The 57,671-nt window shown below is 59.9% G+C and carries 37 protein-coding genes, 2 tRNA genes, 3 rRNA genes and 4 pseudogenes (1 of these 46 running past the window's edge); 15 read left to right on the top strand and 31 right to left on the bottom strand.

Annotated features, from left to right (window positions below):
• Together ACXX83_RS00230 and ACXX83_RS00225 are read left to right on the top strand one after the other, a co-directional pair.
• On the top strand, positions 1 to 1,271 hold the 3' portion of the coding sequence (locus ACXX83_RS00230) for a YfjI family protein (RefSeq protein ID WP_458547308.1). 415 nt of this gene lie to the left of the window's left edge; the window shows 1,271 of its 1,686 coding nt (coding positions 416–1,686); its start codon lies beyond the left edge, outside the window; it ends in the stop codon at positions 1,269 to 1,271.
• 913 nt (positions 1,272 to 2,184) lie between these two features.
• A pseudogene (locus tag ACXX83_RS00225) lies at positions 2,185 to 2,589 on the top strand (integrase arm-type DNA-binding domain-containing protein); the annotation flags it as partial.
• 265 nt (positions 2,590 to 2,854) lie between these two features.
• On the opposite strand, the gene ACXX83_RS00220 reads toward ACXX83_RS00225, so the two are convergent.
• From ACXX83_RS00220 to ACXX83_RS00210, 3 genes are all read right to left on the bottom strand, one after another.
• Positions 2,855 to 4,702, bottom strand: a complete 1,848-nt coding sequence (locus ACXX83_RS00220; RefSeq protein WP_458550149.1) for a CocE/NonD family hydrolase — start codon at positions 4,700 to 4,702, stop codon at positions 2,855 to 2,857.
• Between the two features lie 88 nt (positions 4,703 to 4,790).
• Positions 4,791 to 6,233 (bottom strand): YfcC family protein, encoded by a 1,443-nt coding sequence (locus tag ACXX83_RS00215; RefSeq protein ID WP_458547307.1) that lies wholly within the window; start codon positions 6,231 to 6,233, stop codon positions 4,791 to 4,793.
• Between the two features lie 106 nt (positions 6,234 to 6,339).
• Complete coding sequence (locus ACXX83_RS00210; RefSeq protein ID WP_407800815.1) at positions 6,340 to 7,260, bottom strand: LysR family transcriptional regulator; 921 nt, start codon at positions 7,258 to 7,260, stop codon at positions 6,340 to 6,342.
• A gap of 229 nt (positions 7,261 to 7,489) precedes the next feature.
• Between ACXX83_RS00210 and ACXX83_RS00205 the strand changes: the two genes are divergently transcribed.
• The 4 genes and pseudogenes from ACXX83_RS00205 to ACXX83_RS00190 all read left to right on the top strand — a co-directional run bounded on the left by ACXX83_RS00205 (position 7,490) and on the right by ACXX83_RS00190 (position 11,388).
• Complete coding sequence (locus ACXX83_RS00205; protein ID WP_458547306.1) at positions 7,490 to 8,713, top strand: OprD family porin; 1,224 nt, start codon at positions 7,490 to 7,492, stop codon at positions 8,711 to 8,713.
• A gap of 156 nt (positions 8,714 to 8,869) precedes the next feature.
• Positions 8,870 to 9,331 (top strand): isochorismatase family protein, encoded by a 462-nt coding sequence (locus ACXX83_RS00200; RefSeq protein ID WP_126049175.1) that lies wholly within the window; start codon positions 8,870 to 8,872, stop codon positions 9,329 to 9,331.
• 162 nt (positions 9,332 to 9,493) lie between these two features.
• Positions 9,494 to 9,855 (top strand): annotated as a pseudogene (locus ACXX83_RS00195) (DUF6124 family protein).
• Positions 9,856 to 9,981: 126 nt separating this feature from the next.
• The gene (locus ACXX83_RS00190) at positions 9,982 to 11,388 is read left to right on the top strand and encodes a DUF2252 domain-containing protein (RefSeq protein ID WP_458547305.1); all 1,407 of its coding nucleotides are present in this window, start codon (positions 9,982 to 9,984) and stop codon (positions 11,386 to 11,388) included.
• 92 nt (positions 11,389 to 11,480) lie between these two features.
• On the opposite strand, the gene ACXX83_RS00185 is transcribed toward ACXX83_RS00190, so the two are convergent.
• Complete coding sequence (locus tag ACXX83_RS00185; protein WP_458547304.1) at positions 11,481 to 12,326, bottom strand: phosphatase PAP2 family protein; 846 nt, start codon at positions 12,324 to 12,326, stop codon at positions 11,481 to 11,483.
• Between the two features lie 31 nt (positions 12,327 to 12,357).
• Positions 12,358 to 13,029 (bottom strand): lipopolysaccharide core heptose(II)-phosphate phosphatase PmrG, encoded by a 672-nt coding sequence (gene pmrG, locus ACXX83_RS00180; protein WP_458547303.1) that lies wholly within the window; start codon positions 13,027 to 13,029, stop codon positions 12,358 to 12,360.
• Between the two features lie 261 nt (positions 13,030 to 13,290).
• On the opposite strand from pmrG, the pseudogene ACXX83_RS00175 reads away from it, so the two are divergent.
• Together ACXX83_RS00175 and ACXX83_RS00170 are read left to right on the top strand one after the other, a co-directional pair.
• Positions 13,291 to 14,304 (top strand): annotated as a pseudogene (locus ACXX83_RS00175) (methyl-accepting chemotaxis protein); the annotation flags it as partial.
• A gap of 42 nt (positions 14,305 to 14,346) precedes the next feature.
• Positions 14,347 to 15,210, top strand: a complete 864-nt coding sequence (locus ACXX83_RS00170) for a methyl-accepting chemotaxis protein (RefSeq protein WP_371317832.1) — start codon at positions 14,347 to 14,349, stop codon at positions 15,208 to 15,210.
• Positions 15,211 to 15,334: 124 nt separating this feature from the next.
• On the opposite strand, the gene ACXX83_RS00165 is transcribed toward ACXX83_RS00170, so the two are convergent.
• From ACXX83_RS00165 to ACXX83_RS00130, 8 genes are all read right to left on the bottom strand, one after another.
• On the bottom strand, positions 15,335 to 15,754 hold the full coding sequence (locus ACXX83_RS00165) for a type II toxin-antitoxin system VapC family toxin (protein ID WP_458547302.1): 420 nt from the start codon (positions 15,752 to 15,754) through the stop codon (positions 15,335 to 15,337).
• Positions 15,751 to 15,996, bottom strand: a complete 246-nt coding sequence (locus ACXX83_RS00160; protein WP_217837135.1) for a FitA-like ribbon-helix-helix domain-containing protein — start codon at positions 15,994 to 15,996, stop codon at positions 15,751 to 15,753. Before ACXX83_RS00160 ends, ACXX83_RS00165 begins: the two co-directional genes overlap by 4 nt.
• 94 nt (positions 15,997 to 16,090) lie before the next feature.
• Positions 16,091 to 17,464, bottom strand: a complete 1,374-nt coding sequence (locus tag ACXX83_RS00155) for a DUF1329 domain-containing protein (RefSeq protein ID WP_458547301.1) — start codon at positions 17,462 to 17,464, stop codon at positions 16,091 to 16,093.
• A gap of 141 nt (positions 17,465 to 17,605) precedes the next feature.
• Positions 17,606 to 19,561 carry a DUF1302 domain-containing protein gene (locus tag ACXX83_RS00150; RefSeq protein ID WP_458547300.1) on the bottom strand — a complete coding sequence of 652 codons (1,956 nt, stop codon included), beginning with the start codon at positions 19,559 to 19,561 and terminating at the stop codon, positions 17,606 to 17,608.
• A gap of 41 nt (positions 19,562 to 19,602) precedes the next feature.
• Positions 19,603 to 20,904: a phospholipase C/P1 nuclease family protein gene (locus ACXX83_RS00145; RefSeq protein WP_458547299.1), complete on the bottom strand. Its 1,302-nt coding sequence runs from the start codon at positions 20,902 to 20,904 to the stop codon at positions 19,603 to 19,605.
• 239 nt (positions 20,905 to 21,143) lie between these two features.
• Complete coding sequence (locus ACXX83_RS00140) at positions 21,144 to 22,712, bottom strand: FGGY-family carbohydrate kinase (RefSeq protein WP_458547298.1); 1,569 nt, start codon at positions 22,710 to 22,712, stop codon at positions 21,144 to 21,146.
• Positions 22,713 to 22,732: 20 nt separating this feature from the next.
• Positions 22,733 to 24,322, bottom strand: a complete 1,590-nt coding sequence (locus ACXX83_RS00135; RefSeq protein WP_458547297.1) for a glycerol-3-phosphate dehydrogenase/oxidase — start codon at positions 24,320 to 24,322, stop codon at positions 22,733 to 22,735.
• Between the two features lie 5 nt (positions 24,323 to 24,327).
• Positions 24,328 to 25,923 (bottom strand): FAD-binding oxidoreductase, encoded by a 1,596-nt coding sequence (locus ACXX83_RS00130; protein WP_458547296.1) that lies wholly within the window; start codon positions 25,921 to 25,923, stop codon positions 24,328 to 24,330.
• Positions 25,924 to 26,133: 210 nt separating this feature from the next.
• On the opposite strand from ACXX83_RS00130, the gene gliR reads away from it, so the two are divergent.
• Positions 26,134 to 27,162 (top strand): AraC family transcriptional regulator GliR, encoded by a 1,029-nt coding sequence (gene gliR, locus ACXX83_RS00125; RefSeq protein ID WP_126049152.1) that lies wholly within the window; start codon positions 26,134 to 26,136, stop codon positions 27,160 to 27,162.
• 41 nt (positions 27,163 to 27,203) lie between these two features.
• Here the strand turns inward: gliR and ACXX83_RS00120 are convergent, their stop codons facing one another.
• The 5 genes from ACXX83_RS00120 to mdaB form a co-directional block, all read right to left on the bottom strand.
• Positions 27,204 to 27,572 carry a glyoxalase superfamily protein gene (locus ACXX83_RS00120; RefSeq protein ID WP_458547295.1) on the bottom strand — a complete coding sequence of 123 codons (369 nt, stop codon included), beginning with the start codon at positions 27,570 to 27,572 and terminating at the stop codon, positions 27,204 to 27,206.
• Between the two features lie 234 nt (positions 27,573 to 27,806).
• Entirely contained in the window at positions 27,807 to 29,264 is a 1,458-nt protein-coding gene (locus ACXX83_RS00115) for an N-acyl-D-amino-acid deacylase family protein (protein WP_458547294.1), read from the bottom strand.
• A 77-nt stretch (positions 29,265 to 29,341) separates the two neighbouring features.
• Positions 29,342 to 30,787: a SulP family inorganic anion transporter gene (locus tag ACXX83_RS00110; protein ID WP_458547293.1), complete on the bottom strand. Its 1,446-nt coding sequence runs from the start codon at positions 30,785 to 30,787 to the stop codon at positions 29,342 to 29,344.
• A 336-nt stretch (positions 30,788 to 31,123) separates the two neighbouring features.
• Entirely contained in the window at positions 31,124 to 32,035 is a 912-nt protein-coding gene (locus ACXX83_RS00105; protein WP_458547292.1) for a LysR family transcriptional regulator, read from the bottom strand.
• A 248-nt stretch (positions 32,036 to 32,283) separates the two neighbouring features.
• The gene (gene mdaB, locus ACXX83_RS00100) at positions 32,284 to 32,874 is read right to left on the bottom strand and encodes an NADPH:quinone oxidoreductase MdaB (protein ID WP_458547291.1); all 591 of its coding nucleotides are present in this window, start codon (positions 32,872 to 32,874) and stop codon (positions 32,284 to 32,286) included.
• A 163-nt stretch (positions 32,875 to 33,037) separates the two neighbouring features.
• Here mdaB and ACXX83_RS00095 point away from each other — a divergent pair, with 163 nt between their 5' ends.
• Complete coding sequence (locus ACXX83_RS00095; RefSeq protein ID WP_015093360.1) at positions 33,038 to 33,352, top strand: putative quinol monooxygenase; 315 nt, start codon at positions 33,038 to 33,040, stop codon at positions 33,350 to 33,352.
• Here ACXX83_RS00095 and ACXX83_RS00090 read toward each other — a convergent pair.
• A complete protein-coding gene (locus ACXX83_RS00090; protein ID WP_015093359.1) occupies positions 33,342 to 34,106 on the bottom strand; it encodes a sulfite exporter TauE/SafE family protein in 765 nt (254 codons plus the stop codon). The genes ACXX83_RS00095 and ACXX83_RS00090 overlap by 11 nt on opposite strands.
• A gap of 203 nt (positions 34,107 to 34,309) precedes the next feature.
• Here ACXX83_RS00090 and ACXX83_RS00085 point away from each other — a divergent pair, with 203 nt between their 5' ends.
• The 4 genes from ACXX83_RS00085 (at position 34,310) to ACXX83_RS00070 (ending at position 36,687) form a co-directional block, all read left to right on the top strand.
• Positions 34,310 to 35,194: a LysR family transcriptional regulator gene (locus tag ACXX83_RS00085; protein WP_458547290.1), complete on the top strand. Its 885-nt coding sequence runs from the start codon at positions 34,310 to 34,312 to the stop codon at positions 35,192 to 35,194.
• Positions 35,195 to 35,236: 42 nt separating this feature from the next.
• Positions 35,237 to 35,815: an NAD(P)H-dependent oxidoreductase gene (locus ACXX83_RS00080; RefSeq protein ID WP_015093357.1), complete on the top strand. Its 579-nt coding sequence runs from the start codon at positions 35,237 to 35,239 to the stop codon at positions 35,813 to 35,815.
• A 49-nt stretch (positions 35,816 to 35,864) separates the two neighbouring features.
• The gene (locus ACXX83_RS00075; RefSeq protein ID WP_015093356.1) at positions 35,865 to 36,236 is read left to right on the top strand and encodes a MerR family transcriptional regulator; all 372 of its coding nucleotides are present in this window, start codon (positions 35,865 to 35,867) and stop codon (positions 36,234 to 36,236) included.
• A 106-nt stretch (positions 36,237 to 36,342) separates the two neighbouring features.
• Positions 36,343 to 36,687, top strand: coding sequence for a cupin domain-containing protein (locus ACXX83_RS00070; protein WP_007900627.1), 345 nt, complete (start codon positions 36,343 to 36,345; stop codon positions 36,685 to 36,687).
• A gap of 165 nt (positions 36,688 to 36,852) precedes the next feature.
• Here ACXX83_RS00070 and mmsB read toward each other — a convergent pair whose 3' ends face one another.
• On the bottom strand, positions 36,853 to 37,740 hold the full coding sequence (mmsB, locus tag ACXX83_RS00065; protein WP_126049136.1) for a 3-hydroxyisobutyrate dehydrogenase: 888 nt from the start codon (positions 37,738 to 37,740) through the stop codon (positions 36,853 to 36,855).
• A gap of 10 nt (positions 37,741 to 37,750) precedes the next feature.
• Positions 37,751 to 39,277, bottom strand: a complete 1,527-nt coding sequence (locus tag ACXX83_RS00060) for a CoA-acylating methylmalonate-semialdehyde dehydrogenase (RefSeq protein WP_015093354.1) — start codon at positions 39,275 to 39,277, stop codon at positions 37,751 to 37,753.
• Between the two features lie 150 nt (positions 39,278 to 39,427).
• Here ACXX83_RS00060 and ACXX83_RS00055 point away from each other — a divergent pair, with 150 nt between their 5' ends.
• Entirely contained in the window at positions 39,428 to 40,375 is a 948-nt protein-coding gene (locus ACXX83_RS00055) for a LysR family transcriptional regulator (RefSeq protein WP_104450826.1), read from the top strand.
• 101 nt (positions 40,376 to 40,476) lie between these two features.
• Here ACXX83_RS00055 and ACXX83_RS00050 read toward each other — a convergent pair whose 3' ends face one another.
• The 10 genes and pseudogenes from ACXX83_RS00050 to ACXX83_RS00005 form a co-directional block, all read right to left on the bottom strand.
• Entirely contained in the window at positions 40,477 to 42,021 is a 1,545-nt protein-coding gene (locus tag ACXX83_RS00050; RefSeq protein WP_458547289.1) for a methyltransferase regulatory domain-containing protein, read from the bottom strand.
• A 267-nt stretch (positions 42,022 to 42,288) separates the two neighbouring features.
• Positions 42,289 to 42,354: pseudogene (locus ACXX83_RS00045) on the bottom strand (OmpA family protein); the annotation flags it as partial.
• 146 nt (positions 42,355 to 42,500) lie between these two features.
• Entirely contained in the window at positions 42,501 to 44,603 is a 2,103-nt protein-coding gene (gene recD / locus ACXX83_RS00040; protein WP_458547287.1) for an exodeoxyribonuclease V subunit alpha, read from the bottom strand.
• A complete protein-coding gene (gene recB / locus ACXX83_RS00035; protein WP_458547285.1) occupies positions 44,600 to 48,289 on the bottom strand; it encodes an exodeoxyribonuclease V subunit beta in 3,690 nt (1,229 codons plus the stop codon). The genes recD and recB overlap by 4 nt, the downstream gene beginning before the upstream one ends.
• Positions 48,289 to 51,738 (bottom strand): exodeoxyribonuclease V subunit gamma, encoded by a 3,450-nt coding sequence (recC, locus tag ACXX83_RS00030; protein ID WP_458547283.1) that lies wholly within the window; start codon positions 51,736 to 51,738, stop codon positions 48,289 to 48,291. The genes recB and recC overlap by 1 nt, the downstream gene beginning before the upstream one ends.
• A gap of 236 nt (positions 51,739 to 51,974) precedes the next feature.
• A 5S ribosomal RNA gene (rrf, locus tag ACXX83_RS00025) occupies positions 51,975 to 52,090 on the bottom strand.
• A 169-nt stretch (positions 52,091 to 52,259) separates the two neighbouring features.
• Positions 52,260 to 55,153: ribosomal RNA gene (locus ACXX83_RS00020) — 23S ribosomal RNA — on the bottom strand.
• 240 nt (positions 55,154 to 55,393) lie between these two features.
• Positions 55,394 to 55,469, bottom strand: a tRNA-Ala gene (locus ACXX83_RS00015).
• A gap of 9 nt (positions 55,470 to 55,478) precedes the next feature.
• Positions 55,479 to 55,555 (bottom strand) — tRNA-Ile (locus ACXX83_RS00010).
• A 122-nt stretch (positions 55,556 to 55,677) separates the two neighbouring features.
• Positions 55,678 to 57,214, bottom strand: a 16S ribosomal RNA gene (locus ACXX83_RS00005).
• Together the 16S, 23S and 5S rRNA genes with 2 tRNA genes alongside form the textbook arrangement of a ribosomal RNA operon.
• Positions 57,215 to 57,671 lie beyond the last annotated feature (457 nt).

The following is a 57,671-nucleotide window of genomic DNA, read 5'->3' as shown; positions in this document are numbered from 1 at the left end:
ACAGCAAATACGCAGCCCAAGACGACGACGCCGCCACGCGCGCAGCCCTGAAGACTGTCGCGGAGCATGTCAGAGCTGAACCGCAACCCGCCCGCTCGGGCAAGTTCCTCTATGAAGACACCACCCCGCAGGCCCTTGTGCAGATGCTTTACGAAAACACGCCCAGCGGCTGCCTGCTGACTAGCGAAGCCAACAGTATTTTCAGCGGCAAGGCCTTGGGTGAGCTCGACAAACTCAATACTCTCTGGGATGGCAGCAGCGTTATCGTCGATCGCATTTCCAGAGAAGGCTTCATTCTCCAAAATGCCCGTCTCACCTTGTCACTAATGGCACAACCGAGCGTGATCGCCCGCTTCATGGGCAGGCGCGGCGAGGAGGCTCGCGGCACGGGCTTTCTCGCCCGCTTCCTGGTCGCCAAGCCCCGCTCAATGGCTGGCCAGCGTACCGATCAAAAGCTATCTGAACTGCCTCGCCTACAGGCCTTCAATGCCCGCATCCGCGAGTGCTTGGCCCCCTCCGTTTCGCCTGATCGCCAAGTACTACGTTTCTCGGAGCCGGCCGCAAATCTCTGGTACCAGTACAGTCGGCAACTCGAACAACAAATGCAGGAAAACGGCCTATACCACTACGCTAAGGATCACGCTTCCAAGTTGCTGGAAAACACGAGTCGTCTGGCGGCCATCCTGCATACGTTCGAGCGCACCTCAGACAGCGATATCGAGATCGACTACCTCACCCTGGAGTTCTGCTGGAAGTTCGCTCAGAACTGCTCAAAGCACTTCATCGAGCACTTGGCCAACGAGCCGCAGCTCGTGACGGATGCGAACCAACTGGCACACTACCTACTGAAAACCGCCCACAAACAAAACCCTCTCGCAGACAGACCTACAAACAGGAACAGAAACGACTCCTCACCCAACACGCGCCTCTCATCGGCGCCACCTGACGATCTGATGACCGGGCAACGAACCACTTTCACACTAACCCAGGTGAAACAGTACGGCCCCAGTAGTCTCAGGGGACGTGCCAATACCGAGCGTTTGGAGGCAGCCATCGAACTGCTGACCAAGCTGGGGCATATCGCCAAGGAAGGAGGCCGCTACCGGTTCCAAGAGTCGATCCTGCTCAAAAGAGGAGAGCCCGAACTGAAGAACGGCGAAACGCTCACGATCAAGGAGCTTCCTCTGTTCAGCGAACATGAGTATTGGAAGCCTGAGGTAAGGAATGGGTTTGGGGCTCAGCCGAGCTACTTCATCAAAGTCCGCGATTAACGGGTAAGCTTTAGCTGCAAAACATCCCCCTCGCTGAGCGCAAGAGAACCAGAACACAGACTGGGAGCTCCATGCGCAAGCCGGCACAACAATGGGAAATCGCGCGCGATTGTCACGGTTATGCACGGGATCAAAAAAATCAGAATTAAAAGATATATTATAACATATTAATCATGACAGGCTTGGCGAAAACGGATCTGACCTTCAGATAGACACTTGCATCAAATAGGGGCCGCCCCTATGAAAAAATGGCTACCGGGTCCGACTCGAGCGGCGGAAAGAGTAAGCACCGACCTCAGCGGAAGCCGCTCACCCTGAGAAAGATATTTACGTGAGAAGAAATGCCGACGCTAACCCACAACGAAGATGCTAATGCAGCTACGCTAAATTTGGTCGATCCAGAAGGTCATTGATACCGTCGTAGAGAAGCATTATGAGTCCAAGGTCTATCTGGGCCAGTCAGCCCCAGCGGTCTGACCGAGAGGAATACAGCAGCAAGTCACCGAGAAATTAAAATGACAAAATCTCGGAGGGCGACTTATCTGCTCGGCCTCAGCGCTTCACTTCGGCTAACGCCCGATAAGTAGCAGAGATGCGGTATAGCAATCGCACCCTATCAAGACGCCCCAAGGTACCAAGCAAATGTCATTGGCATTCCAAATGGCATTCCAGACAAAAAATAAACCATATATTTTAATTACAAATCAATAACTTACATTATCTGTTCAACTTACCCCGGCCCACCAAATAGCAGTCTAGACCTGTCTCAGACAGTCTACGAAACACCCCAAGAAGCCCGCCCCGTGCGGGCTTTCTTGTTTCTGGCTATCCGCCTCTGTCTACCCCTATCTCAAGGCTCCATGTGTCCTCCCCTGTACCACGGAGGAAAATTGAAACTGAGGGGTACAAGGAAATGAAGCGTAGTGAAATCAAGTGTCGCCCCTTGGCCGATACCGTCCTGGCGACACTAGAGCCAGATACCAAAGAGTATCGCGAGCATGACGGCAACAGCCTTTACCTGCGGGTCCGTCCAGACGGAAACAAGTCTTGGCAGCTTTGGTACAAAAAGCCCGATGGAAAATGGTCATGGCTAGGTCTTGGAAGCTACCCGGAAGTGAGTGGATCCCTCGCACGGCAAAAAGCCGCAGAGCTTCGAGCTGACTCTGCACAAGGAAGCAACCCGTTAGCAACCAAGCGAGCAAGAAAAGCGGCAGAGCTGGAAGCTGCCAGCAATACCTTCGAACGACTAGCTCGTGAGTGGTACGCCTCCAAACGTAAAAACTGGACCGATGGCACAGCGGTAAGAACCATCGGCGCGCCGCACGCTACGACATTGAAACGTGTAAATCATTTTTTCTCCCCCAAGAACGAGTAACCGTCACTGACTCCAGCGGAAGAAAGATGAAACTTACAAGCGATATAAAAGTAGATCATATCGAAGGCGACTACCACCTTTTGAGCACATCGACAGAATGGTTCATCGGGGTCAGTCAATTCGCGGCTGCTCCTACAATTTCCCGGAAATGCGTGAAGAACCTTTTTTTCGGCCCCGGTTGATAAACAGCAACACCGGCCGCCCTGCATCAATCCGAATCGATAGCCTGACAATCCAGATCCGCCAGCGCTTCGGGTTCAAGAGTAGTCAGCACCATGCGTGAGGCGAAGTCTGCGCACATATGAACCGTGTTGGTCGCGATGCGCTTGTACAAGGCCTGGCTCTCGGCCTCACCACTGTTGGGATTGACGTCGAAGTGCGGGAAATTGCTACTGGCAATGTCCAAGCGCACGCGGTGCCCGCGCTTGAACAGGTTGCAGGTGGCAAACGGCTCGATCACGACTTTTACCCGTTGCCCCGGAGTCAGTAGCTGCGGCTTCTCCCACGAGTCGCGGTAACGGCAGCGCACGATTCCGTCGGTGATGTTCATCGCATAGCCATCCGGATAAACGTCCACCAGTTTGGCGGTGAAGTCGGTATCGAGGCCGTCGCTTTCCACCCACAGTTCAATGCTTAGCGGGCCAGCGACGATCATGTCTTCGGTCAATGGCAGGGTCTGGAAACTCAGCACATCGGCACGGTCGGCCAATGGCTGGTCATTACCCTGTGTGCCGAAAAAATCCGCTCGCTCACGTTGATCGAATGCGCCGCCGACGAATACCGGAGCACCGGAGGTCAGTGCGCCGCCGATGGTCGGCACCGGATGATCGGGATCGGCGCGATAGCTCAGGCTCGACTCACATGCTGAAGGCGGTTCCGTGCTCAATTGGCGCTGATCGTTCAGGTACAGGCTCAGGGGCCGACTACCCGGAAGCGGCCACTGCGAGCTCTTCAACCAGCGTCCGCCATGTTGCAGTCGGCCGTGCTGATCTTTCGAACCATCGCCCCCGCCCATCAGAAATACCTGGACCGGCGCCGTGGCCGCAGCCTCGCCGGTCTGGTCCTTGAGCGAGCGTGCAAACCAGTCCAGTCGACAATCCAGCCAGGTGCGCGCGACGTTGCCATCGAAGTTGGCCGCCACACCGAACTCGACATCGCCGCTATGACTGATGTTGCGATCGCCGTGCAGCCACGGTCCCATGATCAAATGCTGGGCGCTGCGGTTGTGGCGGTTGAAGGCACGGTAGTTGGCGAGCGTCGAGCTGACATACGCGTCATACCAGCTGGACATGAACAGCACCGGAATATCCGGCAGGTTGTCGTAGTGTCCTTCGGCATAGATGCCGGGCTTGCGCCAGTAATCGCTGAAAGTACCCTGCGACCATTGTTCCAGTAGATAGGCTTCGTACTCCGGCACATGGCGAATCGGCGAGTGTCCGGCGTGCCAAGGCATGCGGGCGAACCACTGGTGTATGTCTTCTTGCTCGAGGGCTTCGCGGATCTTTGGGTTGGCGATCGCGGCGGGACTTTCCTTGGCCTGCCGCCAGGCCCACGTCGCCTGTTTCAATTCGAACGCGCCACCCTGGCGAATGCCGCACTGGAACGCGTTCGCAAAGCCGCCGGAGTCGAGCACCATGCTTTTCAGTCCCGGTGGATGCAGGCAGGCCATCGCCAATTGCGTATGGGCCGCGTAGGACAAACCCATGCTGCCGATTCGCCCGTTGCACCAGGGTTGCTCGACGATCCAGGCGAGGGTGTCAAAACCGTCTTCGCCTTCCGAGGTGTATTTGGTGAATACGCCTTCGGAGGCGTAGCGCCCGCGACAATCCTGAAAGATCGCCACGAAGCCTTGCGCAGTGAAACGCGCGGCCATGGCCCCGCGGGAGATGTGCTGGGCGTCGAGTTGTTTTTCCGAGCGCGAGGGGCTGCTCTTGTTGTAGGGCGTGCGCTCGATCACCACCGGCCACGGGCCTGCGCTATCGGTTGGCAGGTAAATATCGGTCGCGAGGTGGATGCCATCACGCAGACGGATCATCTGGTCACGCAGCAAGCGCATGGCGGGCAATGCCTGTTCGTTCAGCGAAGTCATATCAGAACCTTGTGGAAACCGGCGCCCGTCCCATTGCGGGTGGACGCCTTGGAACTCAGTAACCGGTGGTCACTGCGACCGCCAGCAACACCATCGCCAGCACGGTATAGATCAGGAACAACGGCAAGATGTAGCGCGCCCACTGACCCCAGCCGACTTGTGCGGTGGCGAGCAGTACCAGCAGACCGCCGGAGGTCGGGGTGATCATGTTGGTCAGGCCATTGCCGAGCAAAAACGCATACACCGTGGTTTGCGGGCTGACTCCGGAGAGTTGGCCGAGCGGGCCGAAGATCGGCATGGTCACGGCCGCCTGACCGGAGGTGGACGGGATCAGCACATCCAGGCCTAGCTGCGAGAAGAACATCGCGTAGGCCGAAACCACCGGGCCATGATCGCTGACCACGCTGGCCAGGCCATTGACGATGGTGTCGAGCACCTGACCGGTGCTGAGGATGATTTCCACCGCAGTCGCCAGACCGATCAACACACCGGCGATCAGGACTTTTTTCATGCCGTCGACAAAAGCACTGGCGGCGGTGCTGGCGCCCATGCCGTGGATCGCTGCGAAGATCACGCTCAGCAGCAGATAGAACGCCGACAGTTCGTGGTACTTCCAGCCCCAGCGGTTTGACGCAAACACCATAAAGCCTACGCCGAAGGCCAGCACCAGCAGGTTGAGCAGATGGCGCAACGGCAACGGTTGGCTTTCGAAGGTAATGACCGCGTTGGCGTCATAGCCGTGGCGACGAATGCTCCACAGCACGAAAACAATGCCAACGGCGAGGAACAACGCGTAAGCGGCAATGCGCATGCTCATGCCGCTGAAAATCGGCAGCCCGACCATCGGTTGCGCCACGGACAGCGCGACCGGATTGGTGATCGATGCCAGATAACCGATCTTCACTGAGATACAGACGATGGCCAGACCGATCAAGTTCGACAGCCCCAGTCGATTGGCCATCGCGACCATCAGCGGCACGATCAGGATGAATTCCTTGGCCAACCCCATGAAGGTGCTGCCGGCGGAGAACACCAGCATCAGCATCGGCACCAGCACGTAGATGTTGCCGCGCGTCATGCCGAGCAGGCGTTCTAGCCCGGCGTCGATCACCCCGGCCTTGTTGAGCACGCCGAACATGCCGCCGATGAACAGCACCATGAAAATCAATCCGGCGCGTTTCTCGATGCCCTGCGGGATCGCCATGAACCCTTCGATCAGCGACACCGGGCGGGCCACCGCATCCTTGGCTGCGCGTGGTTCGACAGCCAACAGATGAGTGAGGGAATGACTCTTTTCCAGGACTTGATAAGAGCCCGGTACCACCAGCCCGTTCTGGCGCTGGAAGCTGCCGGAGTTGACCGCATACGTGAACCCGACCGCGAGCAACACGATGCTCAGCAGGATGATGGCCGGGTTAATGGTTTTGCGTACAGTCGGCTTGGCGGGTTGCGTCTGACTTTCGGCAGCGCCCGGTTGTGCGAGGTCGATCTGGGACATGGCGGTGAGCCCTTTGGTGTTTTTATTCTGAGTGTCAATGTTTCGATGGGGCAGACACTAGGGCAAACGCCAAGGGGCTACAACGTTATGCGTGGAGCGGGTCGGGCTATGCGTTTTGTGATGCGTGGACGGTCTTCATCGACTCGTTCAGACGTTGTTTGAGATGGGCGGCAAAGGCACTCACCATCGATGGGCGCTGCTCGTCCCGACGGAATGCCAGACCGAATTCGTAGCGCAGTGTCGGGCGAAAAGGTCGGGTGACAACCGGCAAATGAGTGAAGTGACTGGCCAGCAATCCATTGACGATCGACACCCCCAGGCCCTCGGCGACAAAGCTGCAGGCGGCGCCGACCGAATGCACTTCGATGCGCACTTGCGGTGTCAGGTTGACGGCGCGAAACACCTGATTGAGCTCGGCGCGCAAGGCCCGTTGCCGGCCCAGCAATACTAGCGGCACATTGCGCAGATGCTGCACGTCGATCACTGCATGGCGGGTCAACGGATGATCCGCGGGCATGACGCAGACACCTTCGGTTTCCAGTACCGGTTCAATGTCGAAGTCGGACAGTTCCGTAGGCAAACGCACGAAGCCGAGATCGGCAGACCGGTCGAGCACAGCGCGCTCGATGGTGTCGTACGAGCCGGTGAGCAACTCGACGACGATGTCGTCGTGACTCTTGAGAAATTCGGCAACGATTTTCGGCAGCAGCTCCTGGGTCATGCTGGTCGGCACGCCCACCTTGAGCAGGCTCTTGTGCGAGCGACCGATGCGCAGCTCATCGGCCATGCGTTGAATGCGCTGCATGCCATCCACCAGCCCCGTGACCTCGGCGAGCAGCTCTTCGGCTTCCGGCGTGGCCATCAAACGGCCCTTTTTGCGCAAGAACAAGGCGAAGCCCAATGCTTCTTCCAGCTGCGTCAGCAAGCGGCTGACGGCCGATTGGGATAGCCCCATGCGAGTGGCGGCACCGATGGTCGAACCGGTGGCCATGATGGCTTTGAAAGCTTCGAGTTGCTTGAGATTCACGATACCGATTCCCCTGGTTTTGCAACGGTGCCCGCCCGCGAAAAACCAGCTTTCGCATAGCCTGATGCGCTTCTCGCATAACGTTGTGGACGCGCTGTCGAGCCGTTAGTGTCCGCCGCAATGCGCCGCTGAGTCCAGCTTCACAGGCCAACAAAATCGAGACCCATCCCGATTCCGGGACCTTTGCGACTGCCCATAAAACCGATAATGCGGGGCTGAGGAAAACACCATGCGTGGACTGTTCACGAGAGGCGGCATTGTGTCCGCAGGATTGCTGGCGGGTCTGTCGCCAGAGCTGATGGCCCAAGGATTTTTCGAAGATTCCCAAGGCAAACTGACCTTGCGCAATTACTACTTCAACGATGGCTATCGCGACGGTGGCGAGGACCGCAAAGAGTGGGCGCAGGGTTTCTTGCTCAACCTGCAATCGGGCTACACCGAGGGTACGGTGGGGTTCGGTCTGGATGCGCTGGGCCTGGCCGGCCTGAAGCTCGATTCCAGCCCGACCCATGCGGGCACCGGTTTGCTGCCGGTGCACGACGATGGCCATGCAGCGGATGGTTTTTCCAGCCTGGGTATCACTGCAAAAATGCGTATCGGCGAGGCCGTGATCAAGACCGGTAACCTGATGCCGAGGATTCCGGTGCTGGTCTACAACGATGGGCGTCTGTTGCCGCAAACCTTTCGCGGTACGCAAATCGAGTATAGCGGCATCCGCGATCTGTACTTGCACAGCGGTCATCTGGACAAGTTCAAGCAGCGCAACTCCACCGACAGCGTCGATATCTATCCACAGGGCTACACCGGTAGCAAAGGCACTGACTTTGATTTTGCCGGTGCCACCTACAAGTTCACGCCCACCCTAAGCGGCACCTGGTATTACGGGGAGATGCGTGAGTTCTACCGGCAGCAGTTTTTCGGTCTGGTGCATAAACAACCGATGGGCAGTGGCAGCCTGACCAGCGATTTGCGCTACTTCATCAGTGGCGATGCCGGTGAGGCACGCAATGGTGCGGTGGATGCCGATATGTTCAGCGGCCTTTTCACCTATCGCCTCGGCGGCCATGCACTTGGTCTGGGTTATCAGAAGGTCAGCGGCGATACGGCATTGCCCTACACCAGCGTGTCGACGGTCTATTCGTTCTCCAATGCAGGCGTCGGAAAGTTCATCCAGGCTGGTGAGCAGACCTGGATGCTGCGCTACGACTATGACTTCGCTGCGTTTGTGCCTGGCCTGAGCCTGATGACCCGTTACTACAAGGGCGAGAACGGGGACTACAAAGGACGCGAAGCCCGGGAGTGGGAATCCGACACCAATCTGCGATATGTCATACAGAGCAGCGCGCTCCAAGGCATAGGCATCGAAGTGCGAAAAGCCACTTATCGTTCTACCTACGCCAGCGATCGAGATAACTATCGCCTGTACCTGACTTATGACATCGCATTGTGGTAACCCATTGACCCGGCCCCACAATCAAAGCTGACAAGGCCCGCCCACTGCGGGCCTTATTGCATCCGGGGTTTGATAATTCATCCCTCACACCGCACCCTGTGGGAGTAACTGTCTTCCCCCTGCCACTCGTCGTCACCCTCTCTCCCGGAGAAGCCCATGCGCCAAGCCCTCCTGATCATCGACGTACAACCCGGCTTCGCCCCGCCGCAGTGGCTGGTCGACGGTATCCGGGCACTCATCGGCACCCTGCCCAGTGTCGCCACGGTCGAGCGTCACGACGAGTCCATAACCCCCTTCGAAAAACAGCTTGGCTGGCACCCCGCACCGGACGATGACAGCCTGATCCCCGCCGACCGCATTTTCATCAAGCACGGCTACGCACCCACGCCGCAAACCATCGACTACCTGAAAAGCCTGAACGTCGAGCGCGTGCTGGTGTGCGGCCTGCAGACCGAAACCTGCTGCCTGGCGGCGGGGTTTGCGCTATTTGATGCGGGGTTGCAGCCGACCTTGATTACGGATTTGACGGTGGGTTCGTCGCTGGACCGGACGGGCGGGTTGGGGGTCAGGCTTTGGGAGCATCATTTCAAGCACACGGTGAAATCTAGCGACCTGTGACTTCACCGCGTCCTAGGACATTTCCCGCAAAACGCATCGCCTTTCATGAACTGGCGGGGCCTCCTTCTCGACGATAGCCTTTCTGGGTCGCTGAAAATCAGCGACCGGCTTTGACAGGCTGAAAACCGGGGCAGCTCCTATAAACAAACCAGGATCTCCATCATGAAAAGCCAAAGCCCCACCCTGCAAAACTCTTCACCTGATGCAACAACCGAATCACCCGACTTATCCAACATCTCCAACACCACCGAACCCGCCATCAGCGCCCGCCTGCGCAACCCCAATCACCTCGACCCGTCAGCCACGTCTTCACCATCCGTCCCGACATAGACACGCCGTCCCTGCTCACCCACGCCAGCGAAACCTTCGCCTCGCTCAACGTCATGAGCACCGATCTTGCCTGCGAGCTTGAGAGTTCGCGTCGCAACATCGCCCTGGCAATCCAGCAACTGGCCGTGCTGGCGCAATTGTTGGTGAACCGGGCACTGGACAACATCGCGCCACTCGACGAAGCAGAGGCTTGAGATGGATCGATACATGCCGATGCCTGACAGACAGGTCAGTCGCCGGGCAAACACTTCGGATGAACCCGCAAAGCCCTTCTACACTCCATTCGCAATCGCCCTAAAATACCCGTCGAATAGGCCCCCATGACCACCCTCACCGACCGTTTTAAGCAAGGCAAGGATGCGCGCAAGAAGTGCTCGCGCAGTTCGCAAGCAGCCTTGGGCAATGTCGATCGCGATCCGATACCGCTGATCAAGGCGTCAAGTGAAGGACGCGTCAAATCGCTGGTGGAGCTGCGTTACGGGCGCATGCTGGTGTCGCCGTTCACCTTCTTTCGCGGCAATGCGCTGCTGCAGGCCCACGACCTGGCGGGCACCTCGCACATGGGGCTGGTTTCGCCGATTTGTGGCGATAGCCACCTGATGAACTTCGGCGGTTTCGCAACGCCTGAACGCAACCTGCTGTTCAGCGTCAACGACTTCGACGAAGCCCACCCCGGGCCGTGGGAGTGGGACTTGAAACGCCTGGTGGCGAGTTTTCTGGTGGCAACCCGCGACTTGCGCCATGGCGAGTCGGTTGAAGACAGCATCTGCCATGAGGTGGTGAGTGCCTATCAGAAAACCATGCTCGAATGCGCCGAACAAAGTTCGCTGGAAACCTGGTACGAATCCATCAGCTATAACGACCTGCTGGCGCAGGCCAACCAAAGCACCCTGGAACACGTGGAACGCGCCATCGAAAAAGCCGAGCGTCGTACCCATGCCGAACTGCTGCCAAAAATCAGCGAACGCGACGGCCATGGGCGTCTGATCATTCGCGATGACCTGCCGGAAATTTTCCACCTGCACAAGAACACCACGCTGCTGGACGCCGATGATGACTGGTTGCGCCTCTCGGACTGGCGTCCGCTCTACGACACCTTCATGCGCGACTATCGCGGCACCCTGCAAGCGGACCGCCGTGAGCTGCTGTCGCGTTTTCACGTACAGGACATGGCCTTCAAGGTGGTGGGCGTCGGCAGTGCAGGCACCCGTTGCCTGGTGGCGCTGCTGACCGACGATCAGCAGTTCCCGCTGTTCCTGCAATTCAAGGAAGCGCGGCGCTCGGTGCTCGCCGGCTACGTGAAGGCCAGGTCGCGGGTGCGCCATGAAGGGCAGCGTGTGGTCGAGGGTCAACGCCTGATGCAGTCGGCCAGCGACCTGTTCCTCGGCTGGACCACCGGGCCCAGCGGGCGGCATTTCCATGTGCGGCAATTGCGCGATATGAAAATCTCCGCCGAACTCGAGACCTTCGATGGCGATGCCTTCGCGGCCTATGGCCGGCTTTGCGGCCGGGCCCTGGCTCGCGCCCATGCCAAGTCTTCGGGGCAGGCGGCGGTGATCAGCGGCTACATCGGCAAGAGCGAGGCATTGGCCGATGCGCTTTATAAATACGCCCAGGGCTATACCGAGCAGAACGAGCGCGATTTCGAGCGTTTCCAGCAAGCCTGCCGCAAGGGCCGTTTACGTGCCCGGTCGGAAGCCGACTTTGCCGCCGATCATTTGCCGTAGCGGTGTCGCTGGCTCTGGTGCGGGGTTTTGATCGAGATGAATTTTTCTTCACCCCACCCTCTCGCGCCAGCCTGTACATTTCGCTCGCTCATTCAAGAAACTACAGTTTGCCCGCCCTCCCGCGGGCTTTTTTTTGCCTGCGAATTCGCTTCGCAGAGCACCGGCTGTTCCAGCCTCGCTCGCCCGTAAAACGCCAGCGCCGTCAGCAAACACGCCAGCCACACGAAGATCCCGGCCCAGAAGGTGTGGGACATGTAGTGCCAGCCTTGCAGCACTCGCGTTGTGCCGTAGATGAAGCCGAGGGTCAGCGAGCCGTACATGATCGCCTTGGAATAGCGCCAGCGATAACGGCGAGCCACGAAGTACAACGCCAGCATGGTGAAACCGCCCGAGGCATGCCCGCCCGGCCAGCAGCGGCCGTCACCGGCAACTTTCAGCAGGTCGAAATTTTCATACCACTCAACGTGCTGCATCTTGCCGCCGTACAGTGTCGTCTCGATCGGGCAATACACGCTGGTGTGGCCCTTGAGGTAGTGAATGACCCCGGTGCTGATGGAAAACGCGAACACCACGTAGAGAAAGTCGCGTCGATGGCGGTTGGCAAAGCGCAGCACCGGTGCGACTTTGATTTTTTCCAGGAAGGCGATGATTTTCGAGTGTTTTTCAGCCTTCAGGCGCGGCCAGAGGAACGACAGCAAGGCGCCGATAATCGCAATTTCGCCGGTCCAGTTCGGGATGATCCGCGCCCATTTGTGGGTGATCTTTTCGAACAGGTGGATCTGGTCCAGCGGGTACGTCTGCGTCACCGGGTCAAAAAAATAGTTGTTGAAGGCGATGTCGATGCGCGTCATGTCGAACATCAGGAACACCACGGCCGCGCAGGCCAGCGGAATACCAAAGTTCACCCAATAAAAGCGGTAGCGGGAGGCGGTCTGCATGCTCAATCCTGATTCAAAGGGAGGGTGAGGTTCAACGGGGTGTAAACGTGGGCCAATCCGATGCTTCGATAAAACCAAGCATGCGCGGACTGTTCGGCGTTTCGGCGGAGACAAACAGAGACGCCCCGTAACCCAGGGTTGAAGTCGTCAGATCGAGGTCTTTTTCCAGTTGCGCCATGCATTCGCTATGGGTCACCAGAATCAGGTTACGCCCGGCCACCTTGTGCGCCAACGCGTCGCGCAGCATGGTGCCCTTGCAACCGACCAGCCAGTCTTCGCCCGCGCCGGCCTTGTTGAACATGAAGCCGGCAGTCTGCGCCGTTCGCAGGATCGGGCTGTGGTAGATATCGGCCTTGTCCAGGCCCAGGTTACGGAATTGCGCCCCAACTTTTGTGGCAACACTGCGCGAACGCTCGGTAATGCCATCGTTGCCGATCAGGCAGGCAGCCGAAGAGTGATCGCAACGTTCGACGTGGCGCACCAGCACGATCAGGTCGCCCTTGGCCCACTCCTTCATCAACGCCTGTGCACCGCGCACATTGCCATGCGCCAGGTCCGGAACGGTGGCCGGTCGCAGTAAAAACACCGTCAACGGGATCACCAGCAGCGCCGAGGCCAACACCACTGCAGCGTTGCGAAAGCGGGCGAAGCGCTTCAGGTCGATCGAGCGTTTTACCCCGAAAAAACTCAGTCTTAATTCCACATCAAGCCGCCTCGCCGGCACGCACCACCTCATCAGATCCCCGGAGGTTAAAGATGCGTGCGTCGGCGGCGGGTGAAACCCGTGTGAAAAAAAGCTTAAAAGCGCTGTAAAGATCTTGTTACAGAATCCGTTTGGAAAAATCCTTTCAGCTCCCGCCATTGCTGCCGATACATCCGGCTTACACAGCTTGGCGGCCCCCAAAAAAAACAATCTTCCAGCCAACCGACGAAAAAAGAAGCACTACGTTCCTGGAGGAATTTGATGAATAGCTGGTTCGGCAACATCAGCGTGAACCTGAAACTGGGCCTTGGATTTGGCCTCGTGCTGGCACTGACCTGCGTCCTCGCCCTGACCGGCTGGACCAGCCTGGGCGGGTTGATCGACCGCAGCAACTGGATGAGCGACATCACCCAGCTCAACGCCGGCCTGACCAAGCTGCGCGTGGTTCGCCTGCAATACATGCTGACCAACGGCGACGAAACCGCCGCGCAGGGCGTGCAGACCACCCTTGACGCCTTCTCGGCCCAGCAACAGGCCCTGCTGGCGAAGTTCAAGAGCCCGGAAAACCTCAAGCTGCTCCGTGAGCAAGGCACCGTGATCGACGCCTACAGGACGTCCCTGGGCAAAATGCGCAACGCTTATCGCGCCGGCAACAGCGCCCGCGACGCCATGAGCGCCAACGCCGAAACCGCCCAAACGCTGATCAATGAGATCAACACCCGCGTGCAGCAAATGCCGCTGAGCGACCAGCGCTTCGAACAGTTCCAGGCCATTACATCGGCCAAGGAAGCGTTCCTGCTGGCGCGTTACGAAGTACGTGGTTACACCGCCACCACCAATACCGAAACCGAGCAAAAAGCGGTCAGCCAACTGGACGCTGCCATCGCCAGCCTGAAACCGCTGAACGCGCAGTTCGCCGACGCCCAGCAAGACGCCCTGCGTCAGCTGGAGACCGCGCTGGGCAACTATCGCAGTGCCTTGCAGGCCTACAAGGCCGCCAGCAATGACGCGGTGCAGGCGCGCAAGGAAATGACCGACCAGGGCGCCGCCATCGTGTCCCAGAGCGATCAGCTGTATCAGATCCAGCTCGACCGCCGTGACGCCGAAAGCGCCCAGGCGCGCACACTGCAACTGATCAGCACGCTGCTGGCATTGTTGGTGGGCATCATTGCCGCCGTGGTCATCACGCGCCAGATCACCCGTCCATTGCGCGAAACCCTGGCGGTGGTCGACCGCATCGCCAGCGGTGACCTGTCCCAGAACGTGCTGGTCACTCGTCGTGACGAACTCGGCGTGTTGCAGCAAGGCATCGCACGCATGGGCGTGACCCTGCGCGACTTGATCAGCGGCATCCGCGACGGCGTGACCCAGATCGCCAGCGCCGCCGAAGAGCTCTCGGCCGTGACCGAACAGACCAGCGCCGGGGTCAACAGCCAGAAAGTCGAGACCGATCAGGTCGCGACCGCCATGCACGAGATGACCGCCACCGTGCAGGAAGTCGCGCGCAACGCCGAAGAAGCTTCGCAAGCCGCTGCGGCGGCGGACGGTGAAGCCCGTGAAGGCGACAAAGTGGTCAACGAAGCCATCGCCCAGATCGAGCGTCTGGCCAGCGAAGTGGTACGTTCCACCGAAGCCATGAGCGTGCTGCAACAGGAAAGCGACAAGATCGGCAGCGTCATGGACGTGATCAAGGCCGTGGCCGAACAGACCAACCTGCTGGCGCTCAACGCCGCCATCGAAGCGGCCCGCGCCGGTGAAGCCGGTCGTGGTTTTGCCGTGGTGGCCGACGAGGTCCGCGGCCTGGCCCAGCGCACGCAGAAATCCACCGAGGAAATCGAAGGCCTGGTGGCCGGCCTGCAGAACGGCACGCAACAAGTGTCCGCCGTGATGAACAACAGCCGCGTCCTCACCGACAGCAGCGTGGCCCTGACCCGCAAGGCCGGCGAGTCACTGGAGAGCATCACCCGCACGGTGTCCAACATCCAGTCGATGAACCAGCAGATCGCCGCTGCCGCCGAACAGCAAAGCGCCGTGGCCGAGGAGATCAGCCGCAGCATCATCAACGTGCGCGATGTGTCGGAACAGACGGCTGCGGCGAGCGATGAGACCGCCAAGTCCAGCGTTGAACTGGCGCGGTTGGGTGGTCAATTGCAGCAGATGGTGAGCCACTTCCGCGTTTGATGAATTCAGGCTCGTCCTGTAGGAGCGAGCTTGCTCGCGATGGTGGTCAACGAAAACGCGTGCATTCTGAATGACCGCGGCGCTGGCAAGTTCTTCGCGAGCGAGCTCGCTCCTACAGGGGAGCTCAGCTCATCCAGGGATCTATCACTTCAACACCGCTGAACTCGAAATCTCGAACATTGCGGGTGGCTATGGCAGCCCCATGGCTTCGGCAAGTGGCGGCAATTTGCGCATCTGCCATTGAAACTGCACGCCCGTTTTCTACAGCACCCGCTGTCAACGCTGCGTACTCAACAGCGGCATGAGCATCGAACGGCAAAATGCGTCCGGCAAAGTCCTCTTCGAACATTGCCATGGCATGGGCTTCAAGTTTTTGTTTGCGCTTGCCAGATGGAAGGCGCGCGATTCCGTGAAGTATTTCTGCCACCGTCACCGCACTGACTGCCAGATCCATTGATGGCTGCGCATCAGCCCAGGCAAGCACCCGGGTTTCAGGCTCCACTCGCATAAACTCTGAAAGAACGTTGGTATCGAGCACTATCATTCAGAAAAATCCACCGCCGTTGCTTTCTCTGAACGCTTTGGCAGATCAAGCTCGACTCCGCCGATGGCGTTGAATCTGTTGCGGATCCTGCTTCCAAGTCCACCGGCGCGATCAACAGTCGTCAAGGCTCTGCCCAGAATCAGGCGAGCCTCTTCTTCCATGGAATGTCCGTTGTGAGCCGCTGTGATGCGCAGTTGCTCCTTGAGCTGATCATCAAGGTTTCGAATCGTGATGCTGGCCATGATGCCTCCTGCAATCAGTGAAATCATTGATTGCAGACTAGCACATTCTGACCGACCAAAACCTGACGAGCTGCCAAGTGGTTAATGGCCTTTTTTACCGCGTCCCACGCTGGCGCAATGCCGACGGCATGAAGTACGCGTCTTCCGGCACCGGTTGGGCGAAGTCCACAGTGCCCTGCTCTTCGTTATCCAGGTTCTGCACGTAGTAACGACGTGCTTGCAAGTCATGGAATACGTCCAGCGCGCTCCAGGTGGTGGGCAGGTCGTAGAAGTTCTTCAGGTAGGCCATCGACACCCGCCACAACTCCCCTCGCCCGTCATATTGATCGACCAACGCGGCGCCCCAACTGTCCTCGTCCAGAAACAGCACGCGCTTGGAATAGATATGCCGCGCGCCTGGCTTGAGCGTGCCTTCGACCACCCAGACCCGGTGCAGCTCATAACGGGTGTATTGCGGGTTGAGGTGGCCCGGTGTGAGCAACTGCGCGTACTTCACCTCAGGGCTGCCGACTTTGTAGTTGTTGTAGGGAATGTAGACCTCTTGCTTGCCCTTGAGCTTCCAGTCGTAGCGGTCCGGCGAGCCGTTGAACAGGTCGGTATCGTCCGCCGTGCGCAGGCCGTCGGACGAGGCGATCGGGGTGTCATACGCGAGGTTCGGCGCCCGGCGCACACGACGTTGGCCGGCATCGTAGACCCAGGCCTGGCGCGGGTCCTTGAGCTGGTCCAGGGTCTCGTGAACCAAGGCCGCACCACCCGCCAGGCGGGCCGGGCTCTTCACGAACGCCAGATAGTAAAACAGGACGTTTTTCAGGTCGGCGAATTGCCCGCCCGGGCGGTAATAGTTGAAGAGCCCCTCCTGTTGCGAGGTCACAAGCGCGAAGCTGCCGTTGCGTTGTACCGGCGCTTCCGAGGCACGACGGACCACATAGATACCGCGATAACGGGTGATGTGGTTCCACAGCACCTCGACCCCGTCCTTGGGCACCGGGAACGGCACACCGCCATAGGCATCGGCAAAACCGGTGCCGCCATCGAGCAGCTTGGTCGCGGTCGCATTCTTCAAGGTGTTGTCATACAGCCACTGCGGCGCCGAGCCAGAGCGGCGTGAGGGATAGACCGGCATCTGGAAGGTGTCGGGGTAGCTGTTGAACAGGGCGACCTGACCCGGGCTGAGGTGGGCCTTGTACTGTTCAAGGTTGGCCTTGGTGATGGTGAACAGCGGCTTGTCCGCCGCATACGGGTCCGGGTGATGCTGGCCTGGCTTGTAGCCCGCCGGCGCCTGGGTGATGCCGCCGGTCCAGGCCGGAATGGTCCCGGCGGCGTTGCCGACACGCTCGGCGCCCAATGGGGTCAGGGTGGTTTTCAGTTGTTCGGCCAGCTGGGGCGTGACCGCGGCCAGCGCGCTGCCGGCGGCCAGGCTCAGGAACAGCGCCAGCGTGGTCTTGGTCAGTTGTGAAGTGTGAAACATGATCGTTCTCCGAAATACACAAAAGATCCAATGTGGGAGCGGGCTTGCTCGCGAAGAGGGCGGCACATCCAGCACAGGTGTCGCCTGATAAACCGCATTCGCGAGCAAGCCCGCTCCCACAAGGGGGGGTGTGCGCAACAATCAAAGGAAGTACTTGAGGTTGAAGCCGATGTTGTCGCGGTCACGCAGGCCGTTGTCCTGCCCGCCGCCATAGAACTCGGTGTATTGCAGCTCGGCCTCCAGCCTGTTCTGGTAGTTGGCCTTGATCCCCAGGGTGTAGGCCTTGCGACCCTCGATGACGTTGCCCGCCTGATAGCTGTTGCCCTCGAAGTCATCCTTGTAGACGACATAGGGCGAGACGTTGACCCCGGCATACACGTCGTTCCAGGTGCCGTTGAGCATCGCGGTGTAGCTGTAGGAGTTGCGGTTGACCTGGTCGCCGCGCTCGCCACCGGACACATAGGAAAAGTTGCCGGTGCCCGCGTAGTAACGGTTACTGCCGTCATAAGCGGTGTATTGCAGGCTGCTGCCGCGCAGGTGCTCGGACGCCAGCTCGAATACGCCGAACATCGAGTCGAATGACAGGCTCGGGCCAAAGTTGTAAATGGTGCCCAGGGACGTGTTGAACGCTTCCACGCGCTCGGCGTTATTGATCTGGCTGTCGAGCGTGACCTGCTGCCCGCCGATGTTGATGGTCTGGCCACCTGCCGCTGCGGCGGCGCCGTTGGCCAGGTCGCCGATCAGGTCGTTGGTGGCGGCGACCCCGATGGGCAGGTTCGGCCGATACGCCACTTCACCGAACACCGACGCCTGGCCCAGGGTGGTGTTGAAACTGAAGCCGTACATGCGAATGTCTTCGGCGTAACGCCGGTGCGCCTGAATGTTGCCCAGCACATCCACGGTCGCCAGGCCGTTGGCCAACTGCCCCGCCTGACTGCCGGCGACACCGGCCAACAGGTTGGTCAGGGCATTCATGTCGATGCCCTGGTACCCGCCCAGGTCGGCGGAAATGGTCGGCTCCTTGGCGTGGTAGTTGACCATGTACAACCCGAACTCGGTGCTGTTGAGTTCTTCTGCGATGTAGCGAAAGGCGAAACCGAACTGGCCGTCGTTGCGCGCGTTGAAATCCTTGCCGACCGTGGCCACCTTGACGGTGTTGCCAAAGGTCGGGGTAACCCCGTTGGCATACAGGCCGGTGGTGCTCAGGGCCTGGTTGAGCAGCGGGTTGTTGCCTAGCGCGCTGTACAGATCGATCACGTTACCGAAGCCAGGCACCGGGGTGTCCAGCGCGGTACCGCTGAAGTTGTTGTAGGCGGTGTTGCCGCCGTCGGCGAACAGGTCCGTCTGCGAGTAGAACGTGCCGACCGGGTCGATGCGGGTTTCCTTCCAGTTGGTCTGGTAAAAGCTTTCCATAGTCAGGCTGTCGGTCAGGCCGATGTTGAAGCTGAGCGCCTCTACCGGGACCAGCACTTCCTTGACTTCGGCCCCGGGCAGACGGTACTTGGCCGCATCCACCGGGTTGGTGGTGTTGATCCCGCCACGGTAGAAAATCCCCTCGCCCCAGTTGAACACCTGGCGCCCGATACGTGCAGTGACCGGCATCTGCGCCACGTCCCAATTGCCATAGAGGTAGGCGTCGAGCAACTCCGCCCGGCTGCCGGCGATATCGCGGGTCTGGCTGGTGAAGTGGTCGTCCTGCGGGTAACTCTGACTGGGTTGCGACGGATTGTTGTTGCGGTAGTAATCGTTGCGTTTGTCCATCAGTTGGGTGTCATAGAACGCGGTACCGCGCACGAACATCCCGTAATTCTGATAGTTGGCCTCGAGCTCCGAGGTGATCTTGTACACCTCGGAAACCAGCCCGGTGTCGAAGTTGCGATTGCCGTCGTTGGTGTTGACGTCGTCGTTGTTCTTGTCCCGGCCCTGAACCCGCCACAAGCGGCCATAGGACAAGGTACTGTCGAATGAACCGGTGACCTGGTTGTCCAGCACGCTGAATTCCTCGGCCTGCACGCCGTCGACCGCGCACAGTTGCAGCAGCCCTGCCAGGCCCACACCGGGAAGCGCCGCGCTAGACAGGCGAAATCGAGTGCTCATGATCTGTTCCTCTTTCCCTGGATTTATTGTTGTTGTGTGCGTTACTGCGATGGCTGGGGCGCCAATCCCGCACCGGCATAAATCCGGCTGTGCGCGCCGAAATGGCCCAGCAGTTTGAACAGCTGTTGATTGAGTGCCGGATGGTCGAAGTCTTCGCGCTGCAGCTGATTACCGCTGCTGAAATCACCGGTGACCGGTGCGGTGTCCAGCCACTGGCCGATGGCTTCGTCGAACGCTGCGGACGCGTCGACGGACTCGGCACTCACCACTTCGCGCAGGTAATCCACCGAGTACGGCGGGTATCGGGCGTCCTGGGCAGAATCGGCATAGGCGTCGAACATCGGATGGGGCTGGCCCGTGCGCAGCAAACGACGCAGCCAGCTCGACTGATACTTCTCCACTTCCATGTGCCGGGTCGCAACGCGCTCGATGGACGCCTGCTTGTCGGCCGCGAAACCGGCCAATGCCTTGCCTTCCAGCAGAAGAAGACTGGCGAGATCGACACCGGGCAATGGCTTGGCGTGATAAGGCTGGGTCAGGTCCTGAATGTGGTGCAGGCCCCAGCCGAGAAAGCGATAACCCCAATATGGATGGCCGGTGGCAAAGGCCAGTCGCGCCAATCCCATGTATTGATAGGCGCGCCAGTCGGGCCAACTGCGTTGGAGAAATCCGGCAGCGGCGTACACCACCGGGCTCTCATGGAAGAATCCCATGTGGAACGGCGCCTGGGAGCTGTACTGAAACCGCGCGTCACCGAAGGGCTGCGGGCCGAAGCCGTACAGCGCGCCGACGTCGCCGGGGTTGTCGCTAAACAGGTTGATGTCGTGGCCGTAATCCGGCTCATCGGCGGCGCTGACCAACACGGCCAGGGGCGCGACTTGTTCGTGGTCAGCGACAACGATGAAGCGCTGGCGATTCCACGGTGACAGCGTCTGCTCGACCATGACCTGCTCGGCCTTGAGGTGCTCACGCTCGGGTTGATCCTTGCCCGGCATCGGCTGGATGACCATCGCCAGATGAATCCCGGGATTGATGCGCAGTGCGGTGAGGAAGTCGTGGCGCAGATTGTCCCCGGGCACGGCTGGTAATCGCAGGTTGTCGGGGCGCGGCGGGTACTGGGCGAAGTGCTCGCGGGCGAAGCGCTCCTGCTCGTCGAGCAACGCGCTCACCGCCTCGTATTGTTGCCAGAGAAACTGCTCCAAAGGCTCGACTTCGACCTGCGGTGCATCGCGCAAGGCCGGCAGGTCCTGCAGCGCCAGGTAGCTGCCCACCGTATGGTTGGACCAGCCCCACGCCAGCGGCGCCGTCCCACAAAGCAGCAACAGGAGGAATGTCAGCTTCATTGCCTGGTTCTTATTGGATGTGCAGTGAGGGTTGAGCCTAACAACCGACCCTGCCCCTGACACTGTCCAATCTCACCAGAAAAGTTCTCCGATAGCGCCACATGCACGGCGCAAAAAACACCACGCTTCATTGTGGGAGCGGGCTTGCTCGCGAAGGCGGAGTGTCAGTCGCCATTGATGTCACTGACACATCGCCTTCGCGAGCAAGCCGCTCCCACAGGGAGATCTACGGTGTTTTTTCAGGCGGGGTAACCGGTGATTTTGCGGATGCTCTGGTACAACGGCTTGAGCTGTCGATACATGCGCAGGTAGACCTCTTTGTACAGTCGCTCATAGACCTGTTGCGCTTCGGGTTGCGGCAGGAAGACCGCACCGACCCGCGTCATCGCGGCGATCGCCGTGGGGAAATCCGCGTGCAGTCCCAGCCCCACCGCGCAGCAAATGGCCGCACCCAGGCCGGAGGCTTCGTAGACATGCGGACGCTCGGCCGGCAGGCCGAAAATGTTCGCCGTGAGTTGCATCGCGGCATCACTCTGGGAGCCGCCACCGGCGACACGCAAGCGCGTGACGGACACCCCCGAACGTTTCTCGATCTTCTCCATACCCTGGCGCAAGGCGTACGCCAGGCCTTCGAGGATGGCCCGGTAAATGTGCGCGCGGGTATGCACGTCGCCGAAGCCGATCATCGCGCCCTTGGCTTCCACACCCGGCTCGCGGATGCCCGGCGACCAGTAGGGTTGCAGCATCAACCCCATGGAGCCCGGCGGCACAGCCTCGACCAGCGCATCGAAGAGTTGTTCGGGCTCCACGCCCTGGGCTTTGGCCTGCTGCATTTCCCGCAGGCCGAACTCGTTCTTGAACCAGCTGACCATCCAGTAGCCGCGATAGATCATCACCTCGCAGTTGAATTGATCCGGCACCGCCGACGGGTAAGGCGGAATCAACGGGACGATTTCCAGGTAGCGCGAGCGGGTGCTGGTGATGGTCGCCGTGGTGCCGTAGGACAGGCACACAGTGCTGGCGTCGACGACGCCGGAACCCACGACTTCGCAGGCCTTGTCGGCACCCGCGGCAATCAGCGGCAGCCCCTCGGGAATGCCGGTGTGGCGGCTGGCCTCGGCGCTGATATAGCCCAGGGTTTCACCGGGCTTGTGCAGGCTCGGCAGTTGCTCGGGACGCACCGCCAGCGCCTGCCATTTCCAGTCGGTGGGTGCGGCCCATTTCAGGTGCTTGAAGTCGAAGGGCAAGTAACCGACACAACAGCCCACGGAATCGACAAAGCGCCCACAAAGACGATGGGTGAGAAACCCCGAGAGCAGCAGGAACTTGTCGGTCGCCGCCCAGACCTCAGGCTGATGACGGGCGATCCAGTTGGCCTCGGCCTGGGCGCGAAAGTAGTCCACCGTGGCTTGCGCGCCGACCAGTTTGAACAACCAGCCCCACGGTCCCTTGATACCGCCTTCGACTTCGCTCTGACGCTGATCGAGCCACAGAATGGCCGGGCGCAAAGGCTTGCCCTGGGCATCGACGTTGATCACCGTGCCGCGTTGGGTGGTCAGGGACACGCCGGCAATCTGTGAGCGATCGATCCCGGTTTGCTGCCACACCTGCTGGCAGGCTTCACCCAGTTTCTCCCAGTAATATTCCGGGTCTTGCTCAGCCCACCCAGGTTGTGCCGAGTAATAGGCCTGCAACTCGACCTTGCCTTTGCCCAGCAGATTGCCCTGCAGGTCGAAGAGCAGCGCGCGCACGCTCTGGGTGCCATTGTCGATGGCCAACAGGTAACGCTTGTTCGGGTGGTTATCCATGGAGCTCTCTTCAATGGGCATCAGTGCGTGGCATCCGGCAATCCGTGATGGCGTTGCCACAACGCCCGATAACGCTGTATCTCCTGCTGCCAACGCTCATCGTCCCAGCCCAGTCGCGGCTGGCAGAGTTGGCGAATGGCCGCGAAACAATCCTCGCCGCCACGCGGTAGCAGCAGGCCCAGGCGGGTGCGGCGCAGCAGCAAGTCATCGAGATGCAGAACCATTTCCGTCTCGCAGGCAACGGCCAGTTCCGCCCACAAGGTGTCCGTGCTGCCTACCGTTTCATGGCCCAATCGGGCGATCAGTTGCGCCAGCCTCGGCAGGTCACGACCATGCCGCCCGGCCAGACGCCGCCACTGGCTGGCGCTGAGCCCCGGTATCGCCAGCGGCGGCACGACGGCGAAAACCGGCGCGGCGTCATCATTGAAGGGCCGCTCGAGCATGCTCGCGCAGGCCCTGAGCACTTCGATCGCCTGCGGGCGAAAGGTGGTCAGCTTGCCGCCGGCCAGGGTCACGCAACCCGGCTCCTGCCACAGCACATGCTCACGGGTTTCATTCGACGGTTTGAGTTCACCCGCCACGCTGCCCACCACCGGGCGCACGCCCGACCAGGTCGACAGCACATCGGCTGCGACCACTTCAGCGCCGGGAAATTGTTGAGTGCAAGCCGCCAGCAGATAGTCGAGTTCCTCAGCACTGATACTCGCGCTTTGATCCAGATCTTCGCGATGATCGAGGTCCGTGGTGCCGACCACCGTGGCACCCTCCCAAGGGAAAACGAACACCGGTCGACGGTCACGCTCGTGCAGGAAGGTGAAGGCTTGCGCCACGGGCAGGCGCCAGCCCGGCAACAACAGATGACTGCCACGCAACGGGCGCAACTGGCGAGGCGCATCGGGCAGGCGCAAGCGCTCGGCCCACGCGCCGGTGGCCACGGCCAACACCCCACAACGCAGTGTCAGTGATCCGCCTCCCTCGCAGTCTTCGACCTGAACCCCGCAAACGCGCCCCTCCTCACGCAGCAATTGCTGCACGCGCACGCCGTTGAGCACCACGGCGCCGTCGGCCCGGGCCTCGCCCAATACGCGCATCACCAGGCGGGCATCATCGGTCAACGCATCGACAAAACAGGTGCCACCCAGCAGGCAGTCTTCCTTCACCCCTGGCGCCAGATAACGCAGTTGTTGCGCGTCATGGAAGTGATGGCTGCGCCGCCCGGCCAAGGCGTCATAGATCGACAGCAATCCACCCAGCACCCGCGGTCCGGGAAAACCGCCACGATAATGCGGCATCATGAAACTCATCGGCTCGACCAGCCCCGGCGCTTCGTCGAGCAGCCGCTGGCGTTCACGCACCGAATCGCGGGTCAGGCGCCACTGGCCCTTGGCGATGTAACGCAAACCGCCATGGACCATTTTCGAAGAGCGGCTGGAGGTGCCCCAGGCGAAGTCGCGCTGCTCCAGCAGCAGGCAACGCCACCCTCGGCGCGCGGCTTCGCGCAGGATGCCGGCGCCGCTGATGCCGCCGCCGATGACGATCAGGTCCCAGGTTTCAGCCGCCAGCGTCGGCAGCACCTGCTGACGCCACGCCGCGTTCCAGTCCAGGCTCATGGCCGTCACTCCTGCAACAGCGTGCCAGGGTTCAGTCGCCCGGCCGGATCGAAGTGCCGACTCAATGCCTGCAGGGTGTCCATCGCCAGCGCGCCCTTCTCGCGCAGCAGATACGGCGCATGGTCCTTGCCCACGCCATGCTGGTGACTGATGGTGCCGTGGTTGTCGACGATGGTCTGGCTGGCCGCCTGCTTGAGTGCCTGCCAGCGCGCCAGGGTGGCGGGGTAATCCGCCGCCGGGCGAAACACGTAGGTGGTGTAGATGCTCGAGCCTTCGCCGTAGACGTGGGACAGGTGGGTGAACACGTGGACCCGTTCGCCCTGCGCCGCCAAGGCGTCACGCAGGCTGGTTTCGATCAGCGTGAGCAAGTTATCGACGTTGCTCCAGTCGGTGGCCGTTTCCAGGGTGTCGACCACGTAACCGGCGTTCCACAGGTTCTCGCGCAGGTAGGGAAAGCGGAAGCGGTTCTGCGCCCACTTCTTGCCGAGCAAGGTGCCGGTAAACACCCCGCCGAACGCCTTGAGGTGCTGCCGGGCCTGACGCAGGGACAGCGCATTTTGCCGACGGTTGCCGGTCACGCCGAACGTCAGCAGGCATTTGCCTTCGCCAGCACCGCGCAGGGCCAGGTACTTTTCCAGCCAGGCGATCTGCTGCGGGTGACCGGCCAGTGCCAGCTGGGTTTCGGTTTCCACCGCGTTGGACAGGCGCAGCATCGACAGCGGCACGCGCGCCTGGGCCAACTGGCGGATGGCTTGCAGCGCCTTGGGCCAATCGGGCAGGAACACACCGTAGAAACGTTCATCGGCGGGCAGTGCGCTGACCCGTACCTTCACCTCGGAAATGATCCCGAAGCGGCCCTCACAACCCAACACCACCTCGCGCAGATCGGGTCCGGCCGCCGAGGCCGGAAAGGAGGGAATGTCCAAAGGTCCGGCAAAGGTTTCCAGGGTTCCGCCAGCGAACAGTTGCTCGATCCGCCCATAGCGCAATGACTGCTGGCCACTGGAGCGGCTGGCGACCCAACCGCCCAGGGTCGACAGCTCCCACGACTGCGGGAAATGCCCCAGGGTGTAACCACGGGCGCGCAACTGACTTTCCACCTGCGGTCCACTGGTGCCGGGGCCGAAGGTGGCCAGCAGGCTCTCTTCGTCGAGGTCCAGCAGGCGACTCATGCGGGCCAGGGAAACCGTCACCACTGGTCGCGCGGAACTCGGCGGGTTGATGTGACCGGCCACCGAGGTGCCGCCGCCATAGGGAATCAGGCACAGGTCCTGTTCATGGGCGAGCTGCAGTAAGCGGCGAATCTGCTCGGCACTCGTGGGATAGGCCACGGCGTCGGGATAATTGCCCAGCGCGCCCTCACGCAACGCCAGCCAGTCCGGCAGGCTTTGGCCGCGAGCATGCAGCAATCGATCATGGGCATCCACGCTGTACAGGAAGTGTTGCTGCAACCGCGACGGGGGTACGCGGGCCAATGCCGTCTCAAGCGTCGCGTCGGGCAGCGCTCGACCGTCACCTACCCGCCGGGCGAGAAAACTCGCGCCCTGGGCCGGCAGTTCGACCACCGTGGTTGCATCTCCCCAGCCGTTCCAGCGTCGCATGCGTGTGTCCTTTTGCGGTTCTGATCAGTGATATTTCAGGCCCCCATACTAGTCAGCCGCCGGAAAGTGTCACGGTCGCATCGGGCCAGTTCGAGTAGCCAATTGAGTCAAACGTCGCGCAGGCGTCAGCCATTTACTTTAGTCGTGCTTTCAAATTACCTTTCAGCGCATTCATCCGCGCACGCGGGCCTTGATCAAAGGAATACGATCATGCAATCCCTGGGCTTCACTTCCGTTCCGCCGCTGCTCAAATACCTGCGTCATGCCGAACAACTGGGCATGGCCATCGAGCCTGCGTTGGCGGCTGCCGGGTTGCAGGCGCAGCAGTTGAGCGACAACAGCCTGCGGTTGCCCGGCGAAGCCCATGAACGGCTACTCGATTATTTCTGCGAGCACTCGGGCGATCCGTTGTTCGGTCTCAACGCTGCGCGTTTTGTGTTGCCCAACTCCTGGAGCGTGCTGGGTTACATCACCATGAACTGCGCGACACTGGGCGATGCGATGAGCCGCATCATGCCGTTCGAGAAACTGGTAGGAGACATGGGTGTCAGCCGCGCCGAGGTGCAAGGCAGCGAGGTGCACCTGATCTGGACCTGCCGCCATCAACGCCCGCGAATTCGCCGGCACCTGGTGGAAAACGTGCTCGGCTCCTGGCTGCAATACGCGCGCTGGATCGCCGACACGCAAATGTCGCCGGCCGCCGTCTGGCTGGAACATGCCTGCCCGGCCGACACGACGCTGGCAGAGTACGAGCAGTTCTTCGACTGCCCGGTACTGTTCGACCAGCCTTATTCGGCGCTGATTGTGCCGTTGCCGTATTTGCAGTTGCCCTTGCGCCAGGCCGATGCGCAATTGCTGCGCACCCTGGAAGAACATGCCCAGGGGCTGATGGCCACACTGGAGGACGCGTCGCTGGAACAGCGGGTCAAAAGCATCCTGCGCCAGCTGCTCAAGGAGGGCCTGCCACGCAAGGAGCAGGTGGCCGAGCATCTCGCCGTGTCCGTGCGCACACTGCAACGCCAGCTGCATCAGGCCGGTACGTCGTACCAGCAGATCCTCGATGACCTGCGCCAGGAACTGGCCGAGCATTACCTGCTCAACAGCACCTTGCCGATTCAGGACATCGCCCAATACCTGGGTTTCACCGAACCCCGCTCGTTTCACCGCACGTTCAAAAGCCGGCGCGGGATGCCGCCCGGCGAGTTTCGCCAAACCCACCGGGTACCGAACGAAGGCTGATGGCTTAAGTCTGAGGGGCTGAAGGCTCAGGGGTTGAAGGTTCAGAGATTGATCGCGTTGGTGAACACCAACCGATTGCCGAACGGGTCGGCGATGGTCATGTCCTGGCTGCCCCAGGGCATGGCCTGAATCTGTGGATGGGAAAATCTGTATTCCCTGGCCAACAGTTGCTGTTGAAACTGCTCCAGCTCATCCGTCTCGATCCGCAGCGCAGAACCCGGCGTGCTGTCGCCATGGTGTTCGGACAAATGCAGCACACAATCGCCACGGGAGATTTGCAGGTACAGCGGGAAATCCGCTTCAAGTCGATGTTGCCAGTCGATCTTGAAACCGAGGAAATCGACGTAGAACTCCACTGCCTTGGCTTCGTCGAAAATACGCAGGACCGGAGTGGTTTTACCGAAGTTCATCGGGTTGCTCCCAGACATTGAAAAACCTGTGGGAGCGAGCTTGCTCGCGATGGTCGTTAACGATGACGCGTCTCTACTGGATAAACGCGGCGCTCTTTTGTCCATCGCGAGCAAGCTCGCTCCTACATAGACGTACCGACCCGCAATGGTAGTCGGGTTTGATGTCAGTCCTTCGGCGCGGAAATGCCAATCTTTAATCTCAAAGTGCCATCACCGTGACGCAATCCGCGAAACTCACTGAAAACCCGTGCGCAAATCCCCTTGCCGCGCCAAAAACCGCCCCTCCCTGCGTCCGTTGGCCTGGCCATCGCGGTAACTCAACACACCGTTGACCCACACCCCTTCAATGCCCACCGCCGCCCGCTGCGGATCGTTGAAATCAGCCACATCCCGAATGGTCGCCGGATCGAACAACACCAGGTCCGCCCAATGGCCTTCGCGTATTTCACCGCGTGCCTTCAAACCGAAGCGTGCCGCCGACAGCCCGGTCATTTTGTGCACGGCGGTGTGCAGCGGGAACAGCCCTACGTCACGGCTGAAATGTCCGAGCACCCTGGGGAATGCGCCCCACAACCGTGGGTGCGGAAACGGGTCTTCCGGCAAGCCGTCGGAGCCGACCATCGACAGCGGATGCGCGAGGATCCGGCGCACATCCGCCTCATCCATGCCGTAGTACACCGCACCGGCCGGCTGGAGTTGGCGGGCGGCATCGAGCAACGACAGGTTCCATTCGGCGGCGATGTCCATCAGGTCGCGGCCGCCCATCTCCGGATGCGGCGTCGACCAGGTGATGGTGATGCGGTGGGCATCGGTCACCTGCTTGAGGTCCAGGGTCGATGAACTCGCGGCGTAGGGATAACAGTCGCAGCCCACCGGGTGGGTCTTCGCCGCCTGTTCGAGGGACGCCAGCAACTGCGGACTGCGCCCCCAGTTGCCGGCACCGGCACATTTGAGGTGGGAAATGATCACCGGGCTTTGCGCATGGCGACCGATCCGGAACGCCTCGTCCATGGCCTCCAGCACCGGCTCGAACTCACTGCGCAAATGGGTGGTGTAGACCGCGCCGAATGCGCTCAGCTCTTCGGTCAGTTGCATCACTTCATCGGTCGATGCCGAGAAGGCACTGGCATAGGCAAGGCCGGTGGACAGGCCCAGCGCACCAGCCTCAAGGCTCTCGCGCAGTTGCTTGCGCATCGCGGCGATTTCTTCAGTTGTGGCGGTGCGCAACAGATCGTCGAGGTGGTTGCTGCGCAACGCGGTATGACCCACCAAAGCGGCGACGTTCAGCGTAGTGTTCGCCGCTTCGACCGCCGCCCGATAGTCGCGGAAGGTCGGATAAACGAACGCAGCGGCCATGCCGAGCAGGTTCATCGGATCCGGCGGATCACCGCGCAAACTCACCGGTGAAGCACTGATCCCACAGTTGCCGACGATCACAGTGGTCACGCCCTGGCTGAGCTTGGGCAGCATCTGCGGCTGACGAATGACCACGGTGTCGTCATGGGTGTGCACGTCGATGAAACCCGGTGCCAGCACATGGCCCTGTGCGTCGACTTCTTCGTTGGCACGGGCATCGCGCAAGTCGCCGATACGCTCAATGCGCCCGCTGAGAATGGCCACGTCGGCGGGATAACCGGGGCTGTTGCTGCCGTCGATGATCAGGGCGTTGCGAATCAGCGTGTCGTACTGCATGTCAGTCTCCCTGCGACAAGTGATCATCACCGACCGATCTTTCCCCGCTCAGCGTGGGAAAGATCGAATGGCTGAGTTCAGTCGTGCTGCATCCGGGCGCGCTTGAGCAGCTTTTTGCAGCGCTCGGACAAGTGCAGCACTCGCAAGTGTTTTCCAGCCTTGGCGTAGCGCTCGCGCAAGGTGCCCAGCGCGGCGATGGCCGAGTAGTCGACAAAGCTCAGGTGCTGGCAATCCAGGGTCACTTGCGCCGGGTCATTGGCCGGATCGAACTGATTGAGAAAGGGTGTGGTCGAGGCGAAGAACAGCGTGCCATGCACCCGATACAGCTTGCTGCCGTCGTTCTCCAGATGACTGTCGGCATACAACTGGCGGGCCTGCTGCCAGGCAAAGTTCAGCGCCGCAATGATGATGCCGCAGAGCACTGCGGTGGCCAGGTCGGTGAACACGGTAATCACTGTCACCGCGATGATCACCAGCACGTCGTTGAGCGGCACCTTGTTCAGCACCCGCAACGAGGCCCAGGCAAAGGTCTGTTGCGACACCACGAACATCACCCCGACCAGCGCGGCCAATGGAATACGCTCGATCAGCGGCGACAGAAACAGGATGAACAGCAGGATCGACACCCCGGCCACCACCCCGGACAAGCGACCGCGGCCGCCGGAACTGAGGTTGATTACGGTCTGGCCGATCATGGCGCAACCGCCCATGCCGCCGAATGCACCGGACACCACATTCGCCGCTCCCAGCGCCACGCACTCGCGATCCGGGTAGCCACGGCTCTCGGTGATTTCGTCGGTGAGGTTGAGGGTCAACAGGGTTTCCAGCAACCCAACCAGTGCCATCAGGATCGCGTAGGGCGCGATGATGCGCAGGGTGTCCAGATTCCACGCAATGTCCGGCAGCGCCAGCGTCGGCAGGCCACCGGCAATGTGTGCCATGTCGCCCAGGGTGCGGGTTGGCAAGCCAAGCAGATACACCGCCAGGCCCACGCCGAGAATCGCCACCAGCGCCGGCGGTACGGTGCGGGTCAGGCGCGGCAGTACGTAGACAACGGCCATGGTCACCGCGACCAGGCCAAGCATCATGTACAGCGGCATGCCGCTCAGCCAGGCCTCACCGTCCTTGAAGTGCTCCAGTTGCGCCAGGGCAATGATGATCGCCAGGCCGTTGACGAAGCCGAGCATCACCGGGTGCGGCACCATGCGCACCAGTTTGCCGAGCTTGAGCAGCCCGAACGCCATCATGATCAGCCCGCCCAGCAACACCGTGGCCAGCAAATACTGCACGCCGTGTTGCACCACCAGCGCGACGATCACCACGGCCATCGACCCGGCCGCGCCGGACACCATGCCCGGTCGCCCGCCGAAGAGCGCGGTCAGGGTGCAGATGATGAACGCGCCATAGAGCCCCATCAGCGGATTGAGGTGGGCCACCAGGGCGAAAGCGATGCACTCGGGCAACAGGGCGAAGGAGGTGGTAAGCCCGGCCAGGACATCGGCGCGTAGACGTTTTGCTTTCATGGGGGGACCGCATACAGGGAGAGACGAAAAAAGAGTGTGCGGATGTTACGGAATCGAGGGCCGACCGGCCATCATCTGTGTCATCGAAAATGTCTTCGCGAGCAAGCCCGCTCCCACAATTGATCGCGCTTCGTCAGAAGGAATGTAATCGAATGTGGGAGCGGGCTTGCTCGCGAAGAACGATGACGCGGTCTAATAGCGAACTCACACCATCTCGTCGCGAATCCACTCCATCACAGACATGCGCTTCGGCACCCAACCCAACAGTTCCCGCGCAAGACATCGAGCAAGGCTTGCGCCGCGCCACGATGATCGCCTCTGCGCAGGAGTCACGAATCAGCCTTTGAAATCCGCGCTCGCATAATCCGCCAACTTGCCCTGGATAAAGTCCAGGAAGCATTGAATCCGCAAGGCCAGCTGCGAGTTGCGGTAGTACACCGCATTGATCGGCTGGCGGTAGCCGCTGTTGAATTCGGCCAGCAACACTTTCAAGCGTCCGGCACGAATGTCCTCGATGGTCATGAAGTGCGACAGGCTGGCGATGCCCTGGCCGTCCAGTGCCAGATGGCGGATGGTCTCGCCGCTTGAGGCGCTGATCGACGCCTGGATCGGCCAGCGATCGCCATGCACGTAACGCAGGGGCCATTGGTTGAGGCCTTCGTTCTGGGTGAACCCCAGCAGCGTATGGTTGGCCAGGTCAGCCACGGCTTGCGGTGTGCCGTGCTTATCCAGGTAGGCCGGGCTGGCGACGATGTGCAGCGGGCTGCAGCCCAGGGAGCGGGCATGCAGTGTCGAGTCGGTCAGGGTGCCAATGCGAATGGCGATGTCGGTGCTCTGTTCCAGCAGGTCGATGATCAAGTCGTTGCTGTTGAGTTCGAGCTGGATGTCGGGGTAAAGCCTGCGGAATTCATCGATGTAGGGCACGATGGCGTGCAGCATGAAAGGTGATGCCGCGTTGATCCGCAGGCGCCCGGACGGTGTTTGCTGGCGTGAGGACAGGCGCTCTTCGAGCTCGTCCATCTGATCGAGAATGCGCTTGGCATGCTCGAAGAAATACTTGCCCTCCTCGGTCAGGTCCATGCGTCGCGTGGTGCGATTGATCAAGGTGGTGTCGAGCTTGGACTCCAGCCGCGACAGCGTGCGGCTGACCGCCGAAGGCGTTTGCCCGACCTGCTCGGCCGCCGCGGAAATCGACCCGCATTCAATCACGCAGACGAATATCTGCAATTCATCGGATCTGGCTTTCACGTGTGTCCCTTATCGATAGTCCTGCGCCGCTTCTTTTGAATTGTGAGGAACCATTGTGGCGAGGGGGCTTGCCCCCGTTGGTCCGCGAAGCGGACCCACAACCCACTAACGCGGTGGTTCAGGAAGTCACGCGTCAAGCGACTTTACGACGGCTTCGCCGCCGAACGGGGGCAAGCCCCCTCGCCACAAAGGCCCCCTCGCCACAGGAACGGTGCCGGACTCAAATAATCGATAGTAGCCCGAAACAGTCACGCCTTCAGGCCAAACACCTCAATCAAATGCTGCTCATAACGCGCCACGTCGCCTTCGATGTTCGGGCGCTTCATCACATCTACGCAGAGGAACGTTGGCAAACCGGTCATGCCCAGGAACTCGTTGGCCTTGTGGAACGGGAAGTAAACCGCGTCCACACCTTTGGCTTCGAAGAAATCGCTCGGGTCGTCGAAGGCTTGCTGCGGGGCGTTCCAGGTCAGCGACAACATGTATTGCTTGCCGTGGATCAGGCCGCCGCTGCCGTATTTCTGCGAGGCGTCGGAACGGGTGCGGCCGTCGCTGGCGTAGAGGCTGCCATGGCCTTCGGTGAAGACTTCATCGATGTACTTCTTCACGGTCCACGGCGCGCCCATCCACCAGCCGGGCATCTGGTAAATGATCACGTCGGCCCAGAGAAACTTGGCCACTTCTTCGGCGACGTCGTAGCCCTCGTCGATGAAGGTGGTTTTGATATCCATACCACCGCGATCCAGCACGCTCAACGCGGCTTCATGCAGGGTGGTGTTGTAGCGGCCGTCGGAGTGCGCAAATTGTTTGCCGCCGTTGAGCAACAGGACTTTTTTCATGGAAGGTCTCGGTAAGGGTCGGGAATTCGATGGCGGCAGAGTACCGATCGGCCTCGCGCGGAATAAGCGGCGATTTGGCAAAAGTCATTTGACCTACAAGCACGAATCAGTAGTCGATTATTGCCTTAGACTGGCGCCCATTCTGACCTGAGGAGAGATGTAGATGAGTGAAATCCAGGGCTTCATCCTGCACGCCAAGACCCGTCCGGAAAAATCCGACGCCTTCGAAGCGTTTTTCAGCGGCTACGTGCAAGCAAGCCGCGCCGAACCCGGCTGCATCGAATACCACATGCTGCGCGACAAACAGGACCCGACCCTGTTCATTTTCTACGAGATCTGGCAGTCCCAGGCCCATCTGGACGTGCACTCGAACCTGCCGCACATGAAGCAGTTCCTCGAGCAGCGCGATGAATATCTGGAACGGGACTTCGACATCCGCGCCATCGACATGATCAGCCCGTCGTCCGCTAGCCGCTGATCAGCAAATGGCCGCCAAGCACACCCAGGCCAACGAAAAACACGCGCTTGAACCACAAGGCGCTGATCCGCTGGCGCAGCGATTGTCCCAGCCACATGCCGAGCATGGCCGGGATCAGCGCCAGCAGCGAGGCGCTCAACTCGCCCCCGCCGAGCGCGCCACGCCATAGCAAGCCACCGGCCAGGGCCAGGGTCGAGACGGTGAACGACAGGCCCAGCGCCTGCACCAGTTCGTCCCGGCTCAAACCCAGTGCTTGCAGATAGGGCACCGCCGGAATCACGAACACGCCGGTGGCCGACGTGATAACGCCGGTCAGCAGGCCACACAGTGGACCGAGCCCGCGTTCGCTGCGCCGCCCCACCCGCAAGGTCGGCAGGCACAATCCACTCAGCGCATACAGCAACAACGCAGCGCCCAACCCTCGCACCACCCAATGGCCACCGCTCATGCCGATCCACAACGTGCCCAGCCCTGTGCCGATGAAGATCGCCAGCAACATCGGCCACAGTCGTTTGATCAATCCGGACAAATGCCCGCCGAATGCCAGTTGCCAGACGTTGGTGAGCGTTGCCGGAATGATCAATAGCGCGGCTGCCTGCGACGGCGCCATAGCCAGACCGAGCAGTCCCATGGCAACCGTTGGCAGGCCGAGGCCGATCACGCCCTTGATCATGCCAGCCAGCACAAAGGTGCCGATCACCAGCAGTGACAGGGCCAATCCGAGGTTCTGGTAAAACGCCGAGAGTGTGTTCATGGGGCTATGGTGGGCCCGCGGGGGTTGATTGAAAATCTGCCATATACTAAGGCTGCCTCTTGCTATGACAGAGGCTGAGAATTTCGCTGAAGCGACTGGCCCCTTCGCGGGCAAGCCCGCTCCCACAGGTGACGCTATCCACTGTGGGAGCGGGCTTGCCCGCGAAGGGGCCAGTCCAGACAGCAAATAAACCGGGGATGACAATGCACTTCGACCTGACCGACCTGCGCCTGTACCTGAACATCCTCGACTCCGGCAACATCACTGCCGGCGCCGCACGCAGTCATCTGTCACTCGCGGCGGCCAGCGCGCGAATTCGCGCCATGGAGGCATCACTGGGCGTCGAGTTTCTTCAGCGCAACCGTCGCGGGGTCAGCCCGACGCCGGCCGGCGATGCTCTGGCCCGGCACGCCCGGGTTCTGCTGCAACAGGCCGAACGCCTGCAACAGGAACTGGCCGAATACGCCAAGGGCGTCAAAGGCCAGGTGCGGCTGCTGTGCAATACCACGGCGATCACCGAGTACCTGCCGGAGTTGCTCGCGGACTTCCTGCACAACCACCCCAACCTCGACATTGACCTGCAGGAACTGCCCAGCGCCCGCATCACCCACGCCTTGCGCCAGGGCGCGGCGGAGCTGGGCATCGTTTCCGATGCGGTGGACACCGATGACCTGCAGACCCGAGCGTTCCGCGATGATCCGCTGGTGCTGATCATGCCCCGCGAACATCCCCTGGCACAGGCAACCTCGGTGAGCTTCACCGATACGCTGCATCACGACTACGTCGGCCTGAATGCCAACAGCGCGCTGGCGGTGTATCTCGAAGAACAGGCACTGCACGCCGGCCTGCGCATGCAGATTCGCATCCGCGCCGATGGCTTCGATGGCGTGATGCGCATGGTCGCCCGTGGCGCGGGCCTGGCGATTGTGCCGCTGGCTGCGGTCGAGCGCGGGTCCGGTGGCCTGTCCTTCAAGAGCCTCGCCCTGCAGGAAGTCTGGGGCCAACGCAAACTGCTGCTCTGTGCACGGGACTTCGCCGCATTGCCCGGCTATGCCAAGGCCCTGCTGCATGCCTTGACTCTCCCCTGAGGGGCAGACTTTATCCTTGAGGTTTGATTTTCAAGGACAGCGATGATGGGTAAACGAATACTGGTGATCCTCGGGCATCCGTCCAGCAACAGCTTCTGCGCCGCCCTTGCCGAGCGTTACACACTGTCGGCCGTGCGCGCCGGGCATGAGGTGCGTCAGTTGTTTCTCGGCACCCTGGATTTTGACCCGGTGCTGCGCGAAGGTTATCAGCAGGTTCAGCCGCTGGAGGCCGACTTGCATAACGCCCAGGCCGACATCCTGTGGGCCGAACAGCTGACGCTGGTTTATCCAATCTGGTGGGGTGGCGTACCGGCCTTGCTCAAGGGCTTTTTCGACCGGGTGTTCTTGCCGGGTTTTGCCTTCAAGTATCGCCAGGGCAAAGCCTTCCCCGACAAACTTCTGCGCGGCCGAACCGCCCACCTGTTGGTGACGATGGACACACCGCCCTGGTACTACCGCTGGATCTACCGCATGCCCGGTTTGCATCAGGTCCGCAAAACCACGCTGGAATTCTGTGGCATCAAGCCAACCCGAACCCTCACCTTCGGGCCAATTCTCGGCGCCAGCGCAGACCGGCATGCGGCCTGGTTACGCCAGGCCGAAGCTATCGCCAGCGCTTGAGTCGGTCGATAATGCGCCGAGCTTTATCCTCGGAGAAAAGGACCTTCCCATGTACATCGGCCAAGCTGCGCAACGTTCCGGAACCACTGTCAAAAGCATCCGTCACTACGAGTCGATTGGCCTGCTGCCTGCCGCTCGACGTCAGGGCAAGTACCGCATCTACGACCAGCACAGCGTCGATCTGCTGATGTTCATCAAATGTGCGCAGCAGCTGGGTTTCAGGCTCAAGGAATTGCAGTCAGCCTTTGCCGGACATCAGGGCCCGCAGTTGCCATGGGAACGGGCCCATCAGGTCATCGCCAGCAAAAAACAGGAAATCGCCGAACGGATAGCGGCACTGTCGCAACAGCACGCGCAATTGGTCGAGTTCGAAAGCAGCCTCGAACAATCCAGGCTCGACTGCCCGTTGACCCGTCTTTGAGGGCTGTGCGTTTCTGGACAGCTCAGTGTCGAGCACAGACAACTGACACACGGACAGGCGCTATAGGGTGCGACTTCAGTTCCTGAGCCCACTGCCCGGAGTCATCATGACCGCACCGATTACCGTTCTTCGCGACACCCACCCGCTGCCCGTACTCGACGCCTGCAAATGGGAAAAACTCGAAGGCGACCCGCACACCGTCAACCTCAACGCCTACACCAGTGAAGACGGCAGCAAGATCATGGGCACCTGGATCTGCACGCCCGGCAAGTGGTACGTGGAATATGTGAAGTGGGAGTACTGCCATTTCCAGGAAGGCTACTGCATCATCACCCCCGAAGGCATGGCGCCGATCCACCTGCGCGCTGGTGACATCTTTGTCATCGAGCCCGGGATGAAAGGCACCTGGGAAGTGGTGGAGACCGTGCGCAAATATTTCGTGTTTGCCTGATACAAAAAAACCGGGGGATCACCCGACGTGATCTCCCGGTCAAAAGTCTTTAGGTAAGCGCCGTACCCTGTGGGAGCGAGCTTGCTCGCGATAGCGGTGGGTCAGTCACCATCAATGTCGACTGTAACGACCTCATCGCGAGCAAGCTCGCTCCCACAGTTTTTGCTATTGCGGTTTGCGATAGCTATTGATGATCGCCGAGAAGTCGTTGCCACCTTCCCCACGCAAACTCATCGCCTGATACAGCTGCTGTGCCACCGCGCCAAGCACCACCGGCTGGTGCGCCTGACGCGCCGCTTCAGTGGCCAGCCCCAGATCCTTGAGCATCAGTTCGGCCCCGAAGCCGCCGGTGTAGCCGCGCGACGCCGGTGCTGTTTCGACGATGCCCGGCCACGGGTTGTACATCTCCGAACTCCAGCAACGCCCGGTGGAGCTGTTGATGATGCCCGCGAGCACCTTGGTGTCGATGCCCAGCGCATCACCCAGCGCCATGGCTTCGCTGACGCCGACCATGGAAATCCCCAGCAGCAGGTTGTTGCAGATTTTAGCGATTTGACCGGTGCCGACCTCACCACAATGGACGATGTTACGGCCCATTTGCGCCAGTACCGGTTGCAGGGTAGCGAACAGTTCAGGCGTGGCGCCGACCATGAAGGTCAGGGTCCCGGCGGCTGCACCACCGGTACCGCCAGAGACCGGCGCATCGGCCATGGTCACGCCCTGTTTGGCAGCGGCGGCGGCCACGTCCCGCGCGGTCTGCGGGTCGATGGTGCTGCAATCGACGGCCGGTACGCCTTTGCCGATACCGGCGAGCACACCATTTTCACCCAGCCACACACTGCGCACATGCACCGCGGCAGGCAGCATGGTGATGACCAGTTCGGCGCCCTCCGCCGCTTCACGGGCCGAGGCACTGATACTGCCGCCCAGCTGTTCCAGCTCCGCCAGCACAGCCTTGTTCAGGTCTACCAGGCGCAGCGCATGGCCGGCCTTGATCAGGTTGCGCGCCATCGGCGCGCCCATGTTGCCCAGACCGATAAAAGCGATTTTCATGTCCGGCTCCTTATCGCAGATTGATTGTGGTGTTCACACCGTCGTTGACGCTGTTGTCGTCGAACCAGCGGCTGGTGACGGTCTTGGTCTGAGTGTAGAACTGCACCACTTGCTTGCCGTACGGACCGAGGTCGCCGAGCTTGGAGCCGCGCGAGCCGGTAAAGCTGAAGAACGGGACCGGCACCGGGATCGGGATGTTGATGCCGACCTGGCCGACATCGATCTCGCTCTGGAATTTACGTGCCGCCGCACCGCTCTGGGTGAACAGGCCCGTGCCGTTGCCGAACGGGTTGGCGTTGACCAGGGCGATGGCCTCGTCGAGGGTGGCGACTTCCAGCACCACCAGCACCGGGCCGAAGATTTCCTGGGTGTAGATCTGCATGTCGGTGGTCACGCCGGAGAACAGGGTCGGGCCGACAAAGTTGCCCTTCTCGTAGCCCGGAACCGAGATTTCGCGACCGTCCAGCTCCAGCTTGGCGCCTTCCTTGATGCCGCTTTCGATCAGGTCGAGAATCCGCGCCTTGGCTTTCTTCGAAATCACTGGACCGACATCGGTGCCCGGCTCGCTGCCGGCATTGACCTTGAGTTTTTGCGCCAGCGCCTTGAGGTCCGGCAGCCATTGCTTGGCCGCACCCACCAGCACCACCACCGAGGTGGCCATGCAGCGTTGACCGGCAGCACCGAAGCCGGCACCCACCAGCGCATTCAGCGCTTGTTCGCGATTGGCGTCCGGCAGCACCACGGCGTGGTTCTTGGCGCCCATCATCGATTGCACGCGCTTGCCGTGTTTACCGGCCAGGTCATAGACATGAGTACCGACGGCGGTCGAGCCGACAAAGGAAACCGCCTTGATGTCCTTGTGGGTGCAGAGCCCGTCCACCACATCCTTGCCGCCATGCACGACGTTGAGCACGCCGGCCGGAATGCCCGCCTCGATCGCCAGCTCTACCAGGAGCATGGTCGACATCGGGTCCTGTTCCGACGGCTTGAGCACGAAGGTGTTGCCGCAGGCGATGGCCATCGGGAACATCCACAGCGGAATCATCGCCGGGAAGTTGAACGGGGTAATACCCGCGCACACGCCGATCGGCTGGCGCAGGGTGTAAGTGTCGACGCCACCGGCGACGTTTTCAGCGAATTCGCCCATTTGCAGGCTGCCGATGGAGCAGGCGTGCTCGACCACTTCCAGGCCACGGAAAATATCGCCTTCGGCGTCGGCAATGGTCTTGCCCTGCTCGGCGCTCAGGACCGCGGCGATGCGCTTGGAGTGCTCGCGAATCAGCGCCTGGAGCTTGAGCATGATGCGCATCCGCGCGCCGATGGGTGTCAACTTCCAGGTCTGGAAAGCACGATGAGCGGCGCTGATGGCGGCGTCGACTTCTTCGGCGGTGGCAAACGGCACTTTGGCCAGCACTTGCTGGGTCGCCGGGTTGACGATGTCGTGCCATTCGGTGGACTTGGACTCGACCCATTCGCCGTCGATCAACAGTTTGACCTTTTGCACGGTGGTGTCATTGGGCGTGAGCGATGCGTTCATGTGAGTCTCCGGATCTTTGTTGTTATCTTGGGAGCCAGGGCGAAAGGGTCGCCCTGAGATGAGCTGTTTGTCGCGAATTGGTTCTCGGACTGTTTTTGGAGTATAGATGTGCAAACTTCTGATAAGAACGCACATAAAAACCGGTCCAACATGCAAAAAAACATCACCTCCCTCGGTTCGCTGAACTGGGATGACCTCAAGTTTTTCCTTGAAGTCGCCCGCACCCGCAAGGCCAGCACCGCGGCCAAGCGCCTGGCGGTGGACTACACCACGGTGTCGCGGCGCATCAGTTCGCTGGAAACGGCGCTGGGCACCTTGCTGTTCGAGAAGTCCCGGACCAACGGCTTTGTCCTGACTGCCGAAGGCCAGCGGTTGATGGGGTATGCCGAATCGATCGAAAGCACCTTGCACATGGCGTGCGAGCAGGTTTCCGGGTCCGGCGTGGCGCTGTCCGGTCATGTGCGCATGGGCTGCACCGAAGGCTTCGGCAGCTTTTTCATCACGCCGCAGTTGAGCCACTTCGTCGACACCTACCCGGCGATCTCGGTGGACATCCTGCCGCTGCCGCACTTCATCAGCCTGTCCAAGCGCGAGGCCGACATCGTCATCGCCCTGGAGCGTCCGGAGCATGGCCCGTACGTCTGCTGCAAACTGTGCGACTACCGGTTGCAGCTGTACGCGACCCAGGATTATCTCGACAACCACCCGGCCATCCGCCGCCCGGCAGACCTGGCGAAACATTCGTTTATCAGTTACGTCGACGACCTGGCGTTCAGCTCGGAGCTGTTGTACCTGGCCAACGTACTGCCCGGTGCCAGCGCCAACCTGCGCAGCACCAGCGTGATCGCCCAGTTCGTGGCGGCGCAGCAAGGACGCTCACTGGCGATCCTGCCGTGCTTCCTCGCCACTCAAGACCCACGCCTGCTGCCGGTGTTGCCACAGGAAATCAACATCACCCGACAGTTCTGGATGTACTGCCGGGAGGACCTCAGGAAGCTCAAGCGGATCACCCTGTTGTGGGATTACATCCGCCAGGTCACCGAGCAGAATCAGGGCCTGTTGATGGGCGAAAGCCGGGAGATGTTGTTTGCCGACTGAAGATTTGAAGGAATCAGGTAGCGGCACCGTAATGAGGTCAGCAGGTTAAAGCCCACGCGAGGGCTCCCATGATGGGGGCGTCTGCCCCCCCCATCTGTCGGTCAAACGATGTTCAACGCCTTGAGAACCACCAGCGATTGCTCGGCAAACGCTTCGGCCTGTTCAGTCAGTTCGGCGATATTCTCTTCTGCCGTGGTCAACGGCTGATTGTCCTTGATGAGGACTTCGCCTTGTTCGGCGAGAACGCCCCACGCCAGCTGTGCCCATTCAGCCGGATGTTTTCTGCCTTGCTTGATGGATATCAGGAACAGCAGCTGGAAGCGGCTGACCGGCACGCCGCCGCCCGTTACCGGACTGGCCAGGATCTGGATTTTGTTACTGAGCAGCGCACGTTTGCAAAGCTGCAGATTGAGGGTGTTGCAGCGCGCCTGCACCAGTTTCTCGGCCACTTCGCTCTGGCACGGTGCTGCAGCGCCCATCCCGATCAATACGGTGATGGCCTGCACCAGATCGTCATAAGGCATCGAGGGCACGGCCACGGCCAACTGGCGCAACGTTTTCGGTGCATAGGCGTTGGCCGTCAGCGCTTCGAGTACGGGGCCATAGACCTCTGCCTGCAGCGTCGCTTCGCCGGCAGGCCCCCTGACGGTGTCAGATATGCTTTCTGCCGCCTGCAACAGGACAAAGCGCGTGTTGTACATACCCTGGCGCTGTTCAGCGGCGGACAGTCGGTTGGCGCCGCGCACGTACAGATCTCGACGGAACTGCTGGTTGACGAAGTAGTCGCGCGCTTGTTCACGCATGACCGGGTGCTCGATTCCTTCCAGGAAGTCCATGCCTTCTGCGCTCAAGTTGAGCGGGGCCACCGAGTCCAGAGGGACAGCCGTCGTGGCGTAGTCGAGTTTGGCGGGGGCCAGGGCATCGACCACGTCGGTGAAATACATGCAGTTCCAGTCGCGGTTGAAGTATTCATGGGCGACGTACTGGCGATCCTGGCCTTTGATGCCCTGGAGCTTGTCGTTCAGGTTCGGTACCGCGCTGGCGTAGTTGGGATTGGCCGCCAGCAGCGTTTCGGAGAATTGCAGTGCGGCCTCGATACGCTGGTCCGGGCGAACGCAGGTGTTCGTGGCGAAGCGGTCGTGCAGCCTGAACAGATGACGCAAGGGCGCCGACGGCGACCAGCCGGGAAAGCAGTTGTAGCTTATGTACAGCAGGCCACCGGGTTTGAGGTGACGACGGGCGAACTCGACGATAAGTTTCTGATTGTCGCGGCTGACCCAGGTCCAGATGCCATGCAGGCTGATGCTGTCGAATTGTGGCAAGTCGTCGCGGGCAAGCAATTGCTCGAAGCTGTCGTCATACAGCCGCGCATCGCTGTTCCAGGCAGTCGCCAGTGCATTGGCATGGGCTGCCTGGCCTGGGTGGAAATCCGTACCTATGTAGGCCCCTGGGTTGGCGGCGGCATGGATATTGATCGAGACACCCTGGCCAAATCCCAATTCGCAGTGATAGCCGTCGGTCGTCTCAAGACTGGCAAAACCGCGCAACAACAAGCAATAGCGCTGGAAGACTGGATTGATTTCCCGGCTGTAGCTGTAGGTGTAGCCCTCGTCCGTAAAATACCCTTCGTTCCAGGCGTCGCTCATGCTTGTTTCCCTTTATTTCGAGAGTGAAAAGTTGCTCTTATAAGGGGTAGCTCTTGCGCACTACAAGCAATAAAAAACGTGTGAACAACTTTTCGTGTCTACGCCAGGCTGTAGCCGTTGCGGCCACAGATGGTACAGATTGAGCGTGAACGATAGGGACGCCCTTGGCTTGCATGAGGGAGGCTAGCGCGTCCGCATATCCAGCTCACCAAGAGCCGCTCGCCAATTAGTCGGAGCTAACGCCGATGGCGACCCGGCAATTCTCGGTGCGTCGGTGTGGCCATCGACCCGCTCTCGCTCGATACCCACACCGAGCAGCGCCTTGCCGACGCGCTCTGTCATCCTGACAGCCACCTTCATGCAGGGATACTCTTGGACCGAAGCGAAAGGATGCCGCAACGACTGCACAGCGAGGAAATGCCAGCGAGGCCACGTACTACGCCGCCTCTGGCAACTTCCTACAATCGCTCACTGACCTTTCAGCCTGTCGGCTCACTGCCGTCCTTCAGTTCCAGCATCAGCCCGCTCAAGCGCTTGACCCGGCGTTTCACCGCCTCTTCAAATACGCCTGCGCGCGATTCGATCAGGGTGAACCAGTCCTTGGCCCGGGTAATCCCGGTGTAGATCAATTCCTTGGTGAGGACCGGATTCAAGGCGTCAGGAAGAATCAACGCGGTGTGCGCGAACTCCGAGCCTTGGGATTTATGCACAGTCATGGCGTACACGGTTTCGACATCATTCAGACGGCTTGGCAGGACAAATCGCACACCGCCCTGACCGTCATTGCGTGGGAACGCCACACGCAAAACCTGTTTTCCGTGGCCCTCCTGCTCCGGGAGTTTGAGGGCGATGCCAATATCGCCGTTCATCAAGCCCAGCCCGTAATCGTTGCGAGTCATCAGCACGGGGCGACCTTCGTACCACTGCTGGTCGCTGTCGATCAGGCGTGCCCTGAGCAAGGCGTCCGTCACCCGCTGGTTCAGGCCCTCCACACCCCACGGCCCCTTGCGCACGGCACATAACAGCTGGAACGCGTCAAAGGCTTGCAACACCTCCCGGGCCCAGTCAGTCCAGCTCGAATCTTCCAGCGGGCTGTCGAGTGGTGGCCGCTGTTTACGCAGCAAGGTCAGGTAATGCCGATAACCCTGCGGCCCCTCACCATGGCCTTCGAGCAGCAAACGCTCCAGGGTCCGGTCTTGCTCGCCCTTGAGGGACAAGCCATACACATCGTCATGGCTTCGCGCAGACAACAACTTGCGGGCTTCTTCCGGTTGCTGCTGGTTGACCCAACGAGCGAGCTGACCAATGCCACTGCCCTCACCGAATCGCCGGGAATGGCGCAACATCACCACCTGTTGGGCCAGTGGATGAGCGCCCTGCGTATCCTCCTGCAATCCGCCGGCCTGCAGGTTTTCGCCGCTGACGACTTCCAGCCACTGGCGTGTCTGCGGGCTGTACCAGCCAGCCTCCGCGTCACGACACAGATCCCCCAGTACCGCACCGGCTTCTACCGAAGCCAACTGATCCTTGTCACCCAACAGCACGAGGCGTGCATGGGCCGGCAAGGCGTCGAGCAGATTGGCCATCATTTCCAGGTCGATCATCGAGGCCTCGTCCACCACCAGCACATCCAGCGGCAGGCGATTGCCCGCGTGGTGCCGGAAATGACGTGTCCCGGGCCGACTGCCCAGCAGCCGGTGAACGGTGGTGACATCCGACGGGATTTTCTCGCGTATTGCTTCGCTGACCTTCAGGGTCCGGACTTGCTGGCTGATGGACTCTGTCAGACGCGCCGCAGCCTTGCCGGTCGGTGCGGCGAGGCGAATGCGCAATGGCATGCCGGCCTCGACCGCCGGTGCCTGGAGCAACGCCAGCAAGCGCACGACGGTGGTGGTCTTGCCGGTTCCCGGCCCCCCCGTCACGATGCTGAAGGCGCTGCGCGTCGCCAGGGCGCAGGCGAGCTTCTGCCAGTCGATCACTTCACCCGGCCGGGCAGGCCCAAACAAACCGGTGAGGCGCTGGAGCAGGTCGTTCGGCGTGGACTCGTGCTCCGCCAGACGCTCGCGCAGCGAAAGGTCGATCCGCCGCTCGTAGGCCCAATAGCGGCGCAGGTACAAGCGTTTGCCCGACAACACCAAAGGTCGGTCACGCACGTTGTCACGGCTGTCAGCAGCCAGGGCGACCAGGTTGCTGGCGGCCAGCACCTTGCACCAATGAGCACCGTCCAGCGATCCGAGCAATTGCGACGGCAACAGCATGGCGCCGCCTTGCACATCACCTTCGGGTGGTAATGACAGGGCGAAGTCCGGCTCTTTCAGTGTCTCGAACAGGTCGAGGCAGACATGCCCGTGGCCCAACTGGTGGCTGGTCAACGCGGCTGCCAGCAAGACCAACGGATCATCCTCCGGCGCCAGCTCATGCAGAAACGCCACAAAGGCTTTGTCCAGCGCGCGCAGCCAGCCACGTTCGACCCAGCGCGTGAGCAGCAACAGCAAATCGTCGGCACGACTCAGCGGCGCGAGTTCGGCCAGGCTTTCGGCTGCCAGCGATGTCGGCAGCAAATCGGCGAATGAGCGATTCATAACAGTACTCCCTGTTCCCAGGCGGGCTCGGCCTTGGGCTCTGGCTTGCCCTGGAACAGCCTGTCCAGACGCTCGATGAGTTCTCTTGGCGGACGGGTGAAAAACACCCCCTGGCTGGCCGCACGCGTACCCCGCAGGAACAGGTACAACGCACCGCCGACATGCCGGTCGTAGTCGTAATCGGCGAGCCGCGCCTTGAGCTGGCGATGCAGGGCCAACAGGTACAACACGTATTGCAGGTCATAGCGGTTGTCGAGAATCGATTGCTCCATGGCCGCCACGGTGTAGGCCGCATCATCGGCGCCAAGCCAGTTGGATTTGTAGTCGGCAACGTAATAGCGGCCGTCGTGTTCGAACGTCAGGTCGATGAAGCCCTTGAACATGCCGTTGAGCAGCACCGGTTCGGCGGCCACCCGGGCCACGCCGTCATGGGTGTACTGGCACACCAGCGCATCGAGCTTGAGTACATCGACCTTATGGCTGGCGAACCAGAATTCCATCTCGACCTGGTATTGCGTCAACTGCCCGAATATCACCGGCGCCTGATCGGCACCCATTTGAAACGGCGACTTGAGCAGATGCTGCAGCCAGTCACTCAGCGTGGTGATCCAGCCCTCCCAGCCTCGGCGATTGCAGCGTCGCGCAATGGCGTCGATCACCTCCTGGGATGTCGCGGCAAACCCCTCGCCCCCCGCCCATTCGAGCAGACCATGGAGGAAGGTGCCGGGGTTCGGGCCGCGTGGGAAGCGATGGATATCGCCGCCGCTGGCCGCCACTTCCCTGGGAGCCTGCGGGTCGAGACGTTCGTCATCGAACAGTTTTTGCGCCTGCGGACTCTCCGGCGCCTCGTCCGTGCCGATACTCAGGGTGTCGCCAATGCGCAATGCGCTGTAAGAGGCGATCCACCAGTTTTCACTGGCCTTGCGTTTCGGGATCAGCGGAGCCAGCAGCGCCGCGTCGTTTTGCGGTGGCAGGTAATGCTCTGTTGTCGCGTCAGGCATCTGGGCATAGGCCAGCGCCGGGCAGTCCTGTTGCAGGTCGCGCAACCACTGCTGCAACGCCGGGGAGTCGGCCAATGGTGCACCGCCCCCCAACAGATAACCCAAGGCCGACAGATGCAGCACCGAACCATTGTTGTTGCCGCGCTTGAGGTCAGCCACCCCCAGCCAGCAGGCGTGTTGCGCCCGGGTCAGGGCGACATAGAGCAAGCGCAGATCCTCGGCCAGACGCTCATCGTCGGCCAGGGCAATCAATTCTGGCGTCGGCTTCAACGTGACCTGGGCATTGCCTGATTCATCGTGGTAGTGCAACGGCAGGCGGCTGCCATCCACCGGTTTCGCCGAGCAAATGAACGGCAGGAACACCAAGGGGTATTCAAGGCCTTTGGACTTGTGGATGGTCACGACCTTGACCAGTTGCTCATCACTTTCCAGCCGCAGGATCTGCTCCTCGCCCGCCTGCCCGGACAACGCCAGATGCTCGGACAAATGCCGGATCAGCGCTTGTTCGCCATCGAGTTCGGCGGCGGCCTGTTGCAGCAATTCGGACAGGTGCAGGAGGTTCGTCAAGACCCGCTCGCCGTCACTGCGGGCGATCAACGCCTGGGGCAGGCGGAAGTCGTGCAGCAAACGGCGCAGCATCGGCAAAACACCCTGCTTGCGCCAGACTTCGCGATAGCCACGGAACTGCATGACCCGGGACTCCCAGGCCAATTCGTCCTGATTCAAGCGCTCCAGCTCGGTCAACGAAAGGTTCAAGGTGATGCTGGCCAACGCGGCCCGCAGCGGGCGCTCGACATCCGGCTCGGCGCAGGCCTTGAGCCAGGTCAGCACGTCATGCGCCTCCTGGGCGGCGAACACCGAGTCCTTGTCCGACAGGTAGACACTGCGCACGCCCCGTGCAGCCAATTCGCCACGCACCGCCTGCGCTTCCTTGCCATCGCGCACCAGGATGGCGATGTCCGCCGGCAGCAGGCCCCTGAAGGCTTTGCCGTCCTGGGTGAATCCCGCTTGCCCCTGCTGCCCGCCATTGAGCAATGCCGTGATTTCACTGGCGCAGGCCGCCGCCAGATGTTGCCGGTACACCGCACCGGACAATGGTTGTTCGGCCGCCAAGTGCCAGATATTCAAGGCCGGGACAGGCTGATTATTGATTTGCAGCACTTCTTTGCGGCCCTGGGAGGCCACCGGCATGAACGGAACCGGGTTGGCGCCATTCGGTTCCCGAAAGAGGAATGCGCCCCGTCCCGACTCCCGTGCTTCGGCACGCTCGAACACATGGTTCACCGCGTTGACCATGCCATGGCTTGAGCGGAAGTTGGTGCCCAGGGTGTGCAATCGGCCGGTGGTGGCCTGGCGGGCGCGCAGGTAGGTATGGATGTCGGCACCGCGAAAAGCATAGATCGCCTGTTTCGGGTCGCCGATCAGGAACAGGCCGCACTCGGGGCTGTTCTCTTCAATGCGGTAGATGCTCTCGAAGATCCGGTATTGCACCGGGTCGGTGTCCTGGAACTCATCGATAAGGGCGACCGGAAACTGTTCACGAATCAGGGTGGCCAGCCGCTCGCCGCCATCGGACTGCAAGGCCGCATCAAGGCGCAGCAACATGTCATCGAAGCCCATTTCCGCACGACGGCGTTTCTCTTCTTCGAATCGTGCCCCGACCCAGCGGGCGGCATGTTGCAGCACGGCGGCATCGGGCGTTGGCAACCCGTCGAGACAGGCCTTGAGACCGGCCATCGCATCGAGCCCCGGATGTCGAGGTGCATCGCCCTTCCAGGCTTCGGCCATGCCATCAGGGGTCAGGCGCGTGAAACCGGTGCCGATATCCAGTTGCTCAAGGGATTCGTCTTCGGCCCAGGCTTTGATTTTTTCGAACCAGGGCTCGAAATAGCGTGCCTGCATCTTGCGACCGTCGACAGCCTTACTGGCAACGCCCTCGTGGCAGATGGCAAGCAACTCGTCCGCCCACCGCAGCCAGGGCCTCTTGAGTTCGGTCAGGGCGGCGCGGCGCTCTTGCAAGCATTGCGAAATTATCTCGGCGGGCTCTTTGCCTTGAAGCGTATCGCGCTCACTGGCAAACAGCGCACGAATCCGCGGCAGCAGCGCCGCCGGACCGCCCCAATTGCTGCGCACCCAATTCAGCGCATCACCTTGCATCGGGTAGCAGAACAGCCGCCAGTAATCGCGCAGGACCTCCCCCAGCAAATCGCTGTGGTCGGTTTCCAGGGTCTGGGTAAACAGGCTGCCGCTGTCGAAGGCGTGCTCGCGCAACATGCGCTGGCACCAACTGTGGATAGTCGACACTGCTGCCTCGTCCATCCATTGGGCGGCGATATCCAGGCGGTTTGCGCATCCGGGCCATTGCTCGGGCAAGTACTGATCACGCAGCTCGGCAATCAGGCTGTCGGGGGCAGGCGTTTCATCGCGGAAAAAGCGTGCGGCCTCGGCGAGTCGCGTGCGAATGCGTTCTCGCAACTCTTTAGTGGCGGCGTCGGTAAAGGTCACGACGAGGATTTGCGGCGGCAACAGTTCGCGTCCGAAGCCGCTGCCTTCCCCGCCATTGCCCAGCACCAGGCGCAGGTACAGCGCGGAAATGGTGAAGGTCTTGCCGGTCCCCGCGCTGGCTTCGATCAGTTGACTGCCACGCAGCGGGAAGGCCAGGGCCAGAGGTGTCTTTGTACTCATCAACGCGACTCCTCGCTGTACAGTGAACGCCAGGGTGCTTCAAGCAGCGGGCGATAGAGCGCATCACACCAGTCGGGGAAGGTTTCATCGGCGCTCAGGGCATCGTAATCGGCGAACTGGCGTGCAAGTGCCGGACTTTCGCGTCGCTCTCCGTCCGTCGTCTGCCCGTCCCCTTCATAGGCCTTGCGCGCCGCGGCCGCGGCTTTGACCGGGTCGGTTTGCCCCAGCCACGCAAAAGCGGTCTTGACCGCGATCGGCAGAGGCTGGCGCATACCCGACTGCCAGGCCATCAACAGGTCACCGAGAATTTTCCGTGCCGTGGACTCGTCCATCGGTGCGAGCAACAGGCTGTCGTCGCTGGCTACCAGCGCGGTGGTCAACGCCATGCCACTGGCACAGGCCACCAGATGCGTGAGCCACGGGCGCGTCAGTCGATGCCATTTGCGCGATTTGATCGAGCCGATACTGTTGGGGATCGTCGTGACAGACAGCAAACCACCATCAGCGCGCTGATGCAGACCGCTGAGCCAGCCCTCGACGTGCAGGCCTTGCAGTTCAAGATTGACGGGCAACGCACTGCTGAGCGGTGTCGGCCACAAAGCCAGGAGCTGTTGGTGGCGTTGCAGCAAGTCGGGCAATGGTTCGATCAATTCACGTTGTAGGCACTCACCGAAACCGGCCATGGGCAGCAGCCCGCTGTTTTGCAGGCGTTTGGCCTGATCCTCTAGTGCCTGTCCGGTATTTCCCGGATCTGCCAGCGCCGCTTCGAGCAAACGATCGCTGAGGCTGTAACGCTGCAGTGCATCCAGGACAAAAGGCTCTTCATCGGCCAACGGCACTTCAGCCGCCTCGAAGAAGACTTTCAGTCGCTGGCTGAAAAAGTGCCGTACCGGATTGCGCAGGAAATCCTGCAGCTGACCGAGGCTGAGGGGTTCGTCCTGAACGTGAGCCTCAAGCACTTCGGCGCTCGCCTGTTGCTCTGCCGCTTGATGAAGGACCTGCCATTCGGTGGCGTAGCTGAACGACTCATCCCCTTCGTGAAAGTAGCGGGCGCTGAAAGGCTGCAAGGGGTGTTCCCGGGTCATGGCTTCAAGCAGATCCTCGCCACTTTGTGCCAATCGCCAACCGCTGGCCAGGTGGTCACGCAACTGGCCGATCAATACCGACGCCGGCCTCTCGCTATTGTCGCGGATGCTGCGGCCCACCCAACTGATGTAGAGCTGATCGCGAGCCGACAACAAGGCCTCCAGTAGCAGGTAACGGTCATCTTCGCGTCGGGAGCGATCACCTGGCCGGTAATCACTGCCCATCAGATCGAAATCCAGCGGCGGTTGAGCACGCGGATAATCGCCGTCATTCATGCCCAGCAGGCAGACCAGCTTGAACGGGATAGCACGCATGGGCATCAAGGTGCAGAAGTTCACCGCACCGGCCAGAAAGCGTTGGGACAAACGGCCCTGGTCCAGGCCTGCAAGCCAGGCTTCACGGACGACCGTCAGCGGCAACTCGTCCTGCAAGCCGACGGATTCGCAGGTCTCGAGCCAGGTCTCACGCAGTTCTTCGAGCCGGGCCAGCAAGTAGTCATCGTGTTCGTTGCTGGCGAGGAAGAACAACTGCACCAACGCCTGCAAGCGCAAGCCCCATTGCCGCGGCGGTGCAGGCTGAGAGAGTTCATGGTGAGCCACTTCCAGCGCGTCCAGCAGCGCAACCAGCGGACCAATGAGCGCAGCGTCCAGACCACCGATCTCGTCGTAGGGCTCGATGCCCTCATAGGCATCGGCGCTGCCAACGGCATAACCGAGCAACATCCGTCGCAAACCGAAACGCCAGCTGTTTTGCTCCAGTTCATTGGGCAGCCCGAGTCCGGCACGTTGCTCGGCATTCATGCCCCAGCGAATGCCGGCACCTTCGATCCAGCGGTGCAGGGTCGGCAGGTCACGCTCCTCGACACCAAAGCGGGCGCGCAGTGCCGGGACGTCCAGCAGATCGAGAATCTCACTGACGGGGAATCGGCTGTCAGGCAACTTGAGCAGGTGCTCGACCGCAATCAGCAGTGGATCGCGACCACGCTGGCCCTGGTCAGCCAGCGTAAACGGAATGAAGCGCGGGTCCTGACGGTCGAGTTGGCCAAACACGGCACGAATATGCGGGGCGTAGCTGTCGATGTCCGGGACCATCACGATGATGTCCCGGGGGCGCAATGCCGGATCGGCACTGAAGCGCGCGAGCAGTTGATCGTGGAGAATCTCGACTTCTCGCTGGGCGCTGTGGGCAATGTGAAAACGGATCGATTCGTCCGTCTGCAGATCGATGGCCGGCCAGCGCTCCCGAGTCTCGTTGAGGGGACGCAACTCGAGGATGTCATCCTGCAACTGGTTGAGCACATTCAGCGGCTGACCGTCACTGAACAGGTCGATGCGCCCGTCACGAAATGCGGAGCGATAGCTGTTGGGATCGTCGTAACTGTCGAGCAGGTTGATATAGTCCCGCCCCTGTTTACCCCAGGCAGCCAGCAGCGGGTGAGCATGCTGGTGCAGGGTTTGCGGATCGATCACTACCGGCATGCCGCTCTTGCGGGCCTGACGCTTGTATTGATGGCGCAACAGGTCTTTATCGGCGACGATGTCCGCCCAATGGTGACGACACGGGTTGTGTACGCACAGCAGGACCTGACTGAATCGTGCCAGCCCCGCCAGTGCTTCCAGGGCTTGGGCAGGCAGCGAAGAAATCCCGAAAACGATCACTCGCGAGGGCAATCCCTGGGGAGCTGTTTCGAGGTTGTTGATGCGTTCGACGAATCGCTGATGGACCCCGGCACGGCTTTGCGCCATGCCTTGCTCTCCGACATCCAGCAAGAGTGCACGCCATAACTCTGCCTGCCAGCAATTGGCCGGCGTCAGGGCTTTGGCCTCGCCCCTGGCGCTTCTTGTCTGATGTCGACCTTCTGCCCAGTCTTCAAGCCAGTCGGCCCGATAGACCTGGTACTGGTCGAACAGGTCCGCCAGACGCTCAGCCAGTTGATAGCGTTTGCGCAGATCGGTGTCATGGGTCAGGAAGCGCTGCAGCGGCTCGAAGTGTGGCTGGTTGATCAACTGCGGCAGCAGGCGCATCAATCGCCAGGTCAGTGGGGCTTTATCGAGCAGGGACTTGGCCGGAATTTCGTCGCGCCCAAGGACCATGCGATAGAGCTGCCACATGAAACTGCCGGGCAGCTGCACGTCGATGGCGGCGGCGATGCCGCAGCCGCCCATGTCGTCTTCTTCGGAATCTTCCGCCAGGGCCAGCTTCAACCATTGGGCAATGCCATTGCTTTGCACCAGCGCGATTTCATTCTCCAGGGGAGCCAGCGGGTAGCGCCGCATCCAACTGACCACCAGGCTGCGCAACTCGTCCAGGCGATTGCCGTGAACCACCATGAATCCAGCACTGAGGGACGTCGCGTCCGGCATAAGGCTTCCTTGGAAAATGCAAATTCGAGGGACGACTTTAGCATTTGTAGGAGCGAGCTCGCTCGCGAAGGTCGTCAACGATGACGCGGGTTGCCTGGGGTAACGCGGTGCGCTGAAGTTCTTCGTCGGAACGCCGCCCGGAGCAGGCTCGCTCCTACAGGGAACAGCGTTTGAGGTGTATGGAGGCGCAAAAACAAAACCCCAACTGCTTTCGCAATTGGGGTTTCGGAATTTAATCTTGACGATGACCTACTCTCACATGGGGAAACCCCACACTACCATCGGCGATGCATCGTTTCACTTCTGAGTTCGGGATGGGATCAGGTGGTTCCAACGCTCTATGGTCGTCAAGAAATTCGGGTACCGAGTCGTGACCAGTTGGCCTCGCTTCAGCAAATTGGGTATGTGACAGCTAGGTGTTTTGTGAGTCTTTCGAACTTTCGGTTCGTTTCGTCTTCACACACCGCAATCTGGTCTCTTTCGTCTTTTCAACTAGGAGCATCAAATTGCTTGGGTGTTATATGGTCAAGCCTCACGGGCAATTAGTATTGGTTAGCTCAACGCCTCACAGCGCTTACACACCCAACCTATCAACGTCGTAGTCTTCGACGGCCCTTCAGGGAACTCAAGGTTCCAGTGAGATCTCATCTTGAGGCAAGTTTCCCGCTTAGATGCTTTCAGCGGTTATCTTTTCCGAACATAGCTACCCGGCAATGCCACTGGCGTGACAACCGGAACACCAGAGGTTCGTCCACTCCGGTCCTCTCGTACTAGGAGCAGCCCCTCTCAAATCTCAAACGTCCACGGCAGATAGGGACCGAACTGTCTCACGACGTTCTAAACCCAGCTCGCGTACCACTTTAAATGGCGAACAGCCATACCCTTGGGACCGGCTTCAGCCCCAGGATGTGATGAGCCGACATCGAGGTGCCAAACACCGCCGTCGATATGAACTCTTGGGCGGTATCAGCCTGTTATCCCCGGAGTACCTTTTATCCGTTGAGCGATGGCCCTTCCATACAGAACCACCGGATCACTAAGACCTACTTTCGTACCTGCTCGACGTGTCTGTCTCGCAGTCAAGCGCGCTTTTGCCTTTATACTCTACGACCGATTTCCGACCGGTCTGAGCGCACCTTCGTACTCCTCCGTTACTCTTTAGGAGGAGACCGCCCCAGTCAAACTACCCACCATACACTGTCCTCGATCCGGATAACGGACCTGAGTTAGAACCTCAAAGTTGCCAGGGTGGTATTTCAAGGATGGCTCCACGCGAACTGGCGTCCACGCTTCAAAGCCTCCCACCTATCCTACACAAGCAAATTCAAAGTCCAGTGCAAAGCTATAGTAAAGGTTCACGGGGTCTTTCCGTCTAGCCGCGGATACACTGCATCTTCACAGCGATTTCAATTTCACTGAGTCTCGGGTGGAGACAGCGCCGCCATCGTTACGCCATTCGTGCAGGTCGGAACTTACCCGACAAGGAATTTCGCTACCTTAGGACCGTTATAGTTACGGCCGCCGTTTACCGGGGCTTCGATCAAGAGCTTCGCGTTAGCTAACCCCATCAATTAACCTTCCGGCACCGGGCAGGCGTCACACCCTATACGTCCACTTTCGTGTTTGCAGAGTGCTGTGTTTTTAATAAACAGTCGCAGCGGCCTGGTATCTTCGACCGGCGTGGGCTTACGGAGCAAGTCCTTCACCCTCACCGGCGCACCTTCTCCCGAAGTTACGGTGCCATTTTGCCTAGTTCCTTCACCCGAGTTCTCTCAAGCGCCTTGGTATTCTCTACCCAACCACCTGTGTCGGTTTGGGGTACGGTTCCTGGTTATCTGAAGCTTAGAAGCTTTTCTTGGAAGCATGGCATCAACCACTTCGTCACCTAAAAGGTAACTCGTCATCAGCTCTCGGCCTTAGAATCCCGGATTTACCTAAGATTCCAGCCTACCACCTTAAACTTGGACAACCAACGCCAAGCTGGCCTAGCCTTCTCCGTCCCTCCATCGCAATAACCAGAAGTACAGGAATATTAACCTGTTTTCCATCGACTACGCTTTTCAGCCTCGCCTTAGGGACCGACTAACCCTGCGTCGATTAACGTTGCGCAGGAAACCTTGGTCTTTCGGCGTGGGTGTTTTTCACACCCATTGTCGTTACTCATGTCAGCATTCGCACTTCTGATACCTCCAGCAAGCTTCTCAACTCACCTTCACAGGCTTACAGAACGCTCCTCTACCGCATCACCCGAAGGTGATACCCGTAGCTTCGGTGTATGGTTTGAGCCCCGTTACATCTTCCGCGCAGGCCGACTCGACTAGTGAGCTATTACGCTTTCTTTAAAGGGTGGCTGCTTCTAAGCCAACCTCCTAGCTGTCTAAGCCTTCCCACATCGTTTCCCACTTAACCATAACTTTGGGACCTTAGCTGACGGTCTGGGTTGTTTCCCTTTTCACGACGGACGTTAGCACCCGCCGTGTGTCTCCCATGCTCGGCACTTGTAGGTATTCGGAGTTTGCATCGGTTTGGTAAGTCGGGATGACCCCCTAGCCGAAACAGTGCTCTACCCCCTACAGTGATACATGAGGCGCTACCTAAATAGCTTTCGAGGAGAACCAGCTATCTCCGAGCTTGATTAGCCTTTCACTCCGATCCACAGGTCATCCGCTAACTTTTCAACGGTAGTCGGTTCGGTCCTCCAGTCAGTGTTACCTAACCTTCAACCTGCCCATGGATAGATCGCCCGGTTTCGGGTCTATTCCCAGCGACTAGACGCCCTATTAAGACTCGCTTTCGCTACGCCTCCCCTATTCGGTTAAGCTCGCCACTGAAAATAAGTCGCTGACCCATTATACAAAAGGTACGCAGTCACCCAACAAAGTGGGCTCCCACTGCTTGTACGCATACGGTTTCAGGATCTATTTCACTCCCCTCTCCGGGGTTCTTTTCGCCTTTCCCTCACGGTACTAGTTCACTATCGGTCAGTCAGTAGTATTTAGCCTTGGAGGATGGTCCCCCCATATTCAGACAAAGTTTCTCGTGCTCCGTCCTACTCGATTTCATTGATAAGAGATTTTCGCGTACAGGGCTATCACCCACTATGGCCGCACTTTCCAGAGCGTTCCGCTAATCTCAAATCAACTTAAGGGCTAGTCCCCGTTCGCTCGCCACTACTAAGGGAATCTCGGTTGATTTCTTTTCCTCAGGGTACTTAGATGTTTCAGTTCCCCTGGTTCGCCTCTTGCACCTATGTATTCAGTACAAGATAACCATCTTATGATGGCTGGGTTCCCCCATTCAGACATCTCCGGATCAAAGTCTGTTTGCCGACTCCCCGAAGCTTTTCGCAGGCTACCACGTCTTTCATCGCCTCTGACTGCCAAGGCATCCACCGTATGCGCTTCTTCACTTGACCATATAACCCCAAGCAATCTGGTTATACTGTGAAGACGACATTCGCCGAAAATTCGAATTTCTCAACTAAGAGAACTCACAAATTTTACCTTAGCCTGATCCGTTACCAGTGAAAGTAACGTTCAGTCTATCTTTCTATCACATACCCAAATTTTTAAAGAACGATCTAATCAAAAGACTAGAAATCAATATTCATTGCAGAATATTCATTTCTAAACTCTCAAACTTTCGAAGCAGTTAATGGTGGAGCCAAACGGGATCGAACCGTTGACCTCCTGCGTGCAAGGCAGGCGCTCTCCCAGCTGAGCTATGGCCCCATACAAAATTGGTGGGTCTGGGCAGATTCGAACTGCCGACCTCACCCTTATCAGGGGTGCGCTCTAACCAACTGAGCTACAGACCCAATTTCGAGCGCGTAACTGTTAGCGTTGAGCTATCAGCTTGGAGCTTAAAGCTGCTTCTATCGTCTTCTTCAATGAATCAAGCAATTCGTGTGGGAACTTATGGAGCAGCTGAGTCGTCGATTAAGGAGGTGATCCAGCCGCAGGTTCCCCTACGGCTACCTTGTTACGACTTCACCCCAGTCATGAATCACACCGTGGTAACCGTCCTCCCGAAGGTTAGACTAGCTACTTCTGGTGCAACCCACTCCCATGGTGTGACGGGCGGTGTGTACAAGGCCCGGGAACGTATTCACCGCGACATTCTGATTCGCGATTACTAGCGATTCCGACTTCACGCAGTCGAGTTGCAGACTGCGATCCGGACTACGATCGGTTTTGTGGGATTAGCTCCACCTCGCGGCTTGGCAACCCTCTGTACCGACCATTGTAGCACGTGTGTAGCCCAGGCCGTAAGGGCCATGATGACTTGACGTCATCCCCACCTTCCTCCGGTTTGTCACCGGCAGTCTCCTTAGAGTGCCCACCATAACGTGCTGGTAACTAAGGACAAGGGTTGCGCTCGTTACGGGACTTAACCCAACATCTCACGACACGAGCTGACGACAGCCATGCAGCACCTGTCTCAATGTTCCCGAAGGCACCAATCCATCTCTGGAAAGTTCATTGGATGTCAAGGCCTGGTAAGGTTCTTCGCGTTGCTTCGAATTAAACCACATGCTCCACCGCTTGTGCGGGCCCCCGTCAATTCATTTGAGTTTTAACCTTGCGGCCGTACTCCCCAGGCGGTCAACTTAATGCGTTAGCTGCGCCACTAAGAGCTCAAGGCTCCCAACGGCTAGTTGACATCGTTTACGGCGTGGACTACCAGGGTATCTAATCCTGTTTGCTCCCCACGCTTTCGCACCTCAGTGTCAGTATCAGTCCAGGTGGTCGCCTTCGCCACTGGTGTTCCTTCCTATATCTACGCATTTCACCGCTACACAGGAAATTCCACCACCCTCTACCATACTCTAGCTTGTCAGTTTTGAATGCAGTTCCCAGGTTGAGCCCGGGGCTTTCACATCCAACTTAACAAACCACCTACGCGCGCTTTACGCCCAGTAATTCCGATTAACGCTTGCACCCTCTGTATTACCGCGGCTGCTGGCACAGAGTTAGCCGGTGCTTATTCTGTCGGTAACGTCAAAACACTAACGTATTAGGTTAATGCCCTTCCTCCCAACTTAAAGTGCTTTACAATCCGAAGACCTTCTTCACACACGCGGCATGGCTGGATCAGGCTTTCGCCCATTGTCCAATATTCCCCACTGCTGCCTCCCGTAGGAGTCTGGACCGTGTCTCAGTTCCAGTGTGACTGATCATCCTCTCAGACCAGTTACGGATCGTCGCCTTGGTGAGCCATTACCTCACCAACTAGCTAATCCGACCTAGGCTCATCTGATAGCGCAAGGCCCGAAGGTCCCCTGCTTTCTCCCGTAGGACGTATGCGGTATTAGCGTTCCTTTCGAAACGTTGCCCCCCACTACCAGGCAGATTCCTAGGCATTACTCACCCGTCCGCCGCTGAATCAGAGAGCAAGCTCTCTTCATCCGCTCGACTTGCATGTGTTAGGCCTGCCGCCAGCGTTCAATCTGAGCCATGATCAAACTCTTCAGTTCAAACATCTTTGGGTTTTGAGAAAACCCTAAACTTGGCTCAGCAATCGTTGGTTACATCTTTGATTTCTCGCGGAGTAACTTGTGATGCTGATAATCTGTTGACTAGCAGTCTGACTCCACAAGCACCCACACGAATTGCTTGATTCAGTTGTTAAAGAGCGGTTGGTTAAGATCTTTCGTCTCAACCGAGGCGCGCATTCTACAGCAGCCTCATTTGCTGTCAAGTGATTTTTTAAGAAGTTTTCAAGGAATCCTTAACAACTTCAACCACTTGCGCTTTCGATCTCTCGTCAGCGGGAGGCGAATTCTACAGCGTTACTCGCTGCTGTCAACACCTCTTTTTCAACTTCCTTTATGCTTCGATGAACTGAAGCAACCCGCTGCCGAAAACTGCGTAACTCTTTGTTTTCCAAGGAGTTTTCCGTTTCGACTGCGCCGGAAGTGGGGCGAATTATAG

It is taken from the genome of Pseudomonas sp. GNP012 (genome assembly GCF_054343835.1).
Note: the sequence above shows the minus strand (reverse complement) of the source record. Positions and strands in the feature narration are given on the sequence as shown.

Coding starts and splice junctions, on each gene's coding strand:
- ACXX83_RS00170 (WP_371317832.1), top strand. CDS start 14,347: ATGGGCGTGACCCTGCGCGACTTGATCAGCGGCATCCGCGACGGCGTG.
- gliR (WP_126049152.1), top strand. CDS start 26,134: ATGCAATCCCTGGGCTTCACTTCCGTTCCGCCGCTGCTCAAATACCTG.
- ACXX83_RS00150 (WP_458547300.1), bottom strand. CDS start 19,561: ATGAGCACTCGATTTCGCCTGTCTAGCGCGGCGCTTCCCGGTGTGGGC.
- ACXX83_RS00140 (WP_458547298.1), bottom strand. CDS start 22,712: ATGGATAACCACCCGAACAAGCGTTACCTGTTGGCCATCGACAATGGC.
- ACXX83_RS00070 (WP_007900627.1), top strand. CDS start 36,343: ATGACCGCACCGATTACCGTTCTTCGCGACACCCACCCGCTGCCCGTA.
- ACXX83_RS00190 (WP_458547305.1), top strand. CDS start 9,982: ATGACCACCCTCACCGACCGTTTTAAGCAAGGCAAGGATGCGCGCAAG.
- ACXX83_RS00075 (WP_015093356.1), top strand. CDS start 35,865: ATGTACATCGGCCAAGCTGCGCAACGTTCCGGAACCACTGTCAAAAGC.
- ACXX83_RS00050 (WP_458547289.1), bottom strand. CDS start 42,021: ATGAGCGACGCCTGGAACGAAGGGTATTTTACGGACGAGGGCTACACC.
- ACXX83_RS00155 (WP_458547301.1), bottom strand. CDS start 17,464: ATGTTTCACACTTCACAACTGACCAAGACCACGCTGGCGCTGTTCCTG.
- ACXX83_RS00215 (WP_458547307.1), bottom strand. CDS start 6,233: ATGTCCCAGATCGACCTCGCACAACCGGGCGCTGCCGAAAGTCAGACG.
- ACXX83_RS00185 (WP_458547304.1), bottom strand. CDS start 12,326: ATGCAGACCGCCTCCCGCTACCGCTTTTATTGGGTGAACTTTGGTATT.
- ACXX83_RS00120 (WP_458547295.1), bottom strand. CDS start 27,572: ATGAACTTCGGTAAAACCACTCCGGTCCTGCGTATTTTCGACGAAGCC.
- ACXX83_RS00205 (WP_458547306.1), top strand. CDS start 7,490: ATGCGTGGACTGTTCACGAGAGGCGGCATTGTGTCCGCAGGATTGCTG.
- mdaB (WP_458547291.1), bottom strand. CDS start 32,874: ATGAAAAAAGTCCTGTTGCTCAACGGCGGCAAACAATTTGCGCACTCC.
- ACXX83_RS00060 (WP_015093354.1), bottom strand. CDS start 39,277: ATGAACGCATCGCTCACGCCCAATGACACCACCGTGCAAAAGGTCAAA.
- ACXX83_RS00165 (WP_458547302.1), bottom strand. CDS start 15,754: ATGATAGTGCTCGATACCAACGTTCTTTCAGAGTTTATGCGAGTGGAG.
- ACXX83_RS00220 (WP_458550149.1), bottom strand. CDS start 4,702: ATGCGCTTGCTGCGTGACCAGATGATCCGTCTGCGTGATGGCATCCAC.
- mmsB (WP_126049136.1), bottom strand. CDS start 37,740: ATGAAAATCGCTTTTATCGGTCTGGGCAACATGGGCGCGCCGATGGCG.
- ACXX83_RS00090 (WP_015093359.1), bottom strand. CDS start 34,106: ATGAACACACTCTCGGCGTTTTACCAGAACCTCGGATTGGCCCTGTCA.
- ACXX83_RS00145 (WP_458547299.1), bottom strand. CDS start 20,904: ATGAAGCTGACATTCCTCCTGTTGCTGCTTTGTGGGACGGCGCCGCTG.
- ACXX83_RS00200 (WP_126049175.1), top strand. CDS start 8,870: ATGCGCCAAGCCCTCCTGATCATCGACGTACAACCCGGCTTCGCCCCG.
- ACXX83_RS00080 (WP_015093357.1), top strand. CDS start 35,237: ATGATGGGTAAACGAATACTGGTGATCCTCGGGCATCCGTCCAGCAAC.
- recB (WP_458547285.1), bottom strand. CDS start 48,289: ATGAGTACAAAGACACCTCTGGCCCTGGCCTTCCCGCTGCGTGGCAGT.
- ACXX83_RS00085 (WP_458547290.1), top strand. CDS start 34,310: ATGCACTTCGACCTGACCGACCTGCGCCTGTACCTGAACATCCTCGAC.
- ACXX83_RS00130 (WP_458547296.1), bottom strand. CDS start 25,923: ATGCGACGCTGGAACGGCTGGGGAGATGCAACCACGGTGGTCGAACTG.
- recD (WP_458547287.1), bottom strand. CDS start 44,603: ATGAATCGCTCATTCGCCGATTTGCTGCCGACATCGCTGGCAGCCGAA.
- ACXX83_RS00095 (WP_015093360.1), top strand. CDS start 33,038: ATGAGTGAAATCCAGGGCTTCATCCTGCACGCCAAGACCCGTCCGGAA.
- ACXX83_RS00160 (WP_217837135.1), bottom strand. CDS start 15,996: ATGGCCAGCATCACGATTCGAAACCTTGATGATCAGCTCAAGGAGCAA.
- ACXX83_RS00055 (WP_104450826.1), top strand. CDS start 39,428: ATGCAAAAAAACATCACCTCCCTCGGTTCGCTGAACTGGGATGACCTC.
- ACXX83_RS00115 (WP_458547294.1), bottom strand. CDS start 29,264: ATGCAGTACGACACGCTGATTCGCAACGCCCTGATCATCGACGGCAGC.
- ACXX83_RS00110 (WP_458547293.1), bottom strand. CDS start 30,787: ATGAAAGCAAAACGTCTACGCGCCGATGTCCTGGCCGGGCTTACCACC.
- recC (WP_458547283.1), bottom strand. CDS start 51,738: ATGCCGGACGCGACGTCCCTCAGTGCTGGATTCATGGTGGTTCACGGC.
- ACXX83_RS00135 (WP_458547297.1), bottom strand. CDS start 24,322: ATGAGCCTGGACTGGAACGCGGCGTGGCGTCAGCAGGTGCTGCCGACG.